Annotated in this window: 46 protein-coding genes and 1 riboswitch (2 of these 47 running past the window's edge); of the genes, 26 read left to right on the top strand and 20 right to left on the bottom strand. The window is 43.8% G+C overall.

Going from position 1 to position 57671, the window contains the following annotated elements; genetic code table 11:
* Positions 1-597: the 5' portion of a uracil permease gene (uraA, locus tag Xkoz_RS01190; protein ID WP_099140377.1), read on the bottom strand. 714 nt of this gene lie to the left of the window's left edge; the window shows 597 of its 1311 coding nt (coding positions 1-597); it begins with the start codon at positions 595-597; its stop codon lies beyond the left edge, outside the window.
* A gap of 69 nt (positions 598-666) precedes the next feature.
* A complete protein-coding gene (gene upp / locus Xkoz_RS01185) occupies positions 667-1293 on the bottom strand; it encodes a uracil phosphoribosyltransferase (RefSeq protein ID WP_099140376.1) in 627 nt (208 codons plus the stop codon).
* 226 nt (positions 1294-1519) lie between these two features.
* Between upp and purM the strand changes: the two genes are divergently transcribed.
* From purM to mgtE, 6 genes are all read left to right on the top strand, one after another.
* On the top strand, positions 1520-2563 hold the full coding sequence (gene purM, locus Xkoz_RS01180; RefSeq protein WP_099140375.1) for a phosphoribosylformylglycinamidine cyclo-ligase: 1044 nt from the start codon (positions 1520-1522) through the stop codon (positions 2561-2563).
* Between the two features lie 128 nt (positions 2564-2691).
* Positions 2692-3330: a phosphoribosylglycinamide formyltransferase gene (gene purN / locus Xkoz_RS01175; RefSeq protein WP_099140374.1), complete on the top strand. Its 639-nt coding sequence runs from the start codon at positions 2692-2694 to the stop codon at positions 3328-3330.
* A 253-nt stretch (positions 3331-3583) separates the two neighbouring features.
* The gene (gene speG / locus Xkoz_RS01170; RefSeq protein ID WP_099140373.1) at positions 3584-4138 is read left to right on the top strand and encodes a spermidine N1-acetyltransferase; all 555 of its coding nucleotides are present in this window, start codon (positions 3584-3586) and stop codon (positions 4136-4138) included.
* Between the two features lie 52 nt (positions 4139-4190).
* Positions 4191-6260, top strand: coding sequence for a polyphosphate kinase 1 (gene ppk1 / locus Xkoz_RS01165; RefSeq protein ID WP_099140372.1), 2070 nt, complete (start codon positions 4191-4193; stop codon positions 6258-6260).
* A gap of 3 nt (positions 6261-6263) precedes the next feature.
* Entirely contained in the window at positions 6264-7796 is a 1533-nt protein-coding gene (ppx, locus tag Xkoz_RS01160; protein WP_099140371.1) for an exopolyphosphatase, read from the top strand.
* A gap of 258 nt (positions 7797-8054) precedes the next feature.
* The gene (mgtE, locus tag Xkoz_RS01150; RefSeq protein ID WP_099140369.1) at positions 8055-9518 is read left to right on the top strand and encodes a magnesium transporter; all 1464 of its coding nucleotides are present in this window, start codon (positions 8055-8057) and stop codon (positions 9516-9518) included.
* Positions 9519-9725: 207 nt separating this feature from the next.
* Here the strand turns inward: mgtE and Xkoz_RS01145 are convergent, their stop codons facing one another.
* Positions 9726-10013 carry a hypothetical protein gene (locus Xkoz_RS01145; protein ID WP_099140368.1) on the bottom strand — a complete coding sequence of 96 codons (288 nt, stop codon included), beginning with the start codon at positions 10011-10013 and terminating at the stop codon, positions 9726-9728.
* A gap of 366 nt (positions 10014-10379) precedes the next feature.
* On the opposite strand from Xkoz_RS01145, the gene Xkoz_RS01140 reads away from it, so the two are divergent.
* Genes Xkoz_RS01140 through baeR form a run of 5 tightly spaced genes read left to right on the top strand, consistent with a single transcriptional unit; the run spans position 10380 to position 20014 of the window.
* Positions 10380-11618 carry an MdtA/MuxA family multidrug efflux RND transporter periplasmic adaptor subunit gene (locus Xkoz_RS01140; RefSeq protein WP_099140367.1) on the top strand — a complete coding sequence of 413 codons (1239 nt, stop codon included), beginning with the start codon at positions 10380-10382 and terminating at the stop codon, positions 11616-11618.
* A complete protein-coding gene (locus Xkoz_RS01135; RefSeq protein ID WP_099140366.1) occupies positions 11618-14773 on the top strand; it encodes an MdtB/MuxB family multidrug efflux RND transporter permease subunit in 3156 nt (1051 codons plus the stop codon). Before Xkoz_RS01140 ends, Xkoz_RS01135 begins: the two co-directional genes overlap by 1 nt.
* Positions 14770-17883, top strand: a complete 3114-nt coding sequence (gene mdtC, locus Xkoz_RS01130; RefSeq protein WP_099140365.1) for a multidrug efflux RND transporter permease subunit MdtC — start codon at positions 14770-14772, stop codon at positions 17881-17883. Before Xkoz_RS01135 ends, mdtC begins: the two co-directional genes overlap by 4 nt.
* Positions 17884-17909: 26 nt before the next feature.
* Positions 17910-19310, top strand: a complete 1401-nt coding sequence (gene baeS / locus Xkoz_RS01125) for an envelope stress sensor histidine kinase BaeS (RefSeq protein WP_099140364.1) — start codon at positions 17910-17912, stop codon at positions 19308-19310.
* On the top strand, positions 19307-20014 hold the full coding sequence (gene baeR, locus Xkoz_RS01120; protein ID WP_099140363.1) for an envelope stress response regulator BaeR: 708 nt from the start codon (positions 19307-19309) through the stop codon (positions 20012-20014). Before baeS ends, baeR begins: the two co-directional genes overlap by 4 nt.
* Before the next feature lie 70 nt (positions 20015-20084).
* Here the strand turns inward: baeR and Xkoz_RS01115 are convergent, their stop codons facing one another.
* Positions 20085-21242 (bottom strand): MFS transporter, encoded by a 1158-nt coding sequence (locus tag Xkoz_RS01115; protein WP_099140362.1) that lies wholly within the window; start codon positions 21240-21242, stop codon positions 20085-20087.
* Positions 21243-21498: 256 nt separating this feature from the next.
* Here Xkoz_RS01115 and Xkoz_RS01110 point away from each other — a divergent pair, with 256 nt between their 5' ends.
* The 3 genes from Xkoz_RS01110 (at position 21499) to fbaB (ending at position 25203) form a co-directional block, all read left to right on the top strand.
* Positions 21499-21843: a YegP family protein gene (locus tag Xkoz_RS01110; protein WP_099140361.1), complete on the top strand. Its 345-nt coding sequence runs from the start codon at positions 21499-21501 to the stop codon at positions 21841-21843.
* Between the two features lie 340 nt (positions 21844-22183).
* A complete protein-coding gene (trhP, locus tag Xkoz_RS01105; protein WP_099140360.1) occupies positions 22184-23554 on the top strand; it encodes a prephenate-dependent tRNA uridine(34) hydroxylase TrhP in 1371 nt (456 codons plus the stop codon).
* Between the two features lie 599 nt (positions 23555-24153).
* Entirely contained in the window at positions 24154-25203 is a 1050-nt protein-coding gene (gene fbaB, locus Xkoz_RS01100; RefSeq protein WP_099140359.1) for a class I fructose-bisphosphate aldolase, read from the top strand.
* Positions 25204-25262: 59 nt separating this feature from the next.
* On the opposite strand, the gene thiD is transcribed toward fbaB, so the two are convergent.
* The 4 genes from thiD to mgrB all read right to left on the bottom strand — a co-directional run bounded on the left by thiD (position 25263) and on the right by mgrB (position 29074).
* Entirely contained in the window at positions 25263-26063 is an 801-nt protein-coding gene (gene thiD / locus Xkoz_RS01095) for a bifunctional hydroxymethylpyrimidine kinase/phosphomethylpyrimidine kinase (RefSeq protein WP_208615192.1), read from the bottom strand.
* A 41-nt stretch (positions 26064-26104) separates the two neighbouring features.
* A riboswitch (TPP riboswitch) is annotated at positions 26105-26197 on the bottom strand.
* Positions 26198-26321: 124 nt separating this feature from the next.
* Entirely contained in the window at positions 26322-26531 is a 210-nt protein-coding gene (gene cspE, locus Xkoz_RS01090; RefSeq protein ID WP_099140357.1) for a transcription antiterminator/RNA stability regulator CspE, read from the bottom strand.
* Between the two features lie 704 nt (positions 26532-27235).
* Positions 27236-28600, bottom strand: a complete 1365-nt coding sequence (locus tag Xkoz_RS01085; protein ID WP_099140356.1) for an amino acid permease — start codon at positions 28598-28600, stop codon at positions 27236-27238.
* A gap of 309 nt (positions 28601-28909) precedes the next feature.
* The gene (gene mgrB / locus Xkoz_RS26505) at positions 28910-29074 is read right to left on the bottom strand and encodes a PhoP/PhoQ regulatory lipoprotein MgrB (protein ID WP_479688395.1); all 165 of its coding nucleotides are present in this window, start codon (positions 29072-29074) and stop codon (positions 28910-28912) included.
* A 196-nt stretch (positions 29075-29270) separates the two neighbouring features.
* On the opposite strand from mgrB, the gene Xkoz_RS01075 reads away from it, so the two are divergent.
* The gene (locus tag Xkoz_RS01075) at positions 29271-29657 is read left to right on the top strand and encodes a helix-turn-helix domain-containing protein (protein ID WP_099140421.1); all 387 of its coding nucleotides are present in this window, start codon (positions 29271-29273) and stop codon (positions 29655-29657) included.
* 100 nt (positions 29658-29757) lie between these two features.
* Here the strand turns inward: Xkoz_RS01075 and Xkoz_RS01070 are convergent, their stop codons facing one another.
* Together Xkoz_RS01070 and Xkoz_RS01065 are read right to left on the bottom strand one after the other, a co-directional pair.
* The gene (locus Xkoz_RS01070) at positions 29758-30588 is read right to left on the bottom strand and encodes an N-acetylmuramoyl-L-alanine amidase (protein WP_244183366.1); all 831 of its coding nucleotides are present in this window, start codon (positions 30586-30588) and stop codon (positions 29758-29760) included.
* Between the two features lie 212 nt (positions 30589-30800).
* Complete coding sequence (locus Xkoz_RS01065) at positions 30801-32255, bottom strand: alanine/glycine:cation symporter family protein (protein WP_099140353.1); 1455 nt, start codon at positions 32253-32255, stop codon at positions 30801-30803.
* A 1398-nt stretch (positions 32256-33653) separates the two neighbouring features.
* On the opposite strand from Xkoz_RS01065, the gene Xkoz_RS01055 reads away from it, so the two are divergent.
* Together Xkoz_RS01055 and Xkoz_RS01050 are read left to right on the top strand one after the other, a co-directional pair.
* Positions 33654-34088: a PliI family lysozyme inhibitor of I-type lysozyme gene (locus tag Xkoz_RS01055; protein WP_244183365.1), complete on the top strand. Its 435-nt coding sequence runs from the start codon at positions 33654-33656 to the stop codon at positions 34086-34088.
* Positions 34089-34221: 133 nt separating this feature from the next.
* Complete coding sequence (locus tag Xkoz_RS01050; RefSeq protein ID WP_099140351.1) at positions 34222-34593, top strand: hypothetical protein; 372 nt, start codon at positions 34222-34224, stop codon at positions 34591-34593.
* A gap of 116 nt (positions 34594-34709) precedes the next feature.
* On the opposite strand, the gene Xkoz_RS01045 is transcribed toward Xkoz_RS01050, so the two are convergent.
* Positions 34710-35063 (bottom strand): putative signal transducing protein, encoded by a 354-nt coding sequence (locus tag Xkoz_RS01045; RefSeq protein WP_244183360.1) that lies wholly within the window; start codon positions 35061-35063, stop codon positions 34710-34712.
* Positions 35064-35696: 633 nt separating this feature from the next.
* Positions 35697-36950: an NADP-dependent isocitrate dehydrogenase gene (icd, locus tag Xkoz_RS01040; protein WP_099140349.1), complete on the bottom strand. Its 1254-nt coding sequence runs from the start codon at positions 36948-36950 to the stop codon at positions 35697-35699.
* A gap of 140 nt (positions 36951-37090) precedes the next feature.
* Between icd and rluE the strand changes: the two genes are divergently transcribed.
* The 8 genes from rluE to Xkoz_RS01000 all read left to right on the top strand — a co-directional run bounded on the left by rluE (position 37091) and on the right by Xkoz_RS01000 (position 45216).
* Entirely contained in the window at positions 37091-37720 is a 630-nt protein-coding gene (rluE, locus tag Xkoz_RS01035; protein ID WP_099140348.1) for a 23S rRNA pseudouridine(2457) synthase RluE, read from the top strand.
* Positions 37713-38165 (top strand): NUDIX hydrolase, encoded by a 453-nt coding sequence (locus Xkoz_RS01030; RefSeq protein ID WP_099140347.1) that lies wholly within the window; start codon positions 37713-37715, stop codon positions 38163-38165. Before rluE ends, Xkoz_RS01030 begins: the two co-directional genes overlap by 8 nt.
* A gap of 122 nt (positions 38166-38287) precedes the next feature.
* Entirely contained in the window at positions 38288-39391 is a 1104-nt protein-coding gene (mnmA, locus tag Xkoz_RS01025; RefSeq protein WP_099140346.1) for a tRNA 2-thiouridine(34) synthase MnmA, read from the top strand.
* Between the two features lie 2 nt (positions 39392-39393).
* Positions 39394-40020 carry a high frequency lysogenization protein HflD gene (hflD, locus tag Xkoz_RS01020; RefSeq protein ID WP_099140345.1) on the top strand — a complete coding sequence of 209 codons (627 nt, stop codon included), beginning with the start codon at positions 39394-39396 and terminating at the stop codon, positions 40018-40020.
* An 80-nt stretch (positions 40021-40100) separates the two neighbouring features.
* The gene (gene purB, locus Xkoz_RS01015; RefSeq protein ID WP_099140344.1) at positions 40101-41471 is read left to right on the top strand and encodes an adenylosuccinate lyase; all 1371 of its coding nucleotides are present in this window, start codon (positions 40101-40103) and stop codon (positions 41469-41471) included.
* A gap of 348 nt (positions 41472-41819) precedes the next feature.
* The gene (gene phoP, locus Xkoz_RS01010; RefSeq protein ID WP_099140343.1) at positions 41820-42503 is read left to right on the top strand and encodes a two-component system response regulator PhoP; all 684 of its coding nucleotides are present in this window, start codon (positions 41820-41822) and stop codon (positions 42501-42503) included.
* A complete protein-coding gene (gene phoQ, locus Xkoz_RS01005; protein WP_099140420.1) occupies positions 42496-43959 on the top strand; it encodes a two-component system sensor histidine kinase PhoQ in 1464 nt (487 codons plus the stop codon). Before phoP ends, phoQ begins: the two co-directional genes overlap by 8 nt.
* A gap of 135 nt (positions 43960-44094) precedes the next feature.
* On the top strand, positions 44095-45216 hold the full coding sequence (locus Xkoz_RS01000) for a ribosomal protein uL16 3-hydroxylase (protein ID WP_099140342.1): 1122 nt from the start codon (positions 44095-44097) through the stop codon (positions 45214-45216).
* A 54-nt stretch (positions 45217-45270) separates the two neighbouring features.
* On the opposite strand, the gene pepT is transcribed toward Xkoz_RS01000, so the two are convergent.
* From pepT to lolC, 5 genes are all read right to left on the bottom strand, one after another.
* Entirely contained in the window at positions 45271-46515 is a 1245-nt protein-coding gene (pepT, locus tag Xkoz_RS00995) for a peptidase T (protein WP_099140341.1), read from the bottom strand.
* Positions 46516-46580: 65 nt separating this feature from the next.
* Positions 46581-47411, bottom strand: a complete 831-nt coding sequence (gene cobB / locus Xkoz_RS00990; RefSeq protein WP_099140340.1) for a Sir2 family NAD+-dependent deacetylase — start codon at positions 47409-47411, stop codon at positions 46581-46583.
* A 104-nt stretch (positions 47412-47515) separates the two neighbouring features.
* Positions 47516-48763, bottom strand: a complete 1248-nt coding sequence (gene lolE / locus Xkoz_RS00985) for a lipoprotein-releasing ABC transporter permease subunit LolE (protein ID WP_099140339.1) — start codon at positions 48761-48763, stop codon at positions 47516-47518.
* On the bottom strand, positions 48763-49467 hold the full coding sequence (gene lolD, locus Xkoz_RS00980; protein ID WP_099140338.1) for a lipoprotein-releasing ABC transporter ATP-binding protein LolD: 705 nt from the start codon (positions 49465-49467) through the stop codon (positions 48763-48765). Before lolD ends, lolE begins: the two co-directional genes overlap by 1 nt.
* Positions 49460-50662 carry a lipoprotein-releasing ABC transporter permease subunit LolC gene (gene lolC, locus Xkoz_RS00975; protein WP_099140337.1) on the bottom strand — a complete coding sequence of 401 codons (1203 nt, stop codon included), beginning with the start codon at positions 50660-50662 and terminating at the stop codon, positions 49460-49462. The genes lolD and lolC overlap by 8 nt, the downstream gene beginning before the upstream one ends.
* A gap of 197 nt (positions 50663-50859) precedes the next feature.
* Between lolC and mfd the strand changes: the two genes are divergently transcribed.
* Complete coding sequence (mfd, locus tag Xkoz_RS00970) at positions 50860-54306, top strand: transcription-repair coupling factor (protein WP_099140336.1); 3447 nt, start codon at positions 50860-50862, stop codon at positions 54304-54306.
* Positions 54307-54417: 111 nt separating this feature from the next.
* Here mfd and umoD read toward each other — a convergent pair whose 3' ends face one another.
* From umoD to nagZ, 3 genes are all read right to left on the bottom strand, one after another.
* On the bottom strand, positions 54418-54894 hold the full coding sequence (gene umoD, locus Xkoz_RS00965; RefSeq protein ID WP_099140335.1) for a UmoD family flagellar biogenesis regulator: 477 nt from the start codon (positions 54892-54894) through the stop codon (positions 54418-54420).
* Positions 54895-55611: 717 nt separating this feature from the next.
* Positions 55612-56916, bottom strand: coding sequence for an NAD(P)/FAD-dependent oxidoreductase (locus Xkoz_RS00960; protein WP_099140334.1), 1305 nt, complete (start codon positions 56914-56916; stop codon positions 55612-55614).
* Between the two features lie 270 nt (positions 56917-57186).
* On the bottom strand, positions 57187-57671 hold the end of the coding sequence (gene nagZ, locus Xkoz_RS00955) for a beta-N-acetylhexosaminidase (protein WP_099140333.1). The gene runs 535 nt beyond the window's last position; the window shows 485 of its 1020 coding nt (coding positions 536-1020); its start codon lies off the right edge, out of view; the stop codon is at positions 57187-57189.

The raw sequence follows: 57671 nt of genomic DNA, 5'->3' as shown, positions 1-57671 counted from the left end.
CATAAAAAATGACAGCCCATAACCGACCAAGACGCCAATCAAAATCGGAATAATCGCCATGAAGCCACGGAATATCACCGATCCTAAAATGGTCGTCCCCAGCGTTACCATGGATATGGTCAAATGGGTCACATTAATTTCAGTCCCTGCCGCCGGGCGCAATCCCGCCATATCAGCCGCAACACCCGCTAATTCCAGGCCGATCACGGCAACAATGGCTCCCATCGCTGCCGGTGGAAACATCACATTGATCCATCCCCTTCCCGCAACTTTGACAATCAGGGCAACCAAACAAAACAACAAACCGCAAACAATAAATCCCCCCAATGCCAATTCATATCCCAAAGGTAACAACAGCAATACAGGCGAAATAAAAGCAAAACTGGAGCCAAGATAAGCCGGAATTTTTCCTCGGCAAATCACCAAATACAGTAATGTTCCAATGCCATTGAATAACAAAATTGTCGCGGGATTAACTTTAAATAAAATGGGAACCAAAACGGTTGCACCAAACATGGCAAATAGATGTTGCAAACTTAAAGGAATAGTCTGTGCCAAAGGCGGTCTTTCTTCCACCCCAATAGTCCGACGGGTCATGATTGATATCCTCTTATCTCATCCTGCTAGGAACAAAAAAAAGCCGACTTGTTAAGTCGGCTATCAATGTTATTTAGTGCCAAATATTTTATCGCCTGCATCCCCTAAACCTGGGACGATATATCCATGCTCATTGAGACACTTATCAATCGAAGCGGTATATAGCTCAACATCAGGGTGAGCTTTCTCCAGTGCAGCGACCCCTTCTGGCGCGGCAACCAAAACCAGCACCTTAATGACGGGGCATCCCGCTTTCTTCAGTAAATCAATGGTTGCGATCATAGAGCCGCCGGTTGCCAGCATCGGATCGACAACCAATGCCATACGTTCATTGATATCAGAGACTAATTTCTGAAAATAAGGTACTGGCTCAAGCGTTTTTTCATCACGATATACACCAACAACACTGATCCGGGCACTAGGGATATTTTCCAGTACACCATCCATCATGCCCAAACCCGCACGCAGGATAGGTACGACAGTAATTTTTTTCCCTTTAATCTGCTCTATTTCTACCGGACCACACCATCCATCAATGGTCACTTTTTCCACCTCTAAATCAGCAGTTGCTTCATATGTCAGAAGGTTACCTACCTCTGAGGCCAGTTCACGGAAGCGTTTGGTGCTTATGTCATGATCTCGCATCAGGCCAAGTTTATGTTTAATTAACGGGTGGTTAACCTCAACGATCTTCATGGGTTTCTCCTAATATCACCGGCAGATAAAAAAATCGCGGGATTATAACTCCTTTTGAGCAGCAAGCCACTACCTATCGCGTCAATTTTATCAATGACACGTCGTTTTCGTTGATCCCGATCTAACAGGAAACCGATATAAAGCTATCGCAAACGTTTGCTTAGACTGTTAGAATTGTCGCCGTTCTGTTTTATTCATAAAAATGCAACCGCCTGGGAGCTACGCAGTGACCAACAAAACCTCTCTTAGCTATAAAGATGCTGGTGTCGATATTGATGCTGGTAACGCCTTAGTCAACCGAATTAAAGGTGTCGTAAAACAGACCCGTCGCCCCGAAGTGATGGGAGGATTAGGTGGTTTCGGTGCATTATGTGCCCTGCCACAGAAATATCGTGAACCGGTATTGGTTTCCGGTACAGATGGCGTTGGGACCAAACTGCGTCTGGCCATGGATTTGAAGCGCCATGATACGATCGGCATTGATTTGGTTGCCATGTGTGTCAATGATCTGGTTGTGCAGGGAGCCGAACCGCTTTTCTTTCTTGATTACTATGCCACCGGCAAACTGGATGTCGATACCGCCGCCAGTGTGATCACGGGCATAGCAGAAGGCTGCAAACAAGCGGGCTGTGCATTAGTCGGTGGTGAAACCGCAGAAATGCCGGGCATGTATCATGGTGAAGATTATGATGTCGCAGGTTTTTGCGTCGGTGTCGTGGAAAAATCGGCCATTATTGACGGCAGCCAGGTTCAGGCTGGTGATGCCCTGATTGCACTTGCATCCAGCGGGCCACACTCCAATGGCTATTCTTTGATCCGAAAAATTCTTGAGGTGAGCCAGGCAAATCCAGAAACGACCGAGCTTGAAGGAAAACCGCTTGCAGATCACTTACTTGCCCCAACCCAAATTTACGTCAAAGCCATTCTTGAACTGATTGAAAAAGTTGATGTTCATGCGATTTCACATCTGACTGGCGGCGGCTTCTGGGAAAATATTCCTCGTGTTCTGCCAGCAAACATGCAAGCCAAAATCAACGCTGACAGTTGGCAGTGGCCGGCAATCTTTACCTGGTTACAGCAAGCCGGTAACGTCAGCGAACACGAAATGTATCGCACATTTAACTGTGGTGTCGGTATGATAATCGCACTTCCCCAATCTCAGGTAGAGCTGGCGATTTCGCATTTGACTGCGTCAGGCGAACAAGCATGGCAAATTGGTACAATTGCTGAACTTCATACTGGCGAGCAACCTGTAGTGATTACAAAATAAATGTCAGAAGATAAGCGATTACAAAATAAATATTTCGTCTGATTGATTTCAAGTTACAGCCAATAAGGCTGTAACTTGAAAAAATGAGGGGCATATCAGCCAATGAATTTCTTCAGTGAAAACCGATTATGAAAAAAATTGTCGTCTTAGTCTCCGGCGCTGGCAGTAACCTGCAATCCATCATAGACGCCTGCCAACAAAACCGAATTAATGGACATGTTGTTGCCGTTTTCAGTAATAATGCTAATGCCTATGGGTTGCAACGTGCTAAACAGGCAGATATCCCTGCTCACTTTATCAACCCAAAAGCCTATGCGGATCGGACAAGTTATGATGTCGCCCTGTTCAAAGCCATTGATCAATATGCTCCCGATGTCGTGGTTTTAGCGGGTTACATGAGGATCTTATCGCCCGAATTTGTACAGCACTATCATGGATGCCTGCTCAATATTCACCCTTCTCTCTTGCCCAAATATCCGGGCCTGCATACCCATCGAAAAGCCATTGAAAACGGTGATCAAGAACATGGCACTTCCGTCCATTTCGTGACTGAAGAGTTAGATGGAGGACCGATTATTTTACAGGCTAAGGTGCCCATTTTTGAGGGCGATAAAGAAGAGGATGTTATCAAGCGGGTACAGAGCCAAGAACACAATATTTATCCTTTGGTCATCGGCTGGTTTTTAAACCAACGTTTGGTCATGGAAGGTGGTACTGCGATTATGGATGGCAACGTTCTTCCCCCACAAGGTTACGCATCGGAATAACTTTTATTAGCAGACTTCAACTTACAGCTTTGTGTTAGCGGATTTTGTTATAATATTTTTTAAGTGCTATATTTCAGTGAGACTTTGCTGTAAGTTGCTATCTTGGAATAATTTATTTTCTACCCACGAAAATTTTAGCCATTTACCTATATAAAAAATATTAATCCGGCAATCATTATTTGCTCGAATATTATTTAATATCAAATATATTTACACCCTACAGATTTCAATAAAAAAAACACTGAGGTAGCCAATGTCCAGTGGTTCAGAAAGTCCATCGGTAAACTTACGTCCTCTTGAACGGGAAGATCTCCCTTTTGTTCATCAACTCGATAATAACGCCAGTGTTATGCGTTACTGGTTTGAAGAGCCTTACGAAGCGTTTGTGGAATTATGCGATCTCTATGACAAGCATATTCATGACCAAAGTGAGCGCCGTTTTATCATCGAAAGCCGGAATTCTAAAGTGGGATTAGTCGAATTAGTCGAGATTGATTATATCCACCGTCGTGCAGAATTTCAGATCATCATCGCACCAGCCTACCAAGGGCAAGGGTATGCAGAGGTGGTTGTCAAACTTGCGATGGAATACGCTTTTGCTGTCTTAAATCTTTACAAGCTGTATCTGATTGTTGATAAAGAGAATACGAAAGCCATTCATATATACAATAAATTGGGATTCTATACTGAGGGTGAATTAATCGATGAATTTTTTGTCAACGGCTCTTATCATACCGCTATTAGGATGTGCACTTTCCAGCACCACTATTTCGCCAATAAAGCCCAAATCAATACATCGACTCATTAAACACCACCCATTAAACTCAGTGGCAAACCCAATGGAGTAGCAAGGAGTAGTCATGTCCCACGATCGTCTTTATACCGAGAAAGAACTTAGCTGGCTCTCTTTCAACGAACGTGTACTTCAGGAAGCGGCTGATAAAAGTAATCCGTTGATTGAAAGAATGAGGTTTTTAGGGATCTACTCCAATAATTTAGATGAGTTTTATAAAGTGCGTTTTGCCGATGTAAAACGACGCATTCTTATCAGTGAAGAACGGGGTTCAGCCACTACCGCTCGCCAATTGTTGAAAAAGATCCAGGCCAAGGTTGCCAAAATCGATCAGGAGTTCGATGCCCTCTATAATGATTTATTGCTGGAAATGGCGCGTAATCAGATTTTCTTGATCAATGAACGGCAGATATCCCCAAATCAACAAATCTGGCTGCGGCAATATTTTCGCCAGCATTTGCGGCCACATATCACCCCCATCGTCATCAACTCAGAAACAAATCTGGTTGAGTTTCTCAAGGATGATTATACCTATTTGGCCGTTGAAATTATTCAGGGGCAAGAAACGCAATATGCGTTGTTGGAAATTCCATCAGATAAAGTCCCGCGTTTCGTCAACCTCCCCCCGGAGATGCCGAAAAAACGCAAATCAATGATATTGCTTGACAATATTCTGCGCTACACGCTGGATGAAATTTTCAAGGGGTTCTTCGATTACGATACCTTGAACGTCTATTCGATGAAAATGACCCGCGATTCCGAATATGATTTAGCAACGGAGATGGAATCCAGTCTGCTGGAACTGATGTCTTCCACGCTGAAACAAAGGCTGACGGCGGAACCCGTCCGGTTTGCCTATCAGCGCGATATGCCTGATGAAATGGTTGAACTTCTGCGCAGCAAGCTGGGATTATCCAATGATGACTCGGTGATTGCCGGTGGCCGTTATCATAACTTTAAAGATTTCATCAAATTTCCCAATGAAGGAAATCGGCATTTACTGAATAAACCCGTACCGCGGTTGCGCCATACCTGGTTTGAGCATTTCCGCAATGGGTTCGACGCGATCCGTGAAAGGGATGTCCTGCTCTATTATCCTTATCACACATTCGAACATGTGCTGGAATTGCTGCGTCAGGCTTCTTTCGATCCCAGCGTGCTCTCGATCAAGATTAATATCTACCGCGTCGCAAAAGACTCACGCATTATTGACTCCATGATCCATGCCGCATACAACGGCAAGAAAGTAACCGTTGTGGTGGAGTTACAGGCACGTTTTGACGAAGAAGCCAATATTCATTGGGCGAAACGCCTCACCGAAGCCGGTGTCCATGTTATCTTCTCCGCCCCTGGTTTAAAAATTCACGCCAAACTCTTCATCATTTCGCGTCTGGAAGGGGAAGAAATTATTCGCTATGCCCACATTGGCACGGGAAACTTTAACGAAAAAACCGCGCGCCTCTATACTGACTATTCTCTGCTGACGGCCAAACCCGAAGTCACCAATGAAGTTCGCCGCGTGTTTAACTTCATTGAAAATCCTTATCGGCCTGTCACATTTGATAATTTAATGGTATCGCCGCAAAATTCACGGGCTATGCTCAATCGGCTGATCAGCCAAGAAATCAAAAATGCCCAGGCGGGTGAATTGGCAGGTATCACGTTGAAAATCAATAACCTTGCAGACAAGGAATTGATCGATCGCCTGTATGATGCTTCTGAAGCTGGCGTTAAGATCCGCATTCTTGTACGCGGCATGTGCTCTTTGGTGCCTAATCAACCCGGTTTTAGTGAAAACATTCAAGTCACCAGTATTGTGGATCGTTTTCTGGAACACGATCGCGTTTATGTTTTCACCAACAAAGGCAATGAAAAAGTTTTCCTTTCTTCCGCCGATTGGATGACCCGTAACATTGACTATCGCATTGAGGTGGCAGTTTGTCTGCTTGACCCGATGTTAAAACAACACGTTATGGATATCCTTGAACTGCAATTCAGTGATACCGTCAAATCACGCTATATTGATAAGGAATTGAGCAATCGCTATGTTCCACGAGGAAATAGGCGTAAAATCCGCGCGCAGCTTGCTGTTTATGATTATTTGAAAAACCTCGAACAACCGGAACCAAGAGCCTGATCTATGCCGTTGAAACACGACACTCCCATGCCCAAGCCCCAAGAAATTGCCACGATTGATTTGGGCTCCAATAGCTTTCATATGGTCATCGCCCGCATTGTCAACGGCGCGCTACAGGTTATTGGTCGTTTAAAGCAACGGGTATACCTTGCCGATGGCTTAAACAATAAAAATGAATTAAGCGAAGAAGCCATAAACCGCGGCCTGAATTGCCTTGCCCTGTTTGCAGAACGGTTGCAGGGTTTTTCCGCAGATAATGTCTGCTTGGTGGGAACACACAGTTTACGTGAAGCCACCAACGTACAAGAATTTCTGAAACGGGCAAAAGAAGTCATTCCCTATCCCATTGAAATTATTTCTGGTCATGAAGAAGCTCGCCTGATTTTTATGGGCGTTGAACACACCCAACCGGAAAAAGGCCGAAAATTGGTGATTGATATTGGCGGAGGCTCCACGGAATTGGTTATTGGTGAAGACTTCGAACCGCTGTTGATTGAAAGCCGCCGTATGGGTTGTGTCAGTTTTTCCCGCCAATTCTTTCCTGACGGAGTCATTAATGAGCATAATTTTCGCAAGGCACGGCTTCAGGCGGCACAAAAACTGGAGAATCTCGTCTGGCTATTTCGGACAAAAGGCTGGGATTTTGCCCTAGGTGCGTCGGGAACGATCAAGGCAATACACGAACTGTTGGTCGAGCTGGGTGAAAAAGATGGCCTGATTACCCCTGAGCGTTTAAACATGTTGATGAAACGTGTCCTGAAATACAAAAATTTCAATGCCCTGGTATTGCCTGGGTTATCCAATGATCGCAAGCAAACGTTCGTTCCCGGATTAGCAATCTTGTGCGGTATTTTCGATGCCTTACATATTCAGGAACTACGCTTATCCCACGGCGCATTGCGGGAAGGTGTACTTTACGAAATGGAAGATCGTTTCCGCCATCAGGATATTCGTCAACGAACCGCCAAAAGCCTTGCCGAACACTATAATATCGATCGGGAACAAGCAAACCGTGTCTGGAATACGGCCAACAGCCTGTATGGTCAATGGTCGGAGCAAAATCCCAAACGCGTACATCCACAACTGGAATCGATCCTACTGTGGGCAGCCATGTTGCATGAAGTGGGTTTAAGCATTAATCTAAATGGGTTGCAACGGCATTCCGCTTATATCCTGCAACATACCGATCTACCTGGGTTCACCCAGGAACAGCAATCGTTGCTGGCAACACTGGTACGTTACCACCGTAAGTCAATTAAAGTGCATGAGCATCCCCGTTTTTATCTGTTTAAGAAAAAACAGTATCTTCCCATGCTGAAGATATTACGATTGGCCACCTTGTTAAATAATCAACGCCAATCCACTACGACACCGGATACCCTGAGGCTGGAAACCGATCATGGTCATTGGACGCTCTACTTACCCAAAAACTATTTAAAGCACAATGCCCTGGTGTTGCTCGATCTCGAGCAGGAGCAAAACTACTGGAATGATGTGACTGGCTGGAACTTATACATTCAAGAGGAATCGACTTAACGATATTTCATTATGAAAAAAAACAAGAAAACGGTCCAAATGATAAAATTGGTGCTGTTTATCAGCTTCTTAATTTTATTTGGCCGTTTTATCTATTCATTTATGGCCGCATTGGAGTATCACCAGCAAACACAGCAACATCGGTGAAATCTCTCACTCGCCAGAAAACAGAATATAATACCCTATAGTTCTCAAATTTATGGCAATATTATTGCTAACGCCGGTTTTTTGCCCTATTTTCTGCCTTAAAGGTGCACCATGTCACAATCGGTCTTTACACCTGATAATTCAACGATTGCCAGCCAACATTCCCAAAAACTGGCACATATTCGTCAACGTCTGCTTTCCCTATTCATCCACGATAAACGATTTGTCGATACACTATTGGGTCAAGCTGATGAACATTCAGCTATCAGTGACGAACAGTTATTGGAAAAAATGGAGGAAGTCAGTGCGTTACTGGTCAACCTGCATGCTGCCGATATTGCCGACATACTGGAAGCCTTACCTTATGATGAACGTCTTGCCTTATGGCGTCTGATCGACAATAACCAGCGCGGTGAGGTGTTGGTAGAAGCCTCTATTCCCGTTTGGGATAACCTGATCAAGGACATGACGGACGTTGAGTTGTTACGCGCCATCGGTAAGCTGCACGTAGATGAACAAGCTTATATTGCAGAACATCTTCCCCGTGATACCACCCGCCGCTTACTGACCTATCTGGAGCCGAGCCAACGCAATCGGATCCGGGAAGTCTTGCAGTACCATAAAGACAGTATCGGCCAAATGATGGATTTCGAGTTAGTCACAGTAAGAGCCAACGTGACACTCAGCGCCGTTCAACGTTTTTTACGTTCCAGGGGCACGATCCCTGAAGCCACCGATAAAATTTTTGTTATTGACCGCAAGAACCGCCTACAGGGAGAGCTTCTCCTCACCACTTTGTTGATCAACGTACCGGATAAGTTAGTTTCCGAAGTCATGAATACGGATACCGTGACTTTCCTGCCAGAGCAAAAAGGTGAAGATGCCGCCAGTGCATTTGAACGTTATGACTTGATTTCTGCCGCCGTGGTGGACAATAACGGGCGCCTGATGGGACGCCTGACGGTTGAAGATATTGTTGATACCTTAAGTGAAGAAACGGATACCAATATTCGTCGAATGGGAGGCTTAAGCCGCGAAGAAGATGTTTTTGCCCCTGTCGGTCAGGCCGTCAAAACCCGCTGGACATGGCTTGCCATCAATTTGTGTACTGCGTTTGTGGCATCACGGGTCATCGGACTCTTTGAGCATACCATTTCCCAACTCGTTGCCCTTGCAACCTTGATGCCCATCGTAGCCGGCATTGGTGGCAATACCGGTAACCAGACCATTACTATGATCGTCCGTGCATTCGCGCTCCATCAAATCCAGACAGGCAGTTTTTCCTATCTGCTATTAAGAGAATTTGGGGTTGCTTTTATCAACGGCATTATCTGGGGCGGGCTCATGGGGGTTATCACTTATCTGCTCTATGGCGATCTTGCCATGGGGGGAGTCATGACAATGGCAATGACATTGAACCTACTGATGGCCGCGCTGATGGGCGTCTTAATCCCGTTTATTATGATGAAATTGGGAAGAGATCCGGCCATCGGCTCCAGTGTGATGATTACCGCCATTACAGATACTGGCGGGTTCTTTATTTTTCTGGGGCTGGCAACGTTATTTTTGGTTTAATTCAGTTTACAGTAACGCCGATAATTCAATCGGCGTTTTCTCAATGAATTAATACATCCTGTCATCCCAAACACTATAACCCGATGTTCCTGCCATATGGTGACGACAAATAATATACCAGTCGCCTTTCAAGATGCGTTTTATATCTTTAAATTCAAATTGTTATGTAAAAAAGCGTGATAAAAATAAACATAACATCACCCCCGATTAAATATCATAATTCTCTATTATTTCTATTTTTCGAGTATCTTTTTTATATTTTTCCTTAAGTTTATTCTGTAACAATTTTGCTTTCGTACAATATTGTTCAATATCATTTTCTATTTCTTTCTTGCGTTCATCAGACAAATGACTATCCCATTCACCGGCAAAATGTTGGCAGTCTTCTGCATTATCTATATACTCTTGCAAATCTTTTGGAATAATATTGTCTGACGCCAAAGTAAATCCGCATAAAAAGAAAAACATGATGCAGACCATTGTTAATTTTTTCATATTACCTACCATCGCTAGACCAGTGAAGCCTATCCTTTATACTACTGTAAAATTTTACCACTCTGTAACTTTTACTTGACATCAATTAGTTTTCTATCCTGACTTATCCTCTTAGTGCTTCATCATCAACCACAAAGAGGATATTCTGTTTCTGCATAACAGAATTCCCTATGACCCATTGGATACCCCATCACAAATCCCATGAAAATCACGACCAGAAACATTATCTTTTTGACATAACCTCCATATTTTCTTCATTATTGACGAATTCTTGTTGGTTACACTAATAATATATTCTTGCATCTCGTCTGGAAGAAGATGCTACATGATTGGCTAACGCCACAACATTAAGAGAATGTCGAACAAATGAATAACAAAAGCCGTGCCTATTTTCTCCGATTCGCTGCGGTGCTAGCCGTGATCGTCGGGGCAGTTTTCTTTGCGTGGAAATACTTCTACACGCCTTCACCCGTCGGTGGTTCTCAACATTCAGGATCAAAACAGCGTTTACCTCACACCGTTCAACCACCGGTGCAAGTCGCGACGGCTGAAATCAAATCTGTACCCCATTATTTAGGCGGATTAGGAACGGTTCTGGCGGCAAATACGGTCACGGTCACTAGCCAAGTGGAAGGGCAGCTAATAGCCCTGCATTTCAATGAAGGCCAATACGTCAAAAAAGATGATCTGCTGGCGGAAATCGATCCCCGTCCCCTAAAGGTCAAGCTGGCAAAAGTGCAAGGACAATATGCCAGGGATCAAGCCACATTGGCTAACGCTAAGCAAGATTTGCTCCGCTTTCAGCAATTGGCGAAAAGTAAACTTATCTCTCAGCAAGATTTGGATAAGCAAATCGCTTTAGTTCGCCAGAGTGAAGCCAGCTTACAAGCCGATCAGGCAGATATCGATGAAGCCAAACTGCAATTGGCATACAGCCGTATCACTGCGCCGATTTCCGGTCGCGTCGGGTTAAAACGCATTGATGTCGGCAACCACGTATCGGGTGGAGGAACAACGGCCATTGTGGTTATTACGCAAGTTGACCCCATAGATGTCCTGTTTTCCCTGCCTGAAAACGATATCTCTGCCGTGTTAAAGGCCCAAAAAGATCACAAAAATGTGGCCGTCAGTGCGTGGGATCGCAATAATCAGCAGCCATTGGCGCAAGGAACATTAACCAGTATCGATAACCTGATCGATGTTACTACTGGCACCATCAAGCTGAAAGCCCAGTTTAATAACCAAGATAATGTGTTATTCCCTAATCAATTCGTCAATATCCAGATGAAAGTCAATACATTGAGCGATGTTGTTGTGATCCCCTCGGCTGGATTACAAATCGGAAATAGCGGTAATTTCGTCTGGAAAGTGGATAAAGCCAATAAGGTCAGCAAACATAAGGTGATTGCCGGCTTGCAAGATAATCAATCGGTGGTCATCAATAGTGGTCTGTCAGCAGGCGAACGCGTTGTCACTGATGGCATTGACAACCTGACTGAAGGTGCCACGGTTGAAATTGTTAAACCCCTGGCAATTGAAACACTCGACGCGGATCAAAATAAGAAAAATTCCGGGCAATCAAACGGTAAAGCGGAGAATTCCTGATGCAATCTCATTCTCCAATGACAGGCGGAGGGCCATCCCGCCTGTTTATCTTGCGTCCTGTTGCCACGACACTGTTTATGATTGCGATCTTGCTGGCTGGGCTAATGGGTTACCGGATGCTACCAGTTTCTGCACTGCCGCAAGTGGATTACCCAACAATTCAAGTGGTGACCCTGTATCCTGGTGCCAATCCAGATGTCATGACCTCCGCGGTAACTGCACCGTTAGAACGCCGGTTTGGTCAGATGTCCGGCTTAAAGCAAATGTTATCCAGAAGTTCTGGTGGGGCTTCTGTTATCACGCTGGTATTCCAGCTCTCACTGCCCTTGGATGTGGCTGAGCAAGATGTCCAGGCAGCAATCAATTCAGCCAGTAATCTATTGCCTGATGATCTGCCTTACCCACCCATTTACAGCAAAGTCAATCCGGCTGATCCCCCGATATTGACGCTAGCCGTCACCTCTGACGCCCTGCCGATGAGTCAGGTGCAAGATATGGTGGAAACCCGCATATCCCAGCGTATTTCCCAAGTGAGTGGTGTCGGTTTGGTGACCTTGGCCGGCGGGCAACGCCCCGCTGTACGCGTGAAATTGAATGCACAGGCCGCGGCTGCACAAGGGTTAGACAGTGATGTGATCCGTTCTGCCATCATGAAAGCCAACGTGAATTCGGCAAAAGGCAGCTTTGATGGCCCAACCCGATCCATCACGATATCCTCCAACGATCAGATGAAGTCTATCGATGATTACCGCAATTTAATCGTGGCCTATAAAAATGATGCCCCGATCCGCTTGCGTGATGTCGCCACCATTGAACAAGGCGTGGAAAATAGCAAATTGGGCGCTTGGGCAAACGAGAAACCGGCCATTGTCATCAATGTTCAGCGCCAGCCTGGCGCCAATGTTATTGAGACTACGGATAATATCCGCGTCATGTTGCCAGAATTGATCAATAGCCTGCCTAAATCTGTCAATATGGAAATGCTGACAGATCGTACGGTTTCAATCCGCCATTCCGTCAAGGATGTTCAATTTGAACTGTTGCTGGCTATTGCACTGGTTGTCATGGTGATCTATCTGTTTTTGCGTAACGCCACGGCAACCTTGATCCCAAGTATTGCCGTCCCGCTTTCGCTGGTAGGCACATTTGCCGTGATGTATTTCTGCGGCTTTTCTGTCAATAACCTCACCTTAATGGCATTAACCATCGCAACCGGCTTTGTCGTGGATGATGCTATTGTGGTGATAGAAAATATTTCCCGTCACATTGAACGGGGAGAAAAACCCTTGGCGGCAGCGCTAAAAGGGGCGGGAGAGATCGGTTTTACCATTATCTCCCTAACTTTCTCACTAATCGCCGTTTTGATCCCTTTGCTGTTTATGGGGGATATCGTGGGTCGGCTGTTCCGGGAATTCGCCATTACCCTCGCGGTCGCTATTTTAATTTCTGCCGTTGTCTCATTGACGCTAACGCCAATGATGTGTGCAAGGATGCTGAAACCCGAAGCCGATATTAAGCATAATCGCTTCGAACAGGCATGTGAACGCTGCTTTGAACGCATGATAGCGGTATATGCCGTCTTCCTGAAACGGGTGTTAAATCACCCCTGGATAACACTGGGTGTTGCATTCGGGACGTTGGTGCTGACCGCCCTACTCTATATTATGATCCCAAAAGGGTTTTTCCCCTTGCAGGACAATGGACTAATTCAGGGCACGCTGGAAGCGCCACAGTCCATTTCATTCAATGCCATGGCAGATAAACAGCGGCAAGTCACGGCGCTGTTACTCAAAGATCCTGCCGTGGATAATGTCACAACATTTATCGGTGTCGATGGTAACAATCCAACATTGAATAATTCACGTCTGCAAATCACGTTGAAGCCTCTCAGTCAGCGTGACGATCGTATTGACGAAGTGATCCCACGCCTACAGGCGCGGATTGCCAAAGTCCCCGACGCCAAGTTGTATTTGCAGCCAACACAAGATTTGACCATCGATACCCAGGTATCACGCACACAATACCAGTTTACGTTGCAAGCCACTTCGCTTGATGAACTCGCTGTCTGGGCGCCCAAATTGCAACATGCCTTGAAACAGCAACCAGAATTGGTGGATGTCGGAAACAATTGGCAAGATCAGGGATTAGTGGCTTATATCAATGTGAACAGGGATATGGCCAGCCGTTTTGGGATCTCGATGGCCGCCGTGGATAACGCGTTGTATAACGCTTTTGGTCAACGCCTGATTTCGACTATTTACACCCAATCAAATCAGTATCGCGTTATTCTTGAGCAAGATACGCAGCACTCACCAGGGCTGGAAGCGATAAACCATCTTTATCTGGCCGGTAGTGATGGAAAGATGGTTTCTCTTAATACCATTGCAACTGTTGAACAGCGGCTGGGGAACTTGTCTATCGACCATCTGCAACAATTTCCCTCTGCCACTTTTTCCTTCAATGTGGCCAAAGGGGCGTCCCTTGAACAAGCCGTCAACGCCGTCAAGGATGCAGAACAAGCGATCCAAATGCCAAAAGATATCATCACCCAATTTCAGGGGGCAACACTGGCATTTCAGGATGCGCTGAGTAATACCCTTTGGCTGATTTTGGCTGCTGTCGTTGCTATGTATATCGTGTTGGGGATCTTGTACGAAAGTTTTATTCACCCTGTGACAATCTTGTCAACCTTGCCGACTGCGGGTGTTGGTGCACTGTTGGCGTTGATGGCCGGCGGCTATGAACTGGATATCATCGCCGTTATTGGGATCATTCTCTTGATTGGTATTGTGAAGAAAAATGCCATCATGATGATCGATTTTGCCCTGGCCGCAGAGCGGGAAAAAGGCATGTCCCCCTATGAGGCTATTTACCAAGCCTGTCTGTTACGTTTCAGGCCAATATTGATGACAACAATGGCAGCACTATTGGGCGCATTGCCCCTGATGTTAAGCACCGGTATAGGGGCAGAGCTGCGCCGTCCTTTAGGTGTCAGTATGGTGGGAGGCTTGATCATGAGCCAAATCTTAACCTTGTTCACAACTCCCGTGATTTATCTGCTCTTTGATCGGTTAGCACACTATTGTCGAAATAATAAGAAAGATAATCAAATCAGGCAGGATAAAGCCTCAGTTAATCATCAGGAGCCGCTGTGAAATTCTTCGCCCTATTTATCCGGCGGCCAGTTGCCACAATATTGCTGAGTTTAGCTATCACTCTGTGTGGTGCGCTCAGTTTTGTCTTGCTGCCGGTGTCACCGCTACCACAAGTTGATTTTCCCGTTATGATGGTTCAGGCTTCCATGCCTGGCGCGTCCCCAGAAACGATGGCGTCCTCCGTAACGACCCCGCTGGAACGCGCATTGGGCCGGATCGCCGGGGTAAAAGAGATGTTTTCTGCCAGCTCGTTGGGAACGTCTTCTATTTATCTGGAATTTGATCTCAATCGGGATATCAATGGCGCAGCACGGGATGTCCAGGCCGCTATCAATGCCGCCCAAAGTTTGTTGCCTTCCGGCATGCCAAGCAAACCAACATATTATAAATCCAATCAGTCAGACCCCCCGATCATGATTTTGACTCTCACCTCGGACGATTATAGTGGGGGGCAACTGTATGATCTGGCTTCCACCCGATTGGCGCAAAAGATCGCTCAGATAGAAGGTGTCAGCAGAGTCAGTGTCCACGGAAGCTCATTACCGGCAATACGTGTTGAACTCAATCCTAATGCACTGTTTAATCAAGGTGTTTCCCTTAACGATATCAGTCATGCCATCAGCAACGCCAATGTTCGGCTTCCGGCCGGCCACGTTGATTCGAATAATCAGATTTGGCAGTTACACACCAACGATGAATTGAAAACACCGGACAGTTACCGCTCACTTATTGTCCACTATAACAATGGTGCGCCTGTCAGGTTGCAGGATGTTGCCGATGTCAAAAAATCGGTTGAAGATATTCGCGCAGCAGGCATGTCTGGAAATAAATCGGCCATTGCCCTTATTATCCGCCGTGAAACGGGGGCAAATATTATCTCAACCGTTCAACGTATTCGTGATCAATTTCCTGCCCTGCAAGCCTCTTTACCGGCCAATATTCAGCTAAATGTCGCCCAGGATCGCTCGCCGACTATTCACGCTTCCCTGCAAGAAGTCAAACGGGCGCTAGCTATTGCCGTTGCCCTGGTCATTCTGGTCGTGTTCCTGTTTTTACGTTCCGGCCGAGCTACGTTGATTCCGGCGATCGCTGTTCCGGTCTCCCTCATTGGGACGTTTACCGCCATGTACCTGTGTGGTTTTAGTCTCAACAATCTTTCGTTGATGGCATTAACCATTGCCACCGGATTTGTGGTCGATGATGCGATTGTGGTACTGGAAAATATCTCCCGCCATCTGAACGCGGGGTTAAAACCCATGCAAGCTGCCCTCAAGGGAACCAGGGAAGTGGGATTCACCGTGCTGGCGATGAGCTTATCACTCGTTGCAGTATTTATTCCCCTCGTGTTGATCGATGCATTACTCGGTAGATTGTTCCGCGATTTTGCGGTCACACTGGCCACCGCCATCGGGATTTCACTGCTAATATCATTGACCTTAACCCCAATGATGTGTGCACATCTGCTCAAATCTGTCCCCCTCAATGAGCAAAAGCAGACGCGGGGATTCGGTAAAGTATTGCTGAAAATTCAGCAAGGCTATGCCCGTTCATTGAAATGGATACTTAATCATACTCGCTGGGTGTTGCTGGCCTTGGTTGGCATCATCGCCCTGAATATCTGGCTCTATATCAGCATTCCAAAAACGTTTTTCCCGCAACAAGATACCGGAAAAATGCTGGGATTTGTGGTTGCTGATCAAAAAATTTCATTTCAGGCCATGCGTGAAAAAATGAAGCGCTTTATGCAGGCCATCGATAATGATCCAACCGTGGATAATGTTGTGGGTTTTACCGGGGGCGATAGTATCAATACCGGCTTTATGTTTGTTTCCCTCAAGCCATTGAAAGAACGTAAAGAAAGTATCCAGCAAATTATCACCCGCTTAAGAGGTCAACTCACTAATGAAGCGGGAGCACGCCTATATTTAGTTCCTGTCCAGGATCTAAGAACCGGGGGAGGACAGGGAGGTAAATCGCTTTATCAATTTAATTTGCTATCCGATGATCTTCATGAACTGCGTAAATGGAGTCCGATTGTCAAAAAAGCACTGGAAAAATTGCCTCAGTTAGTGGAAGTCAACGCCGATGAAGATGATGAAGCTAAAGGTGCTGAAATAGCGATTACCTATGATCGTGATGTGATGGCCCGTTTAGGCATCAATGTTGCGCAAGCAAATAGTTTGCTCAATAATGCTTTTGGACAGAACCCGGTTTCCACAATTTACGCCCCCTTAAACCAATATAAAGTGGTCATGGAAGTTGCACCGCAATATAACCAAGATCCCAGTGCGCTGGAGAAAATGTTTGTGATTAATAGCAAAGGGGAACGTATTCCTCTCTCCTACTTCGCCCAATGGCACCCTGCTAATGCACCATTGGATGTTTATCATCAGGATCTTTCAGCTTCTTCGACCATTGCCTTTGATGTGGCACCAGGCTATACACTGTCCGATGCAATCAGTGCGATAGAAAGAACCATCACAGAGCTGGGCGTTCCTTCGGCGGTACGTAGCTCTTTCGCCGGCACCGCACAGGATTTTCAGGAGAGTGAACGTTCCCAGTTATGGGTGATCCTGGCGGCCATCGTCACGGTATACCTGGTGCTTGGCATACTCTATGAGAACTACATTCATCCCCTGACCATCCTTTCTACCTTGCCTTCTGCGGGCGTAGGCGCTTTGCTGGCTCTGGAACTGTTCAATACACCCTTTAGTCTCATCGCCATGATTGGGATTATGCTGTTGATTGGTATTGTCAAGAAAAACGCCATTATCATGGTGGATTTTGCCCTTGAGGCTCAACGCAACGGTAATCTCAGTGCCCAAGATGCGATTTTTCAGGCCAGTTTATTACGATTCCGTCCAATTATGATGACGACACTTTCTGCCCTGTTTGGTGCTTTACCTTTGGTACTGAGTCATGGGGACGGTGCAGAATTACGTTTCCCGCTGGGGATCACTATTGTTGGTGGCCTGGTGATAAGCCAACTTCTCACCCTATATACCACCCCCGTCGTGTATCTGTTTTTTGACCGACTGCGTGAGAAATGGCGTTCTCGCTATGCAAGGCTATCTCGGATAAAGACTATCCCTGATAAGCGCCATTTCTGATCGTTGATTTAGGTAACTGAACCAAAATGAAATTTAGGCTAAGAATGGGCATCAGTGGTAAATTGTTTCTGGCAATTTTTGCCACCTGTATGCTGGTATTAGTCACAATGCATTGGGCCATTTACCTCAGCTTCCAGCACGGTTTTATTGGCTATATCAAGCAAAATAGCCAGACCAGGGCAAATAGGCTGGCAGAAGCATTGACGGAACAATACCAGCAATATGGCAATTGGCGGTTTCTGACTCAAAATGATCGGGCGATATTTCAAATCATCCGTACGATTGAACAGGGTGACAATCCCGATCAAAAAACCAAGTCTCATGGTTGGCGTCCCCAATTTTGGATCGTGGATAATCATATGAATCGTTTGGTAGGACATTCTAATGATATTCCGGCGGAAAGTTATCGCGAGCCAGTCACCCATAAAAATAATATTGTCGGTTGGGTCATTGTCAGCACATCCGACAAAATTACTCGTCAGGCTGATATTAGTTTCGCCCACCAGCAGCAATTCACCCGTTGGGCAATTATCGGTTTTTCCACCTTATTGGCATTGATCGTCACTTTTCTGCTCTCCCGTGGTCTTCTAAGACCCGTTAAACGGCTGGTGGAAGGTACGCATAAACTTGCGGCAGGGGATTTCAGTGTGCGTGTCACGCCATCCAGTCAAGATGAAATAGGTAAATTGGCATCAGATTTTAACCAACTCGCCAGTACGCTGGAAAAAAATGAACAGATGCGCCGTGATTATATGGCCGATATCTCCCATGAATTACGCACGCCACTCTCTGTTTTGCGTGGTGAGTTGGAAGCCTTACAAGATGGCGTGCGCAAACCAACACAGGAAACGCTCCATTCCTTGCTCACGGAAGTGACTACCCTGGCAAAACTGGTTGATGATCTGCATTTATTATCCCTGTCTAATCGTGGCTCACTGGCCTATAGAAAAGAGCGGGTTAATGTCAGTGAATTACTGCAAATCTCTGTGGCGAATTATCACGGCCGCTTTGTGCATAAAAAAATAGATATCTTAGTTAATTTAAAAGAAAATGTGGTCATCTTTGCCGATCCAAATCGGCTGACCCAATTATTTCACAATTTGCTGGAAAACAGCCTACGTTACACTAACGAGTATGGAAAAGTGATCATTCGTGGAGATTCAGATCAGCAAAAATGGATATTGGATATGCAGGATAGTGAACCGGGACTGACGACTGAACAATGTCAGTATGTTTTTGAACGTTTTTATCGTTGCGAATCGTCCCGTAACCGCGCAAGCGGAGGTTCAGGGCTTGGGTTAGCGATTTGCTATAATATCGTTGAAGCCCATGATGGGCTTATTCGCGCGGGGAGCTCACCTTTAGGTGGCATTAAAATTTACCTGGAATTACCGTTGGCTAAATCGTCTGAACTTGAAAAACAATGAGTACACCTCTTATACAATATACTGTTCTCATCGTTGAAGATGAACCCAAGTTGGGGCAACTGCTGGTTGATTATCTACAATCGGCGGATTACCAAACCCAATGGCTCAAACGTGGTGATGAAGTCATCGCTCATGTTCAAAAATACCATCCCCATATTATCTTGCTTGATCTTATGCTGCCTGGTCTTGATGGGTTGTCGGTCTGCCGGGAAATCCGCAAGTTTTCAGATATCCCGATTGTGATGATGACAGCGAAAACGGAAGAAATTGATCGGCTCCTCGGCTTAGAAATTGGGGCTGACGATTATATCTGCAAACCTTATAGCCCACGGGAAATGATTGCCAGAGTCAAAACCATCTTACGCCGTTGCTACCGCCCGAAAGATATCATCACTGAACAAGGTTCCCTGACTATTGATGAAAACCAATTTCAGGCACATTATTTTGAACAGGTGCTGGAACTGACCCCTGTTGAGTTCCGTCTGCTCAAAATTATATCCAGCCAACCAGGGCGTGTTTTTTCCCGTGATCAACTATTGAATAACCTTTATAACGATCATCGCATTGTGAATGATCGTACTATTGATAGCCACATTAAAAACTTGCGTAGGAAGCTGGAGCAATTGGACGGGGATAAATCTTTTATCCGTTCCATTTATGGGTTGGGCTATCGCTGGGAAGCAGAAATCTGCCGTTTACTGTGACACAGCCACCGGCATTAACCATGCCAGTGACGGTTACTCCTCGCGCCAGGATGTCCTACATTTTGGCATGTTATTGCGTTCTTTTATGATCGATAAGACCTGAAATGACAGCTAATAACAATGCCATTAAGGCCAATAGACCACCTGCCAAATTGAGGGAGGTGTAGCCATAATGAGATGCGATAATCACGCCGCCTAACCACGCACCGACGGCATTGCCTAAATTAAAGAATCCAATATTAACCGAGGAAACAAGATTAGCTGCACCAGCCTCCTGAGCTTTATCCATCACCAGACGCTGGATTGGCGATACCGTGGCAAAACCTAATGCCGCCATTAAAAATAGACTTAAACAAGCAATGAATTGATTGTTTCCATAAAGCCAGAAAATAAATAAGACTAAGGATTGTAATCCTAACGTCCAATACAGTAACGGCATCATTGCCTTATCTGCCAGCTTTCCTCCCACAATATTGCCAAAGAAAAATCCTAACCCCAAAACCAAAAGGAGCCATGTTATTGCGCTCTCAGAAAATCCTGCGATATTGATCATCAATGGCGCGATATAAGTCATCGTTGTAAAAAATGCAGCAGGGCCTAATACCGTGATCCCCATCGCCAAAAGCACATGGATATTGGTGAAAGCCAGCAATTCCTTTTTAATACTGGCAGGCGCTTTCTGATCGAATTTAGGTAGTAATATTAAAATACCCACTAATGCGATAATCCCAATCGCTGTAATTATGGCAAAAGTGATGCGCCAGGAAATGGCTTTTCCTATCCATGTTCCAATGGGTATTCCCACCAAATTCGCCAATGTCATTCCACTAAACATAAATGCAATGGCGGTGGTTTTTTTATTTTCAGACACCAGTTCAGCAGCAATAATCGCACCGATCCCCATAAAAGCACCGTGGGTTAGGGAGGCTATAATCCGACCAATAATTGCCAGATAAAATGTTGGGGAAAACGTAGTCAGCGCATTGCCGATGATAAATAATACCATCAACATGGAAAGCATCTTTTTCCTTTCTATACGTCCTCCCAGTATGATTAACATGGGCGCCCCAACAAATACACCCAGTGCATAGCTAGTTACCATATTCCCCGCAGTGGGTATTGAAATATTAAATTCAGTTGCGATTTCAGGGAGTAAACCCGCGACAATAAATTCGGTTGTCGCGATCCCAAATGTCGCTATGGCCAAAACCCAAATAGCTATAGGCATGGAAAACTCCTAATGACAGGCTGAATTAAGCAAGTGATGATTGCAACGGTGTGTATTTATCTCTGAAAGAGATACTGTAATATATTCGTACAACATCCAATTTGGAAGCCGTTACAAATTAATCGACCAATACAAAATAGTCATCATGCGCTATAAAATAGCAGGACAGGCAATAAATTTTTCTCGTCAATCTGTTTGACTGTACAAAATTCAGGCTAAACTTAAGCTGATAATTACCCAATCAGGAGAATTTCTTATGGCTACTGGGCATTATGATCTTAAGAAAACAAAGAACGGGCAATTTTATTTCAATCTGGTGGCAACAAACGGTGACATTATTCTGAGCAGCGAAATGTATACCACCAAGGCTTCCGCCAATAAGGGTATTCACTCTGTGCAAGTCAACTCTCCCGATAAGACTCGCCATGAAGTGAGAAAAAACAAATCGGGCAAACCTTATTTTGTCCTGAAAGCCCGAAACCATCAGATTATTGCGACCAGTGAAACTCATGCCAATGAAGCAAGCGTAAAAAAATGTATGCAATCTGTCATGAAAGTCGGACCAACGGAGAAAATTCGTGATCTGACCAAACAACATTAACAAGTACAATGGATGATTCGCGCCGTATCGACGGCGCGCTTTCTCCCAACGCCAAGTCAGTCCATAGATATTTTCAACCGGTTTTATACGCAACGTAGCATCGTTATATACCAATCCAACTTCAAGTTGCAGTTTGCAAACCAATGGAAGTGCTTATATCTCCCCGCTGCGCGGGGAGATATAAAACGCATCTTGAAAGGCGACGGGGATATTCCCATAATATATTTGTGCTAATGGTAGGAGAAGCGTTAAAATCCCCCTCCTTTAAACCTTACCCTTAGTAATGGTAATGAAAGCTAGGTAAGGGCTGACTTGAACTCAGATCGAGAACGTTAAGAATATGTTTACTCCAGAATTACTTTCTCCTGCCGGCTCCTTGAAAAACATGCGTTACGCATTCGCTTATGGCGCAGATGCTATTTATGCCGGACAACCCCGTTATAGCCTGCGTGTTCGCAATAATGAATTTAACCATGAGACATTGGCCCAGGGCATTAAAGAAGCGCACGAATTAGGTAAGCGTTTTTATGTCGTCGTCAATATTGCCCCACATAATGCAAAGCTGAAAACTTTTATCCGCGACTTAAGACCCGTTGTGGAAATGGGGCCTGATGCATTGATTATGTCTGATCCGGGCTTGATTATGATGGTGCGTGAAACATTCCCTGAAATAGATATTCATCTTTCAGTTCAAGCTAACGCAGTTAACTGGGCGACAGTCAAATTCTGGCAACAAATGGGACTGACACGAGTCATCCTTTCCCGTGAACTCTCGCTGGAAGAAATCGCTGAAATCCGACAGCAAGTACCCGATATGGAACTTGAGATTTTTGTGCATGGCGCACTCTGTATGGCTTATTCTGGCCGCTGTCTGTTATCAGGCTATATTAACAAGCGCGATCCCAATCAGGGCACATGCACTAACGCCTGTCGCTGGGAATACAATGTGCAAGAAGGCAAGGAAGATAGTACCGGCAATATTGTCCACCAGCACGATCCTATTCCGGTCAAAAGTATTGAGCCAACACTGGGTCAAGGCGCACCAACAGATAAGGTATTCATGATAGAAGAAGCCAAGCGTCCTGGCGAATATATGTCAGCGTTTGAAGATGAACATGGTACTTATATCATGAACTCCAAAGACTTACGTGCCATTGAACATGTGGAAAGATTAACAAAGATGGGCGTCCATTCACTGAAAATCGAAGGCCGCACCAAATCTTTCTATTATTGTGCCCGCACTGCCCAGGTATATCGTCGTGCTATAGATGATGCCGTTGCCGGAAAACCGTTCGATTCAACACTGATGACTACATTGGAAGGTTTGGCACATCGTGGCTATACGGAAGGTTTCCTGCGCCGCCATACCCATGATGCTTACCAAACTTACGAATACGGTCATTCAGTGTCAGACAGCCAACAATTTGTTGGTGAATTGACGGGCAATCGAGTCAATGGCTTGGCAGAAGTTGTCGTGAAGAATAAATTTCTGATCGGAGATCGTCTGGAACTGATGACGCCATCTGGCAATATTAATTTTACGTTAGAAACCATGACAAATAAAAAAGGCCAAGCCGTGGAAGTTGCACCAGGTGATGGACATATCGTTTATCTCCCTATTCCTGAAGAAATTAAGTTGGATTATGCTTTACTTATTCGAAACCTAAAAAGTGGCAATACCCGGACACCTTATCCACAAAATGGCAAGTAAAATAAATCGAAATAGGTTTTTAAAGAAATTAATCTACTTTTTTAGAAACAGATCACATCAATGCTAATTTATTTCTCGTATTATCAGCCCTGAAAAATAAATAACTAAAAAAGTTTTATTGTAAGACTAGGAACCACCTCCTTGGCTAGCTCAATCTCCCTTGGGCTGGCCTTTTCTTTTATGACAATAAATTAAAACACAATAAAATCAAAGCGTTATAAAAATACCCATGATCATTAATCATTAAATTAATTTATGTTTATCGTTCCAGATTGGTCATTTATTAAACCTCAATGAGCCACCTTTTTTACAGTAATCCCCAAAACCCCCCTCTTGATAAATATCAAGAGGATTTATTCAGTTTAATGAAGGAAATTTTGAGAAAAAATAATCCAAATTATCCAATTATTGAACGACGCCAATATTTATCACTGCATCAGATCCATATTATTTCACTTTATTGCTATACAAAATGGTGAAATTTTAGCGAGATTTGTCTTAACTGAAGCGATCCACTGCGGCTTCCCTCTCCACTTGCCTTGTGATCAAAGTAAATATAAATAACAATCAGTAGCGCCTTTTGCAAACTGGAGTTAATCATGACTGATATCGTTAAGTTGTTAGGAAAAGACGCAGAGAGTTTATTGCAACATCAGTGCAATACCATTCCACGTGAAAATCTCTATCTCCCAGGTACAGATTTCGTCGATAGAGTAATGCTCGAAAATAATCGTCCTAATACTGTGCTTCGTTCCATGCAAACCTTGCTGGATCATGGACGTCTGGCAGGTACGGGTTATCTCTCTATTTTGCCAGTCGATCAGGGGGTTGAACATTCAGCCAGCGCTTCTTTTGCCGCTAATCCTCTCTATTTTGATCCCAAAAATATCGTTGAACTGGCGATTGAGGCAGGCTGTAACTGTGTTGCTTCAACTTACGGTGTTTTGGCCTCGGTTTCTCGCCGTTATGCTCATAAGATCCCGTTTCTGGTTAAGCTCAATCACAATGAGACTTTGACCTATCCCGCCCAATATGATCAAACGTTGTATGCCAGTGTCGAGCAGGCATTTAACATGGGCGCAGTTGCGGTAGGCGCAACAATCTATTACGGCTCTCCCGAATCACGTCGCCAAATAGAAGAAATTTCAGCCGCCTTTGAACGCGCCCACGAACTCGGTATGGTTACTGTGTTATGGGCTTATTTGCGTAATCCTGCTTTCAAGAAAGAGGGAGTCGATTACCATACCAGTGCCGATTTAACCGGACAGGCGAATCATCTGGCAGCCACGATTGGTGCCGATATTGTTAAACAAAAAATGGCTGAAAATAATGGTGGCTATACTGCCATTAAATTCGGGCATACGGATAACCGTGTCTATAGCAAATTAACCACTGAACATCCGATTGATCTCGTTCGCTATCAAATTGCCAACTGTTATATGGGACGCGCGGGATTAATTAATTCTGGTGGCGCTTCTGGAAACAATGATTTAAGTGATTCTGTCCGCACCGCTGTTATCAACAAACGGGCGGGAGGAATGGGCTTGATCCTTGGCCGCAAGGCGTTCAAAAAATCGATGAAAGAGGGTGTTGAGTTAATTCACTCCGTACAGGATGTTTATCTCGATAAGAAAGTGACTATCGCTTAGTTCACTACTTCCAAGATGGGGATCGCGGTATCCCCATTCTTCAAAAGCAATTTTATTTCTCACCACCATTGATGAAAATGGTGGACAGGCCCAATACCATGACCGACTTGCAAACTGTCTGCGTGTGTCAGTGCATTTTGTAAGTAGGTTTTGGCAACCGGTAACGTGCTTTGCCAATCAGAATAACGCGGGCGCAATGCAGCAAGGGCTGCGGATAAAGTACACCCCGTCCCATGTGTATGCCGGGTATTTACTCTGGGAGCGGTAAAACGCCACTCCCCTTCCGAGGTAAAAAGCCAATCTGGGCTTTCCTCATTATCCAAATGCCCCCCCTTCAATAAAACTGCCTGGCACCCCATTGAACGTAATGCTCTCCCTTGACGTATCATTTCATCTTCGGTATCAGCAAGATCACATTCCAACATGGCTGCCGCTTCCGGTAAATTGGGGGTGATCAAAGAGACGTTCGGCAGTAACTGCTCTACCATTGCGGTCATGGCCTCTGGCGATAACAAAGGATCACCACTTTTCGCTACCATGACGGTATCCAACACAACGTAAGGAATGGGATAACGCTGCAACGACTGCGCTATTACAGCGATATTAGACGCATTCGACAACATACCAATTTTGGCACTGTCTATCCTGACATCTGAAAGCACTGATTCTAGCTGAGCAGCGACAAAGAGGGGATCAATCTCATAGACCGATTGTACGCCCAACGTATTTTGCGCAACCAAGGCAGTGATCACTGTCGTACCATAGGCGCCAAGTGCGGAAAAAGTTTTTAAATCGGCTTGAATGCCGGCACCACCGCTAGGATCCGTTCCTGCGATAGTCAAGGAGTTAATTCTCATGATGGTTATTCCTACCACCAGCTAAAGAAAAGCGGGTATCGGAATAAGTGATACCATGACTTCCCTACGCTGGCATTATCCAGATCAGGTCATACGGGTACTTCTCAGTTCAATAAAGAACGCCCCGAGTCAAAATAAAAATCACTCTATTAGTACCCCAATAGAGTGATTTTTGCAATAGGTTATCGTTAGATAATAAAACTTAGCTAACGATAAATATATTTAGCCAGTAATCAAATACCAGCCAAATTAAATTTATTACTATAAAGTTGTGACGTTTGCAGCAGCAGGACCTTTAGGGCCATCCTGAATTTCAAACTCAACTCGTTGGCCTTCGGACAATGTTTTAAACCCATCTTTCATAATTGCAGAAAAATGTACAAATACATCTTTGCTACCATTATTCGGAGTAATAAAACCAAAACCTTTAGACTCGTTGAACCACTTCACAGTACCAGTGATTTTTGCCATTTCAAAAATTTCCTTTGAATCACTTTATTCGCCTATTGGCATGAAAATAAACAAACCAGTATTAGTTACTGTTATTTATTAACAGAACCGTACTTCGTTTACCCATGTGTTTTATCACATACTCTTTATATAATCGCAAGCCATTTTTTTCAGGTGCCGGAGCCAACGCACATATTTAAAATCCTTAATTCCCATTCCAATTTGAAATTACCTAATAACTTTTAAACAACATAACCTCATGAATTAATGTAAAAATAAAAATTAACCCAAAGAAATATCTTTAATAAGCCTAATATATAATACTGTTTTTCATATCTGTTATTGCGTAGACCAGAGAGTTATCGTTATAAAAAACTCATTTTAAGTAACTAAAAAAATTATGGCTAATTTCATCTTATTCTTTTTGAACATACAATATAGTTATTTTACATGTAACCAGACTACTTTTTGTTTATCTTTTATTAAATATTATTCAATTATAATATTTATGAGCCATTTTTTTCTATTCCTCCATTTAATTGCCCTCATACGATCAACTGGCTTCATAAAGTACCTGGCAGCACATACGACTATAGGCGTTTGCGCGTTTTATCTGGCTAACCTGGTTTAGGGTTGTCTGTGTTATTCGTACTGACAAAAGTCATCAGTCGGGTATTATACCCGACTGAAAAAATAGGGATGGAATGAATTAACGATGAGTCGGGTTATCTATTGGATTTCTTTGAGTTAGCAATCAAATAACCAACCCATAAGACAGCAACCCAAAATGGCATCAAGATAACTGAAATACGAATTGGTGGCATCGTCAAAATGATGACGAGAATGAACGCCAGAAATGCCAAACACAGGTAGTTCCCATATGGATACCAAAATGCCTGAAATTTCGTCTTGATACCTTCTCTATTTTTGGCGGCACGGAATTTCAAATGAGCACAACAAATCATGATCCAGTTAATGACCAGAGTGGTTACCACTAATGCCATCAACAGCTCAAATGCCTTACCGGGTATAACGTAGTTAATCAATACGCCAATGGATGTTGCCAGTGCTGATAAACCAATAGACAAGACAGGTACATTGCGTTTGTTAACTTTTGTGAGTGCTCGAGGTGCATTACCTTGTTTCGCCAAACCATATAGCATCCGACTATTACAATACACTCCACTGTTATAAACAGATAATGCTGCTGTTAATACGACCACATTTAGGATATTCGCTACCCAGAAATTATCCAGATCATGGAAAATCAGCACAAATGGGCTACCGCCTTCTACCACTTTCGTCCACGGATACAGAGACAGTAAGATAGCTAATGAACCGATATAAAATATCAAGATGCGATAAACAACCTGGTTGGTTGCTTTTGGGATATTTTTCTCAGGATTTTCCGCTTCGGCTGCGGTAATCCCCACCATTTCCAGGCCACCAAATGAAAACATGATCACGGCCAACGCCATGATCAAGCCAGAAATCCCATTTGGCATAAAGCCGCCATGTTGCCATAAGTTGGTGATACTTGCCTCTGGGCCACCATGACCGCTAATCAGTAAATAGCATCCAAAGAGAATCATCCCGACGATGGCACTGACTTTAATGATAGAGAACCAAAATTCGGTTTCACCATATAGCCGTACATTAATTAGATTGATCAAATTGATAAGTACAAAGAATATTGCAGCAGAAATCCAGGTGGGGACTTCCGGCCACCAATATTGGATATACATACCAACCGCCGTTAACTCTGCCATTCCAACTAAAATAAACATTGCCCAGTAATTCCAGCCTGATAGAAAACCGGCAAAATTTCCCCAGTACTTATAAGCAAAATGACTAAATGAACCTGCTACTGGCTCTTCAACAACCATTTCGCCCAGTTGACGCATAATTAAAAATGCAATAAATCCACCGAGTGCATATCCGAGGAGCACTGAAGGACCTGCCATTTGAATGGTTTGGGCAATACCCAAAAATAACCCTGTGCCTACTGCACCGCCGAGGGCAATAAGCTGAATATGCCTGTTCTTTAAACCTCGCTTAAGCGTAGGTTGTTGTTCTTGTTGTTCTGCCATCTAGTCCTCTTTTTACGATGCTTAGAACCCATCTCATTAAAAGCTGTTTTATTTGTTGTTTTGAACCTATTTACCTGAATAGAACCAGAAATTCTCCTGCTCTTCTCGATTGGTGTAAATTTTGTCGAGTCAAAATTTCTTCAACACGATTTCCTCAACATAATTACTCCAACATATTGTTGTAATTGAGTTATGTGTTAACTTAACGCATATTGAGTTGGTCAATTCTTATCAGGTGGATGTTACAAAGAATGAATACAGCAAGTGTATGTTAACACACATGCAGGCAGAATAATGGTTGATTAAATATCAAAAAGGCAAGTATCGGGTGATAGAACAAACACCTAATTCGAATACATCATTACCTTGGTCACAATGTACATCCAGCGCTAACAAATACAAAAACAAAAACAAAAACAAAAACAAACATATCAATATCGAGCACAGAGTTAAAAGGATTTTTTTAGTGTTCAATGAGATAGCCTCAGAATTATTTCATTATTGTTAACTTTATAATAAAATATTATAGAGAGTTATCACAATGATAGCGTGATGATAGGGTATTAAAGTTTTTTGTCTAATCACTTCGCTCTCTATTTAATGGTGAGTTTTGTCATCTTGAAAAGAAGTTGTGTATACTTCACCAACCTTCAACCAATTTAAAATTGTAATGGCACAAGATAACCACTTAGCACTTGTATGCGCACTGAGTAAATGGATAGAAAACCATCTTGGCCGTGTCATTCATCTTGAAGAGCTTGCTGCTTACTCCGGCTATTCACTTTGGCACATGCAGAAAATATTCAAGGAAGTTACCGGCATATCTCTTGGGAAGTACATCCGCCAACGACGTTTGGCTGGCGCTGTTTCTCTGTTGAGGAATAGTTCTTTGCCTATTTTTGACATTGCTCTGGATTTCGGCTTCGGTTCTCAATCCCATTTCACCTATATGTTTCGTAAGGAGTATGGCATTACACCGTATGATTTTCGCCAGAGTACAGATATTGAACTTGAAGTTAAACTTCCACTCCATCTAACTTACGACTGCGAATCATGAAACCTGGCATCGTTAGCGGCTACACATCACAGCCGCTATACCTCAACCCATATTCACTTTTGGGATAACACGACTCCTTTCCATACATTTCCAATAGTTATTATTGATATTTTTCGACCAATGCCAGCGCTATCGCTTCCGTTTCTGCATCGGGAATACCACTAATATCTGACGGACGAAAATGCATCTGAAATGCCTGAATCGTTTTATGGGTGGCACTGTCCAAAACGCCCGTTTGAGGGATACTATAGCCATAAAGTGCCAGTGCTTTCTGAACAGATATTACTGATGCAGGCATACCCGGTGCCCTACCGGCCAAATATCTATTGACTGTTGCCTGATCAGGCCAGGCGCCAATTCCTTGTTCATAAAGCTCACGCCACGGAAAAATAGGCCCAGGATCTGCTTTTCTCAGCGGGGCAATATCGCTATGACCAACAACATTCACAGCCTGAATTTTATGCCTGTGAATAATATCTTTTGCCAATCGGATCACTGCATCGATTTGTGATGGATGATATGGGCACCATACTTTTTTAATGAACTCTTGCTTAAATCCGCAATTAACAATTTCAATACCAATAGAATAGCGGTTTAAACTCTGGTATCCATTCCACCCACTCTTTCCCGCATGCCATGCCCTTTCCTTTTCTGAAACCAGTTGGAAGATAATCGGCTCTTCATCCTTATGCCTCGGTCGCGAAGGAATCAGGTAATGGGTACTCACCCGGCCTCCCGTTAATTCCCGCAAAGATTTTTTATCATCCAACGCGGTATAGTGAAGAACCAGAAACTTGATTGAGTCAATGTATTGCTTAGTCGAGTAAGGGTAGGAACGGTCAACAATATAACCGCCCCTATCTTCTTGTTCAGGGGAATAAGAACAACCAATCAACAGCGTGATAAATATACATATTATTAATCGTTTTATCATGATCGGTCAGCTATTTTATGGAAAGAGAAAATATTGTGATGATTATAGGTTAGATGAAACGAAAAGAGATGTGGCGTTTTTTACTTATCACTCTGTTTTTCAGAACAAATAAAAGCCAGCTATTCGCGGAACGGGCGAATAGCTGGCCACATGAGTCATCTTCTGTTACTAACGATGTTATATAGATAGACTACATAGACAATTCAGTCTCAGCAATTGCTCTTCTCACAGTTATGTGGTGCATCGTTATCCCAAATACCTTTTTCAACTTGATGTTTGATCTCTGGGTAGCTATTAATATTGAATGCAGGCAATTTCCCTGATTTTCTCTGCTGGTTATAATCTTTTGCCAGCCTCATTGCGATACCGGACAACAGAAGTATAGCGATCAAGTTAACAATAGCCATGCATGCCATTGACAGGTTAGCCATGTTCCAAACCAGAGGGACTTCTGCCAACGTCCCAAACATCACCATACCCAACGAAGCCAACCGCAAAATGAATAGACCAGCAGTGTGGTTACGCTCCAGGAATATCATGTTGCTTTCAGCATAAGCGTAATTGGCGATAATCGATGTAAAGGCAAAGAAGAAAATAGCAATCGCAACGAACATTGTTCCCCAATGCCCAACAGCAGATGACAATGCTCGCTGGGTCAATTCAATTCCGCTGATAGCCGTGACATTTTCGTTGAGAACACCGGAAGAAAGGATAATAACAGCCGTTGCACTACAGATAACGATGGTATCCATAAATACCCCCAACATCTGTACATACCCCTGAGAGGCTGGATGTGGTGGATATGGAGAAGCTGATGCTGCTGCATTTGGCGCAGAACCCATTCCCGCTTCATTCGAAAACAACCCACGTTGAACGCCCTGAGTCATTGCCTGAGAAATACCATAGCCTAATGTTCCTGCTATCGCTTCCTGAAGTCCAAAAGCACTCTTAATAACTAATGCAAATACCGCTGGGATACGTTCAATATTGTGACCAACAACCCAAAGTGCCAGTATGAAATAAGCAATCGCCATAAACGGCACAACAAGTTCCGCGACTTTGGCGATAGAGCGCAACCCGCCAAAAATAATGACGCCACAGATAATGACTAATACGATACCGACATAAAGTGGTTTGATATTAAAGGCAAAGGCAGCCGCTTCCGCAATTGAGTTTGCCTGCACAGCATTAAATACAAGACCAAACGCGATAATAAGGAAAAATGAAAACAAAATTCCCATCCATCGCTTCTTCAACCCTTTCTCCATATAGTAGGCCGGGCCACCGCGATAATTTCCCTGATCGTCTTTCGTCTTGTACAACTGGGCAAGCGTACTTTCTACAAAGGCAGTCGCCATACCAATAAATGCCACTACCCACATCCAGAAAATAGCCCCTGGACCACCGGCTGTAATTGCAATGGCAACCCCGGCTAAGTTACCGGTTCCTACACGAGCTGCCAGACTGGTACATAAAGCCTGAAAAGATGAAATACCAGAATCATCTGATTTATTACTATTTTTCAGAATTGAGAACATGTGGCCAAAATGGCGAAGTTGTATAAAACCAGAACACAGTGTGAAGTAAAGACCAGCCCCAAGAAGCAGGTATATCAGTACATAGTCCCAAAGAATGTTGTTAATGAAGTTAATCAGATCCGTCAAGATATTTTCCCCTTACTAATTAGCAAACATTAGCTGACCATAATGCCGGATTCGGCGAAATTTTATTGTGATTAATTCCTTTTATAATTAACAAGTAACTAAGTCTGTATACGAAAAATACAGAGATACAAGCCATCAAAGCGGAAAGAATGTAACACAATATTTATTTCAATGGGTAACTTTTAATGAAATTTTTACATTTACTTTAGCGTTATTGAACGTTTATCTTGATGCTCATAAACGCTTTATTCCTTATTCCAAGCCATTCAGGTGTATTTTCAGAACAAAAAATGCACGCCAATATTCTTCCTATATATAAGCAAGAAACATAAACAAATTAACAATTGAACTCAAAATACGAAACCTGCTGGCAACCAAAATACAACCTATCAAAAACAGCGTCAATCCAATATTGACGCTAATGGCTACATAGAGAGCATCTGTTAATTAGACGTTATTGATATTATGCCAAGCAAACAGTATGTAAAACAAATTTGAATAATCACACACTGTCATATCACTAATGTAGCAATAATCCAATTCATTAAAAAAAATGGGGTAATTACAAAATTTAATATTGAAATTTCCAATATTTACAAAAACATATATCAATATTTCACTTAAAATGAGATTATTAAATTTTAATACTGTGATAGTTGGAAAATGCCATCATTGCATATTAAAATTTTCAGTTGTTATTTTTACAGTAGGAAACAACAATAACAGGTTAGTAAGATATTAATAATCCACTATCTGGTCATCAGATAATCTGAAAGTGAGGTTATAATTGATGTTAGAGCGAAAAAGAAAGAATCCCGCAGACAACATACTGCCCAAGAGAGTTTATAGAGGAAAATCAAAGTATGAATATCATCCTGCTACAGGCGGTTCAATCTCTATCTGCTGTTTGAGCTCACCAGTCTCTGTTGTCTGGAAAGAGTATAATAAGATTGTGGAAAAAATAGCAAAAAACAGTACGTAGAGCCTAATATATGTCGAAGTTAATAAAAACGGGAGTCATCACTCCCGTTGATAATAATATGATAACCACTCTCTGAATAAGATCCCATAATCACAACAAAAAACCCCCTGTATTATAAAATGTTATTTTATTATATCGCATAAAAATCGCTATTCCGCCCAATAACACCAATAAGAAATACTAATACTTTTTTGCAAGCTCCCGCTGTGCGGGAGATATAAACACTTTCATTGGCTTGCAAACTGCAACTTGAAGTTGGATTGGTATAAATGGGCATTGAGCTGAAAATATACTCTTCCTCAATTCGTGCTACGATATAAATCACCCTATACATTTGTTAAATCAAGACAGTAAACAACGGAGCATTACTTATGCGTATAAGTAACATTTTGAAAATTGCTGCAATTTCTACTCTAATGACGCTATTGTTATCAACACCTGTTAGCGCAAGAGAAGGAAAATTAATTAAATTGCCTGATAAACGATTTGCTGTCCTGTCCATTGGTGATCTGGAAAGCGAATCAATTGGCAGTTATTCCATTGCCGTTTTTAAAGATAAAGATCTCTCGGACTTTGAAACCGGCGGCGTCTTTGAACGTGATGGTTCCGTGTTTGAAGATAATGGTACGCCAAGGATAACATTTGCCGATATTGATGGTGATGGCTCCAAAGAACTCATAGTTTCCAAACTCACAGCAGGTTCGGGGAATTATCTTGAAGTTGATGCACTCAAAATTACTCAGAAAAATGTCAAACTTCTCACCCGCATCTACATAAACGGCAATAATGACCCAGTAAGATCACTGCGTGCTGTATGTAAAAGAGGAAAATGCACAGCGCAGAATCCTTAATCACTCTCTCTTTACTTAAACCATTACCCGCTGAGTTTCGGCGCAAGCGTTGGAATTATATACTATTGTTAATGATGTCATTCCTGTTAAAGTTATTACCACTATCATGGTATAGTCGATTCAAGAGGAAATTATGAAACACCTTTTATTGCCGATTTTCCTTACCTCATTCTTCTCATATGCCGCACACGCTAATGTCGATAAAACCGCGGAAACTTATTGTGATTTGTTCGGGAAAGCCTCCGTAGAAGCCTTTAAAACCCACGACTCACCCGACGTGATAGCCCAAAAGGCATTCAATGAATTAAGCAGCAAGGGATTTGATCTTAAAGAGATCCATAGCAATCAGGATGAATTTATTGCGTCTATCAAACAAACCGTCACCGAAGTCAGAAAAAATAAACAAGCCTTCCCCAGCACTCGCCATTTTGACGAATCCCTGGTTAAATCAGTTGAAGCATGCAAAGTACAAACAAAGCAGGCTTTATCTAACAGCCCAAAATAAGCACCTGTAGAGCGACCAACTTACGTTGTCGCTCTATTTTATTCGCCTTTTGACCATTTAATTCATTTTTAGTCGCTAACAGTTTCATAACGATGAGATTAAAGCGAAACATAAATTCAGCTTTTTAGCGGCAACGCTATGCCAAAGATTAAAAACAACAAAAGTACTAAAACTGTATCTATTAGTGCAGAAGAATGATATTGAAACGATGAGTTTTTCTTATTGGCCTGATTAGGTTCATCTTTATCTAAAGAAAACTGATTATCTTCAATTTCAGTCAGTATCGCTTTTGCGTGCGCGATATCCGATTGGTGGACAAGAAGTTTAACTCCACCAAATGCCTGGGAATACATATAGTTATTCCATACAATGTCTTCATCCATCACTACCGCATAAATACCTTCTGATAACATTCTGCCCAGGACAATATGGGCATCTATTGGCGATAGAAAATTTGCCAATAATTGCATATTTCCTCTCTGAAGATTGCTATTCCACATAGGCACCTCATGATCAGATGATTTGTCAATCAGTATAACTTAATAATCATATTATCCCTCCAGAAAGGGCCCTACGATTTTTAATCGTTATTCAAGTATTTTTGCTTATAAAACAGACCAGTTAAAAACACCACACTATGATACTGATAACCGGAGATATCCTTGTATAATCTAAAATCCTCACTCAGCATATTTTCAGTAAAATTGCACCCATTTTCTACATAATGTTCCCAAGTATGATTGTTCATACACGATGAACGAACAACTCCCATATACGCCTTCACAAGAATTCCGGGTAGAAAAAGGGATAATTGTTAACTTCTGTCCATGCCTCAATATGCTGGGCAAGTTGTGCAGGGTTGCAATACTGATCATCTATCTTAACATGTGATATGCCATTCTCGTGGCCAAACCCATGACAAGCAATTGTTAAGCGATTTTTACCTAATGTTTTCCTATTCGGTTCTCCGAATACATAACCGTCTGGATAGACACAACATAGTCTCATTAAAGGCTCGACGTTCAGACTTACGCTGCGGTGCGCGGTGAAAATAAAACAACGGGAACCATTAAGATCCCGTTATATATCCCAATCAGCAATTATTACATATGAGAAATAATCGCATCGCCGAACTCACTACATTTCAGCAATTTAGCGCCTTCCATCAGACGCTCAAAATCGTAAGTCACGGTCTTCGCAGCAATTGCGCCTTCCACTCCCTTAACGATCAGATCTGCGGCTTCAAACCAGCCCATATGGCGCAACATCATTTCAGCGGAAAGGATCACAGAGCCAGGGTTGACTTTATCCTGACCTGCATACTTAGGCGCAGTTCCATGTGTTGCTTCGAACAATGCGCACTCGTCACCAATGTTTGCACCTGGGGCAATACCGATACCACCAACCTGTGCAGCCAGAGCATCAGAGATATAGTCACCGTTCAGGTTCATACAAGCAATAACATCATACTCTGCTGGACGCAGCAGGATCTGTTGCAAGAAAGCATCTGCAATCACATCTTTGATGATGATATCTTTGCCATTTTTTGGATTCTTGATCTTAACCCATGGGCCGCCATCCAGCAGTTCTCCGCCAAAGTCAGTGCGAGCCAGTTCATAACCCCAGTCTTTGAAAGCGCCTTCAGTGAATTTCATGATATTGCCTTTATGAACCAGCGTGACTGATTCACGGTCATTATCAATGGCATATTCAATCGCAGCGCGTACTAAACGTTTAGTGCCTTCTTCTGAGCAAGGTTTTATACCAATACCACACTGTTGAGGGAAACGGATTTTATTAACACCCATTTCATCCTGTAGGAATTTAATCACTTTGTCCGCTTCTGCTGAACCGGCTTTCCACTCAATGCCCGCATAAATATCTTCAGCGTTTTCACGGAAAATAACCATATCGGTCAGTTCAGGATGCTTAACAGGGCTTGGCGTGCCTTGATAGTAACGAACCGGACGCAGGCAGACATACAGGTCCAATTGCTGACGCAGTGCTACGTTCAGCGAACGGATACCCCCGCCTACTGGCGTCGTCAGAGGGCCTTTGATTGCAACACGGTATTCACGGATCAAATCCAACGTTTCGTCTGGCAACCAAACATCTTTGCCATAGACATGCGTGGATTTTTCACCTGTGTAGATTTCCATCCAGGAAATTTCGCGCTCACCGCTGTACGCTTTCTGAACCGCAGCATCAACAACTTTTAGCATGACCGGCGTAACATCAACACCAATGCCATCCCCTTCGATATAAGGGATAATCGGGTTATTCGGAACATTTAATTTACCTTTGACATCAATAGTAATTTTTTTACCTTCCGCCGGAACAACTACTTTGCTTTCCATTAACCTCTCCTTTCAAATAAGCGCAATGCCTTGTTAATTTTTTGTAAGGGACGTGTCAATACTACTTGAATATTCTGCAAACGCCAATGGCCGCAGATTTAAGGTATAATACGTCCCCTAATTTTTAGCGATGGCTTATCATGACAAATATCTCTTTTAAAAAACGCCAACTTAACCGATTCAGCCAAAGAAAAAATAACAAGGCCATCAAAAAACCAATCGGTCCCCGCCGGGTATTGATTTTTAACAAACCTTATGACGTTTTGCCTCAATTTACTGATGAGATGGGCAGGACAACGTTAAAAAATTTTATCCCGTTTACTGATGTTTATGCCGCTGGTCGTTTGGATCGTGATAGCGAAGGCTTACTGGTATTGACCAATGATGGCAAATTGCAGGCTAAATTGACTCAACCCCACAAAAAGACCGCTAAAGTTTATTATGTTCAAGTGGAAGGCATTCCTGATGAAGCAGCCCTAAATAAACTTCGCAGTGGCATCATATTAAAAGATGGCCCGACTTTACCCGCCGGCGCTGAATTGGTTGAAGAACCTGCATGGCTCTGGGAAAGAACCCCGCCAATTCGGGAACGAAAAAGCATTCCGGTAAGTTGGCTTAAAATTACGTTATATGAAGGGCGAAACCGACAGGTACGTAGAATGACCGCCCATGTAGGTTATCCTACACTACGCCTAATCCGTTTTAGTATGGGTTCGATACAATTAGACTCGTTATCCCCAGGAGAATGGAGAGAAATTAACCTTGTTTAGTCCACACGTCACGGTTGCCTGCATTGTTCATGCAGAAAATAAATTTTTGGTTGTTGAAGAGTTGATCAACGGTAAATTTCTCTGGAACCAGCCCGCAGGCCATCTGGAAGCTGATGAAACCTTACCGGAAGCCGCCGAACGGGAATTATGGGAAGAAACTGGCATTCGTGCACAACCACAAGCATTTTTAAAGCTGCACCAATGGATTGCACCGGATGGAACGCCGTTTATCCGTTTTCTATTTTTGGTTGAAATGGAAAAAATCATGGCGACCTATCCACAAGATAGCGATATCCATCATTGCCACTGGTTAAGTGCAGAAGAAATCCTAAATAGCTCACAGCTACGCTCCCCTCTGGTTGCTGAAAGTATTCTCTGCTATTTGGAGCGCAAGGCTTATCCGCTATCGATACTGGATTATTATGGTTCACCTTTTGCCAAATAATCGTAATAAATAATCATGATAAACAATAATTAGATGAAAAGAGCACAAAGACGCTTGATGCACCTTGGTTGCCAACGTGCTAAAGTATCGCGTTTGTTTTTTTTCCGCAGTGAGATATATCCATGTCAGATAACAGCCAGAAAAAAGTCATTGTCGGCATGTCCGGCGGTGTTGATTCATCCGTTTCCGCCTACCTTCTGCAACAGCAGGGCTACCAGGTAGCTGGCCTGTTCATGAAAAACTGGGAAGAAGACGATAGTGAAGAGTATTGCTCGGCTGCTACCGATCTTGCCGATGCCCAGGCCGTTTGTGACAAATTGGGCATCGAGCTGCATACCATCAATTTTGCAGCCGAATATTGGGATAATGTATTCGAACATTTTCTTGCTGAATATCAGGCTGGCAGAACCCCAAACCCGGATATTCTTTGCAATAAGGAAATTAAATTTAAAGCATTTCTGGAATTTGCCGCAGAAGATTTAGGGGCTGACTATATCGCAACCGGTCATTATGTCCGTCGTCGGGATGTGAATGGCATTAGCCAATTACTCCGTGGCCTGGATGACAATAAAGACCAAAGTTATTTCTTATATACATTAAGCCACCAGCAAGTTGCCAAGAGCCTGTTTCCTTTAGGGGAATTGGAAAAACCGGAAGTACGCCGTATCGCCGAAGAAATTGGCCTTGTCACAGCGAAGAAAAAAGATTCGACGGGTATCTGCTTTATTGGTGAGCGTAAGTTCCGAGACTTCCTTGGGCGTTATTTGCCTGCCCAACCTGGCCCAATTATAACCGTGGATGGACAGACCATCGGTCAACACACTGGCTTGATGTACCATACACTCGGTCAGCGCAAAGGATTGGGGATCGGGGGAACAAAAAATGGCGGTGAAGAACCTTGGTATGTTGTTGATAAGGATGTTGCAAACAACCTATTGATTGTTGCCCAAGGCCATGAGCATCCTCGCCTGATGTCTGTCGGTTTGATTGCACAACAACTGCATTGGGTTGATCGCCAGCCATTAAAGACAGCAATACGTTGTGCCGTCAAAACACGTTACCGTCAGCATGATATCCCCTGCACTGTCGTCCCTCTGGGCGAAGATAAAATTGAGGTTCGTTTTAATAGCCCTGTTGCCGCTGTCACCCCAGGTCAGTCAGCCGTGTTTTATCAAGGTGAAGTCTGTCTCGGTGGCGGTGTGATCGAACAACGTATACAGGAGTAGTTGTGGCTAAAAATTATTACGATATTACACTGGCTCTGGCAGGCATCTGCCAGTCAGGCCGTATAGCGCAAAAACTTGCCCATGAAGGCCAATGCGATACTGATGCTTTTGAGACCATGATCAACAGTATCCTGAACATGAACCCGGCATCCACGTTGGATGTCTTTGGCAATAATGCCAGCAACCTGCGTCTCGGCCTTGATGCCATGTTGGGTATGTTCAATGGTTCACATAGTGGAGTTTCTGCCGAGCTTACCCGTTATATGTTGAGTTTGATGGCACTGGAACGTCGTTTGAATAAAAATCAATCTGCCACCACCCAATTGGCAAATCGCATTGAACAATTAGAACGTCAGCAAGCCTATTTTGAACCGATGTCAGAGGGCATGCTCAACGCCCTGGCTGGAATTTATATCGATGTTATCAGTCCGCTGGGGCCACGCATCCAAGTGACGGGTTCACCTGATGTCTTACGTAATACGCTGATCCAGGCAAAAGTCAGATCTATATTACTGGCCGGTATCCGCAGCGCTGTCTTATGGCAACAAGTTGGCGGTGGCCGCCTGCAAATCATGTTTTCTCGCCAGCGCCTGATCCGACAGGCAAAAGAGATCCTTGCTGACTGTTAGAAAAAAACTGTTGGCAAAAAAACTGTTAAACCAACGCTGTTAAACATAAATTGTTAAATAAAATCCGGGAGTTGCTACCAATGGAATTATCCTCACTGACCGCTGTTTCTCCAATTGATGGCCGCTACGGCGATAAAGTCAGCGCACTACGCACTATTTTTAGTGAGTTCGGCTTACTAAAATTCCGTGTGCAGGTCGAAGTACGTTGGCTGCAAAAACTGGCCGCAACAACAGAAATCAAAGAGGTTCCTGCCTTTGATGATAACGCAAACGCTTACCTTGATGAAGTTATTGCAAATTTCAATGAACAGGACGCACTGCGCATCAAAGAGATTGAACGCACAACCAACCATGACGTTAAGGCGGTTGAATATTTTCTGAAAGAAAAAGTGGCGCATATCCCTGCCCTGCATCAAGTGGCAGAATTTATTCACTTTGCCTGCACATCAGAAGATATCAATAACCTGTCACATGCCTTGATGCTAAAAACAGCCCGTGAGGACGTTCTGCTGCCTCAATGGCGCCAATTAATCGATGCCATCACACGCATGGCACATGATTATCGCGATTTGCCACTGCTATCGCGCACACACGGCCAACCCGCTACGCCTTCCACTGTCGGCAAAGAATTTGCTAACGTGGTTTACCGCATGGAGCGCCAATTCCGTCAGCTTGAGCAGGTAGACATTCTGGGTAAAATCAACGGGGCTGTTGGTAACTACAATGCGCATTTGTCAGCCTATCCACATGTTGACTGGCACCAATTCAGCCAGTCATTTGTGACCTCTTTAGGCATTCAGTGGAACCCGTATACCACTCAGATTGAACCGCATGATTACATTGCAGAACTGTTTGATTGTGTGGCACGTTTCAATACCATCCTGATCGATTTTGATCGTGATATCTGGGGCTATATCGCCTTAAATCATTTCAAACAAAAAACCATCGCCGGCGAAATTGGCTCTTCGACTATGCCACATAAAGTCAACCCGATTGATTTCGAAAACTCAGAAGGAAATTTAGGCTTGGCAAATGCGGTCCTGGGGCACCTTGCCAGCAAACTTCCTGTTTCTCGCTGGCAGCGTGACCTGACGGATTCAACGGTACTGCGCAATCTGGGCGTAGGTTTGGGCTATGCATTGATTGCTTATCAATCCACGATGAAGGGAGTGAATAAGTTAGAAGTCAATGCACAAAACTTACTGGATGAACTGGAGAGTAATTGGGAAGTATTGGCAGAGCCTATCCAGACGGTTATGCGTCGTTATGGCATTGAAAAACCGTATGAAAAACTAAAAGAACTGACTCGCGGTAAACGCGTTGATGCTGAAGGAATGAAAACATTTATTGATAGTCTGGAACTGCCTGAAGCAGAAAAAGAACGCCTCAAAACCATGACACCGGCAAATTATATTGGGTATGCTACTTCGTTAGTTGATCAGTTAAAATAATTCCTGTTTATACAAGTAAATGGGCGGGTTTTAATCCCGCCCATACGTGATTTTCAAATCCCAGAGCCAACCAAATTCCCTTATCGCTACACGTCATTTAAAGGCTATTTAGGTCAATAATCTTATATAAAAGATAAATAGATTGTAAATTTATTTGTTATTTCAATCTAACCATTTGTTTTTAAATGCCCTGATCATTAATATACCAAAAAAAGCCAAATAGTTACTATACTTAGTTCATTCATAATTATATAAGTATAATTTTATTTAATCTTTATTGACGAAATTGATTACTTAGCTATTTTAAATTTATTTGATAAACATGACTGATTAGCATAAGGAATCATTATGCGGATATTGATCGTTGAAGATAACGCGTTACTTCGCCATCACTTAACCGTACAACTGCGGGATATTGGGCATCAAGTGGATGCTGCGGAGAATGCTAAAGAAGCAGATTACTATCTTAAAGAAAGTCACCCTGATCTTGCTATCGTTGATTTAGGGTTACCGGGAGAAGATGGCCTTAGCATGTTACGGCGCTGGCGCGGTGAACAAATTAATTTACCTATCCTTGTTCTCACCGCCCGTGAAAGTTGGCAAGAAAAAGTCGCCGTGCTAAATGCCGGTGCAGATGATTATGTGACCAAACCCTTTCATCTGGAAGAAATCAATGCCCGCATACAGGCATTAATGCGACGCAATAGTGGACTGGCATCACAATTAGTTGAAATTTCACCTTTTTTGATCGACCTCTCCAGAAAGGAGTTTTCTATCAATGATGCCAATATTAAATTAACGGCCTTTGAATACATTATTATCGAAACCTTAATGCGCAATAATGGCAAGGTTGTCAGTAAAGAAACACTCATGCGCCAATTGTATCCAGACGCTGAATTACGCGAAAGTCACACAATTGATGTATTAATGGGGCGTTTGAGGAAAAAAATATTAAATGAATGGCCGGAAGAGGTCATCATCACTGTTCGTGGTCAAGGATATCGCTTTGATGTGAAATCTTATGATGCCTAGGTTTTCTGAAAAACCTTTTTCTTTAAGAACTCGGTTTCTCATGGCTACGGCGGCGATTATCCTCGCCCTGACGCTATCATATGGAATTGTTGCCATTGCCGGATATTTAGTGAGTTTTGATAAAACAAGCTATTCCATACTCCGTAGCCAAAGCAATCTATTTTTCACATTGGCCAGATGGAAAAACAATAAGCTAGAAATTCTTGTTCCCAAAGATTTTTCCATGAATTACCGTTCATTAGCATTAATCTATGATAATGAAGGTAATGTGCTTTGGCGCCAGAATAATGTGCCCGAATTAGAAAGCATGATTGACCCCGATTGGCTGAAAAAAAATGGGTTATATACGCTGGAAGCCTATTTTAAAGAAAAAGGCGATTTTTTCTATAATCCCACAGCAACACCAAATCAAGATAATACTAAAAAGGCAGAAAATGGTAAGGATGTGTTATTGACCTACTCGGTTGCCGTAAATATTTATCCTGCCACTGACAAACTCCCTGCCATGACCATCGTTATCATTGATACTATTCCACAAGATGTACAGGAATCAGCAAAAGTCTGGGAATGGTTTGGGTATGTCCTCATCGCTAACTTGCTTCTAATCATTCCATTAATTTGGCTTGCCGCTGACTGGAGCCTTCGACCAATAAAATCTTTGATTAGACAAATCAACTCGCTAGAAAATGGCGAGAGGGAAAAACTGGAAGAAAACCCACCTACCGAGTTAAAAGGGCTAGTCAGAAACTTAAACAACTTGCTATCCAATGAACGTAAACGTTATGCCAAATATCACACAACGCTGTCAGATTTGACGCATAGTCTGAAAACCCCTTTAGCGGTATTGCAATCAACCCTGCGCTCTCTGCGCCCTCCTCAAAAACTGACCATTGAACAAGCTGAACCTATTATGCTTGAACAAATTGACCGGATATCTCAACAAATCGGCTATTATCTGCACAAAGCCAACATGCGTAGCGACCATAGTTTGCTTTTGAGGCAGCTTTCTTCCGTCCCCATCTTGCTTGATGGGCTCATCAGTGCGCTCACCAAGGTATATCAAGAAAAAGGGGTCAAAATTACGCTCGATGTCTCTCCTGAGGTGACCTGGCTAGGGGAAAAAAACGACTTTCTGGAAGTGATGGGAAACATTCTGGACAATGCCTGTAAATATTGTCTGAAATGGGTCAAAGTCACTGCCACAATGGGAGAAAATTCACTCACCATTATTGTCGATGATGATGGATTGGGTGTTCCCCCTGATAAACGTGAAATGATTTTTCAACGCGGCTTACGCGCCGATACATTGCGTTCAGGCCAAGGTCTCGGATTGTCGATAGCTTCTGAAATTGTCGAACAATATGAAGGGGATATCAGTATTGATGGTAGCCCACTTGGCGGCACCAGAGTGAACGTAGTATTTCGCGACCAACACCATTCAGCCACTCCCCAATAACGACAATCCTGATCCGTCAATGGCTAGCACAATCCCGGAATATTTCAATTAAATCGAATATCGCCATTGACTATTCGTTATAATAGCGAGAAATTCACTTCTTACTAACTTCATTTCTCACTTCAGGATGTCACCATGGATTATCAGCTCAATCTGGACTGGCAGGCGTTTTTACAAAACCATTGGCAAAAACGACCATTGCTGATTAAACAGGGTTTCCATCAGTTTATTGATCCCCTTTCCTCCGATGAACTCGCGGGATTGGCGATGGAAAATGAAATCGACAGCCGTTTAGTCAGCCAGAAAAATGGACGCTGGGAAGTTTCCCACGGGCCATTTGAAACCTACGACCATTTAGGCGAAAAAGACTGGTCTTTGCTTGTACAAGCCGTTGACCATTGGCATCTCCCCTCTTCTGCACTGATGAAGCCATTCCGTGTACTGTCTGATTGGCGCATGGATGACTTAATGATCTCTTTCTCTGTACCGGGTGGGGGTGTCGGCCCTCATCTTGACCAATATGATGTTTTTATCATTCAAGGAAAAGGGCGCAGACGCTGGCGGGTGGGCGAAAAAATCGCCATGAAGCAACATTGCCCCCATCCTGATTTATTACAGGTTGATCCCTTTGAGGCCATTATTGACGAAGAGATGCTACCCGGCGATATACTCTATATTCCGCCAGGTTTCCCACATGAAGGCTACGCTATTGAGGATTCACTGAACTATTCAGTGGGGTTTCGTGCCCCTAATGCCCGTGAATTATTCAGTGGGTTTGCCGATTATGTTCTGGCAAATGAACTAGGAAGCCAGCGCTACAGCGATCCTGACCTGACATTCCGTGATAATCCGGCGCTGATCCAGACAAACGAACTGGACACACTGCGTTCAATGATGCGTGAGGTGTTGGAACAACCAGAAACTTTCCAAAATTGGTTTGGTGAGTTTATTTCTCAATCACGCCATGAACTGGATCTGGCGCCGCCTGAACCGGCTTATGAGAGCGATGAGATTTATGATTTGCTAAAACAAGGCGAAGAATTAAATCGATTGAGTGGCCTGCGTGTCTTACGGATTGGTGATCAATGTTTTGTCAACGGCGAGTTGATGGATACCCCCCATATCCATGCCACCGACGCGCTTTGCCAATATGACAAGGTCAATGCACAATTGCTGGGCGATGCGATCGATGATGTTCGGTTTGTCAGCCTGCTTACGGCCTTGGTCAATAGCGGTTATTGGTATTTTAATGATTAATCTAAACCAAGGGGCAATCCATTTTGCCCCTTTCCTTTTCTGAATAACGATGTGTTATTCAGAGGGGACATGATTTCCATAACTTACCGTCAATTCAGCAATTCGCATAATCACGTTCACTGCCTGTTCCATATCTTCCAGTGCAATAAATTCGTGCTTGCTGTGGTCATTATATCCACCGGTGAAGATATTCGGGCAAGGGAGGCCACGATAAGATAACCGGGCGCCATCTGTGCCGCCACGGATCGGCTGGATTATCGGCTCAATATGGCAATCCAGTATCGCTTGTTTCGCAATGGCAATAACATGTGGGTATTTGAGCACCTCGCTATGCATGTTGTAATAATCATCATCAATCGCCAACTCAATATAGCAGTCTGGATGCAATCCTTTTCCGACGCTTTCCGCAATGGCAAGAAGATTTTTTTTGCGCTTTTCAAAATTAACGCGGTCAAAATCCCGGATGATGTAGTGCATTTCAGCTCGTTCAACAGAGCCTTTCATACTCTGCAAATGATAAAAACCTTCATAGCCTTCCGTCTGCTCTGGGGTTTCTTCACAGGGCAAGGCTTGGTGAATTCGCGTTGCCAGAGTCAAAGCATTAACCATAACGCCCTTAGCACTTCCCGGATGCACCCTATTCCCCACAATCTTGATGACCACTGATGCAGCATTGAAATTTTCAAATTCCAATTCGCCGACACCACCGCCATCAACGGAATAGGCCCATTCTGCACCGAAAGCCTCTATATCAAAATAGGGCGCTCCCCGGCCAATCTCTTCATCTGGCGTGAACGCAATCCGAATCTCACCATGTGGAATATTTTGTTGTTTCAAACGAACCATTGCCGTCATGATTTCAGAGATCCCGGCTTTATCATCAGCACCTAACAGTGTCTTGCCATTAGTCGTGATTAATGTTTTTCCCAACAAGCGATGTAATACCGGGAACATGACGGGTGACAACACTTCATCCCCCATCCCTAATGCGATATCACCGCCACGATAGTTTTCCACAACTTGCGGACTCACATGCTTGCCAGGAAAATCAGGTGAAGTATCGAGGTGGGCAATAAAACCAATGACGGGAACAGGTGTTGTAACATTTGATGGCAATGTTGCCGTCACACACCCTTGTTCATTGAGCGTCACATCAACCAAACCAAGCTGCATCAATTCTTCGTATAGCGACTCGGCAAGAGCTAATTGACCGTCACTACTGGGGATCGTTTTAGCGGATGGTTTTGATTGAGTGTTAAATGCAATATATTTAAAAAAACGGGCTAATAATCTATCCATCTTCTCCTCCCTAATTCATGTGAATTCATTATGGAAAAGATGGATAGTGTCGGTATTGCGTCAAATCAGCTTTTATCTGCCTTCATCTGTTGAATCAGGGATTGAACATATTGCGTCACTATTTTACTGGCATGACCATAGTGTTTTTCATCGAACAGATTTTCAACCTGGCTGGGTTCAAGATTCAATTCAACCGTATGAGCGCCAGACAATTTAGCCTCATGCACAAAACCGGCGGCGGGGTAAACATGCCCCGATGTTCCGATAGCCATAAAGATGTCAGCATCGGCCAAAGCAGAGTAAATCTGTTCCATACCCAATGGCATCTCTCCAAACCACACGACATGGGGGCGCAATGGGGACGGGAACTGGCAACAATGGCAACGCTCTTCCATAGTGAGATCCGTTGTCCACCCAACCACCTGCCCAGATTGACAACACCGAACCTTGAGCAATTCACCATGCATATGCAGGACACGATGGCTACCCGCACGTTCATGCAGATCATCAATATTCTGTGTCACCAATAAAAAATGGTCACCAAGCGCATGTTCAAGTTCCGCCAGCGCATAATGTGCTGCATTAGGCTGGATTTCCGGTTGCTGGAGCTGTTTTCGGCGGGCATTATAAAATGCCTGGACCCGATCAGGATCACGTTGAAAACCTTCCGGGGTTGCTACATCTTCGACGCGATGTTCTTCCCACAGGCCATCGGAAGCACGAAATGTTTGAATGCCTGACTCAGCAGAAATACCTGCTCCCGTCAGCACCACCACATGGGGTTTTTTGATTTTATTTGCCAAGCGGATATCCCTGTAAAAATTTTGCTTATGTAATCGCTGACGCCGTAATCGCCTCATTCGGTAAAATTTACTGTGCCGATGAAGAACCCGCATAGATTGTTCCTTAATGTGTTCATGTATGTTCTTTCAGCCGATTCACTTTACCCATTCAACGGTATACGATAGCGAGCCAAGATATGCGTTGATACCCGGATATGCTATTGACCACTCAAAATCCGCGCGGGATCAAGTTTACTGGCTCGACGGGCAGGATACCAACTCGCCAACAAACTTAATACCAATGCCGTTAACAGAACATAAAGCACATCCATGACATGTAATTCTGACGGCAAGAAATCGATAAAATAGATATCTCCTGAAAGAAGTTGGTGTCCAAGCAGTTTTTCCAATCCTTTAATGATAGTCGTCAAATTTAATGATGTGAAAACCCCAACAACGACCCCGATGCTACTGCCTATCATGCCAGTCAGTAGTCCATACCATAAAAAAATTGCCCTGATATGGCTATCCTTGGCACCCAACGTAAGCAGGATGGCGATATCACTGCTTTTATCCTTCACGGCCATAATCAACGTTGAAATAATATTAAAGCACGCAACACCGATAACCAGCACCATAGCCAGATACATAATGCTACGTATCATCTGGATATCGTTATACATATACCCGTAATCTTTTACCCATGTGCTGATATACACATATTTTTTCGTGGCATTACCTGCATCCCAAACACGCTGCTCCGCGGCAAAGACATTATCAGCCTTAATGGCAATACCGGTGATGGCATTACCGTAATCCAAATAACTCTGGGCATCGGACAAAGGGATAAGGGCCAGGCTGTGATCTAACATGCCACTCAATTGGAAAATGCCCGCAACTTGTAAACGGATGCGTTTAGGCTGCAAGAGTTTCAGGCTTGCGTCATTATTGGGGATCATGACCGTCACCCAACCGCCCTGTTTCACGTGCAGGGAATTAGCCACTCCCTGCCCTAAAATCACCTGATTTTTCCCTGCCCTGAACGTCTTCCATGCCCCATTACGGACAAACTGAGGTAAGGTACTCACCTGCATCTCGGTATCCAGATCGACACCGCGTACCTGTATAGCATGGAGTTTTTCACCACGCTCCATCAGGCCAGTAAACTCAATATAGGGGGAGGCACCGACAATACCTGATGTCTGTCTTACCCGTTCAAGGGCGGTTTTCCAATCCTGAAACGGCTGATCCACAGCATAAATTTGCCCATGTGGCACAACGGAAAGTATCCGATTTTTCAGTTCCCGCTCAAAACCGTTCATGGCACTCAGGCCAATAATCAGCACAGCGACACCCAGCATAATACCCAGCGTCGAAATGACAGAAATCAGGGAAACCATTCCTGAGCGACGGCGGCCTCGGCTAAATCGCAATGCGGTAAATAATGCAAGAGGCAGCTTTACCATTACCTCTCCCCCGTCATCAGGGTTAATTCATCCTGTAAATAGCCATCACGCATTTCAACCTGACGAGCCAGTTGGCTGGCTAATTTCATATCATGGGTGACAACCAGAAATGCCGTACCTTGCCGCTGGTTCAATTCTTGCAAAAGCTGAAACACACTGTCTGCATTGCGTTGGTCAAGGTTACCCGTTGGTTCATCCGCCAATACCAATGAAGGCTCGTTGACCAGCGCCCGCGCAATGGCGACACGTTGGCGCTCTCCCCCCGACAATTCAGAGGGCCGATGATGTGCCCGATGCGCCAACCCAACTGCGGCCAGCATATCCAATGCCTTTTGTTGAGAATGGCGTTTCTGACCACCAATCAAAAGTGGCATCGCCACATTTTCCAATGCAGAAAAATCAGGCAATAAATGGTGAAACTGGTAAATAAAACCAATTTCACTGTTGCGTAATTCTGCCCGCGCAGACGAAGACATTTGGTTAAGTGATTGTCCTTTGAAAAGGACTTCACCCGATGTCGGTGAATCCAGGCCACCCAGCAAGTGCAGAAGTGTACTCTTTCCAGAGCCAGAACTGCCGACAATGGCCATTATTTCTCTTGGTTGCATGGAAAAAGTGACATTTTTCAACACTTCTGTCGCTATTTTCCCTTCCTGATATTTTTTACACAGGTGATGACAAAGTAATAATGGGTGATTACTCATAGCGTAAAGCCTCGGCAGGTTGGGTGGCAGCGGCGCGCCAGGAAGGGTATAAAGTGGATAGTAAGGAGATCAACATGGCACTGATAGCAATCATCGTCACTTGTGTCGTGTCAATCGCGACAGGTAACTGGATACCTTCAGATAGCAGGCCGATAATCGGCATGAGGTTATTCAACTGACTGGAAAGCAATATTCCCAATCCCGTTCCCAGTATCGCCCCAATCATGCCCGCTCCCGCACCTTGGATCATAAAAATCGTCATAACCTGACGGCGAGTCAACCCTTGCGTCTGCAAGATAGCGATTTCACCCTGTTTTTCCATCACCAACAAAGAGAGAGAAGTAATAATATTAAAAGCAGCAACAGCAATGATTAGGCTTAACAATAATCCCATCATGTTTTTCTCCATGCGAACTGCCTGAAAGAATTCCCCTTTACGTTCGCGCCAATCTTGCCATACCAACCCTTTTGGCAGGGGCTGCTGGCTCAATTCATCGACGGATAGTGGCTCATTGAGAAACAAACGCCAGCCCGTAATATGACCAATAGGATAACGCAACAATCTGGCTGCATCCTGTTGATTAACCAGCATTTCTGTACCATCGACTTCACTGTTGGCAAAAAATGTCCCCGCTACAGTGAACAACCGTTGGCTGGGAATTCTGCCCATTGGTGTTAATTGGCTGGCACTCGGCACAAGAATACGGATTTGATCACCTCGTTTGACGCCCAATTTGGCAGCCAATTTTTCTCCCAGAATGATAAAGTAACGCCCCGGTTGTAGTTGGCTTCGATCAACATTGACAAGATATTTCGCCAGTGGCGCATATTCGTCAGGCGTAATCCCCAACATGACACCAACGCCAACATTGTGGGAGCTTTGTAGTACGACATCCCCTTGCACGATGGAGGTTATGCGATTAATCCCCTTTAGCCCTGCAAGCTGGCTACTCGGATGTTCAACCGGATCGATAGCGCCTTTCTCCGAGGTAATGATAGCTTGCGGCATAAAACCCAAGATGCTACTTTCTAATGAACGTTCAAAGCCGTTCATCACGGACAATACCGTGATCAAGGCCGCCACTCCTAGCGTAATGCCAATAGCAGACAACCATGAAACAAAACGGCCAAATTTATCGACCGCTCGCCCGCGCATATAGCGCAATCCTATAAATAATGAGACAGATTGAATCATGAAATCTGTTACGCCCCTGTTGCCAAAGCAAAGTGTTCAGGGATAATAAAGGGTAGCAATACTTTATGGAACCACCCGTATCCCGGTTCTGGAGTTTTTTTTACTTTCTCTCAACCTGCCAGCGTATTTATTGTAAGGCTACTGGGGTAAAAATGTGTTGGGAATGGACTGAATCTTAGAGAACACATCAAACACTTATGTCAGCAAAATACCGTTATCAACTTCCTGAACGCCGCGGTGATATCCGCCACCTGGGCCATTTGACCGGTGCCGCTTGTGCCGTTGAGTGTGCCGAAATCATTGAACGTCACCCAGGACCAATACTGCTGGTGACAAAAGATATGCAAAATGCCCTGCGATTGTGTGATGAAATTCAACAGTTCACCGGCGCGCCAATAAATACCCTGTCAGATTGGGAAACGTTGCCTTACGATAGTTTCTCGCCTCACCAAGAAATTGTCTCCAACCGCCTGTCCACGCTTTATCACTTACCCTTTATGACGAAAGGGGCACTAATCCTTCCTGTCAACACCTTGATGCAACGTGTCTGCCCACATGACTACCTTAAGGGACACGCTTTGGTTATGCACAAAGGACAACGCCTTTCACGTGATAAGTTGCGGGCAGAATTGGAAAAAGCGGGTTATCGCAGTGTGGAACAGGTCCTTGAGCATGGCGAGTTTGCGACGCGCGGGGCCTTGTTTGATCTATTCCCTATGGGCAGTGAGTATCCTTATCGCATTGATTTTTTTGATGATGAAATTGACAGCCTCCGCACTTTCGATGTAGATACCCAGCGAACCTTGGCCGAAGTAGAAAAGATCAGTTTATTGCCCGCCCATGAGTTCCCCATCGACCAGGATGCCATTGAGCTGTTTCGCAGCCAATGGCGTGAACAGTTCGAAGTCCGTCGTGACGCTGAACATATTTATCAGCAAGTCAGTAAGAAAATGCTGCCTGCGGGCATTGAATATTGGCAACCGCTATTCTTTGAACACCCCTTGCCGGCCATCTTTGAATATCTGCCTGAAAATACCTTGTTGATTACCCAGAATTTGGTCAGTGCGGCGGAGCGTTTCTGGCAGGATACGAAACAACGTTTTGAAAACCGCAAAGTTGATCCTATGCGCCCGTTACTCGAGCCTGAACAGCTCTGGTTGCCCGTCAATCAGCTATTTTCAGAATTAAAAAACTGGCCTCGTATTGAAGTTGATAATGCACTTCTTCCGCAAAAAGCAAAAAACACCAACTTAGCCTATCAGCCTCTGCCTGATTTATCCGTTGCTACACAACAAAAAGAACCATTGGATAAATTGCGCCGTTTCATAGAGCAATTTAGCGGCAAAATCGTATTTTCAGTGGAAAGTGAGGGGCGCCGAGAATCTATACACGATTTATTATCCCGAATCAAAATCAAGCCGATAAAAATAAACCAGTTAACTGATGCCAATAGCCACGGCCATTATTTGATGGTTGGCGCCGCAGAGCACGGTTTTATTGATGACGATAACAATCTCGCACTTATTTGCGAAAGTGACATGCTTGGCGAACGTGTCAGCCGCCGCCGTCAAGATAACCGGCGCACGATCAATGCCGATACCCTGATCCGCAATCTCGCTGAATTACGCCATGGACAGCCGGTTGTTCACCTTGAACATGGTGTTGGGCGCTATCAAGGGCTAACAACGTTAGAAGCCGGGGGTATTAAGGCAGAATATCTTATCCTGACTTACGCAGGGGAAGATAAATTGTACGTCCCTGTCTCTTCTCTGCATCTTATTAGCCGCTATGCGGGTGGTGCCGAGGAGAGTGCCCCATTACATAAATTGGGCGGGGAAGCCTGGAACAAGGCACGCCAGAAAGCGGCTGAAAAAGTGCGTGATGTAGCAGCCGAGCTTTTGGATGTTTACGCCCGACGTGCCGTTAAACCGGGTTTTGCTTTCAACAATGATCGCGAACAATACCAATTGTTCTGCCAAAGTTTTCCATTTGATACGACACCGGATCAAGAACAAACCATCAACGCAGTGCTTGATGATATGTGCAAGCCTGTCGCTATGGACAGGCTGGTATGTGGCGATGTTGGGTTTGGGAAAACAGAAGTGGCAATGCGTGCCGCATTCCTGTCCATCATAAACAACAAGCAAGTCGCTATTCTAGTGCCAACAACCTTATTGGCACAGCAGCACTATGATAACTTCCGCGATCGCTTTGCAAATTGGCCGGTACATATTGAAGTGATGTCACGCTTTCGTAGCGCAAAAGAACAACAGCAGGTCATTGATATGGCGGCGGAAGGCAAAGTGGATATCGTTATTGGGACTCATAAACTTCTGCAAAGTGATCTGCGCTGGAAAGATCTTGGCTTGTTGATTGTTGATGAGGAACATCGCTTCGGTGTCCGCCATAAAGAGCGCATTAAAGCTATCCGGGCAGATGTCGACGTTCTGACACTTACCGCGACACCGATCCCTCGTACACTCAATATGGCGATGAGTGGTATACGCGATCTCTCCATTATCGCCACCCCGCCGGCGCGTCGTCTGGCAGTGAAAACGTTTGTGCGGGAATATGACAGCCTCGTGGTACGTGAATCTATCCTGCGTGAAATTTTGCGCGGTGGGCAAGTTTATTACCTGTATAACGATGTTGAAAACATCGAAAAGGCCAAAGCCCGGCTGGAAGAGTTGGTTCCCGAAGCCAGAATTGTTGTGGGACATGGGCAAATGCGGGAGCGGGATTTGGAACGCGTTATGACGGATTTCCATCGCCAACGTTTTAATGTTCTGGTGTGCACCACTATTATCGAAACCGGTATCGATATCCCCAGTGCCAATACCATCATTATTGAACGTGCCGACCACTTCGGCTTAGCCCAATTACACCAATTACGTGGGCGTGTCGGACGCTCCCATCATCAGGCTTATGCTTACTTGCTGACACCACATCCAAAAGCCATGACCCGCGATGCACAAAAACGGCTGGAAGCCATTGCATCTCTTGAAGATCTGGGCGCCGGTTTTGCATTGGCTACACACGATTTGGAAATTAGGGGGGCGGGTGAATTATTGGGTGAAGACCAAAGCGGGCAAATGACCAGCATCGGTTTCACACTCTATATGGAATTATTGGAGAGTGCCGTTGATGCCCTCAAACATGGGCGGGAGCCATCGCTCGACGATCTCACCCATAACCAGACTGAGATAGAATTGCGCATGCCGGTGCTGTTACCTGATGACTATATTCCCGATGTCAACATGCGCCTGTCGTTCTATAAGCGCATCGCCAGCGCGCAGGATAATACCGAATTGGATGAACTGAAAGTCGAACTTATTGACCGATTTGGTGTTTTACCTGATCCGGGACGTCAACTATTGCAATCGGCTTCCATTCGCCTGATCGCCCAACAACTCGGCATCAAACGCATTGAAGCACATGAAAAAGGCGGTTTCATTGAATTTGGCAGTCACAATAAAGTCGATCCGAGTTATCTGATTAATTTATTGCAAACACAACCCCATATTTATCGATTGGATGGGCCACATAAATTGAAATTTATGACTGAATTAACCGAGCGGGCAGCCCGTTTATCATTTATCCAGCAATTATTAGCGCATTGCGACCAACACAAAAGTGATGCCTAATCGAGCCATTTGAGCAATGCCCCGATTGCACTGTTTTGCCCAGTTCGCCATGCGAACTACAAGCGAAACCGTGCAATCCTTTTGGCTTTCTACTTAAGGAACGAGAAAAACTCATTGTTGCGGATTGGGTTTTATGATCAACTGCCCTTTCTCATTTAAAGGGATAGTGTCATCTGGCTTGTAGCCAATCCTGACTTTTCCCGGTTGCCCATCAATGACATAATTGACATCATAAGCGACAATACGGGGTTTCTTAAAATGAAACTCAGTGCAATTTTTTAACACTGACTGGGTTAAGGCAGGATATGCCCTCTTCACGTTCAAGTGAAAAAGAAGTGTCAAAATACGATATTCATATTCAATCAAATGATTGCCTGAAATATCTTTTACTGTAGCAGCAGGAATAGGAAATGCTGAAATTTGACAATAGGACTGACGAAAAATAACTGTTGACCTAATAGGTTTCGAAGACAATACGTGCGCAACACTGGGGCGTGGGGATTCAAAATAGAACGTTACGGCAGCACCAATGATGGCAATAGTCATTATCAAACCCATTACGGACTGTCTTACCGTTAGTTTAACCACATAACACCTTACTATATTAACAATTTTACCCACAATTTGATTGAAAGAATATTCCCCAACGATATGCAGCAAGCTAAAAATGCGCTAAATTTATTTTTTGAGAAAAATCCTATTCCATTAATTCAGCAAAGTTATCAGTAATCATCTACATGGCTATTTATTATGGCGAATAGCGTCGTGTTTACTTTACGAAAAAACAGTTTCCATATAGTCGCCATTAAGACTTAATTCATGAAGATGAATTTGGCATTCTCTCGCTTCATATCATATAAAAATTGCCATATAAAATTACATATAACACAAAAAGCAAAAGATACACATCCTCCTAATATCTCTATATCCTACAGACTGGTCGAAATTATGATACCAGAATAACTCAACTAAAACGGTCTTTATTACCCCGATTAGTTAAATACACTGATAAGTTATTTGCTTATTTATTAGATAGGTATGCATAACTACGTCAATTAAATGCATCCTGTATACCCTATCTATTGATATAATTACAGGCCATTATTTTAAACGTTTATTACCCATAACAATAACGAATTAATTTAAATCCGATCTGAAATTAATTTAAATACAGCCTTACTCATTATAATAAATAATCAAGATAACTTTAGAGAAGAATAATTCTAATATGTATAATAATAAATATAATAGCCAGGTGAATGGCTCATCTCAATTAATTACCTTAAGATAAGCCATTTTTAGTTGTTAATGCAATTTCAGCCGTGGACGAATAACGCGGTTAATTCCGCCAACCAGCATCATCAAGCCGGTTTTGGTATACCCATGCAGCGCAACCTGATGCATACGATACAAAGAGATATAAACCATACGAGCAATACGGCCTTCAACCATCATTGAACCCCGCATCAAGTTCCCCATCAGGCTACCAACAGTGCTGAACTTGGATAATGAAACCAATGAACCATGATCTTTGTAAACATACTCTTTCAATGATTTTTCATTCAACAATGCCAGAATGTTGTCATAGCAACGGCTCGCCATCTGATGAGCAGACTGGGCACGAGGAGGAACAAAACCTCCCTCTTTTTTCGGGCATGATGCACAATCACCAATGGCAAAAATATGATCATCTTGTGTCGTTTGCAAAGTGGGTTTCACAACCAGTTGATTGATACGGTTGGTTTCCAATCCACCAATATCTTTCATAAAATCAGGTGCTTTAATTCCCGCAGCCCAAACCATCAAAGAGGCTTTGATCTGCCCGCCATCTTTGGTATTCAACCCCTGTTCATCGGCACTGGTCACCATGGTTTTGGTCAATACCTTCACACCCAGTTTGGTCAACTCTTGATGAGCGGCACTGGAAATACGTGTCGGCAAGGCAGGCAGGATACGCTCTCCCGCTTCAACCAACGTCACATTCAAGGCATCTGAATTCAGGCTTTCAAAGCCATAACTGTTAAGTTGCTTAACCGCATTATAGAGTTCAGCGGAAAGCTCTACGCCAGTTGCACCACCACCAACAATCGCGATATTGACCTTTTCTTCTGCGCATTGGTTGGCAGAATATTTCAGGAACAGGTTCAACATTTCATTATGGAAACGATGTGCCTGCTGTGGGTTATCAAGGAAAATGCAATTTTCCTTCACACCCACCGTACCAAAATCATTAGATTGGCTGCCCAATGCCATGACAAGAATGTCGTAAGCCAGTTCACGCCCTGGTACTAACAAGTCACCGTCTTCATTACGGATCTCAGCCAGCGTAATTTTCTTCCCTTCACGATTGATATTCGTGAGTGTACCCAGCTGAAAATTGAAATAATGGTTACTGGCATGAGCCAAATAGCTCAATGCATCAACGCCATCATCAAGAGAACCCGTTGCAACTTCATGCAATAGCGGTTTCCATAAGTGGCTATTGTTGCGATCCACCAACGTAATTTCGGCTTTTTTCTTACGCCCTAATTTATGTCCCAAACGCGTTGCCAGTTCTAAACCACCCGCGCCCCCACCAATGATGACAATTCTTGTCTTTGGCGTTGTCATGACTACCCCACTGAAAATACAACATAATGTTATGTAAGGCGTTAATCTCGTTTTTTGGAGTAAAAAACGTGAATAACGGCCTTAAATAACGTCAGGCTAAACAAATTTCATATTGAAAATATCACCAGAATATCATGGCAGGTCAGTTGGTCATACCAAAAATAACCCCCACTAAATTCTTTTGATTAATTAGACGCCAATCACAAAAATTGCATACCGATTTTCAATAAATCAGAGGTGAATCGAATTTATGCGTAAATAATTCAACGATTATTCGCATCGTAACCATTTTTCGCATAAATCATGCAACGCTTGGTTAGCCTTTTGCCAACGTGCAGATTTTTGTAACTCTTCCAAACTAAATTGTTTGCCTTGGTGATATAACCGTTTGACTTTAGGTGAGTTAATGATTGGAAGGTTATCCAATATACTGATTGCGCCTTCCCGATTGTTACAGACCAAAATCATGTCACAACCTGCATCCAATGACGCTTTAGCGCGTTCAGCATAACTGCCCATCACGGCTGCGCCTTCCATCGATAAATCATCAGAAAAGATAACGCCCTCAAAGCCTAATTGTCCTCGAAGTATGGATTTCAACCAATACGGTGAGCCACTCGCAGGACGGTGATCGATCTGAGGATAAATAACGTGGGCGGGCATAATGGCATCCAGTAGGTTGCGTTGAATAAAATCATGGAAAATCACCATATCATGACAGCTAATGGCATCCATGGAACGGTTATCCCTTGGCG

The organism is Xenorhabdus kozodoii (genome assembly GCF_002632875.1).
GTDB lineage: Bacteria > Pseudomonadota > Gammaproteobacteria > Enterobacterales > Enterobacteriaceae > Xenorhabdus > Xenorhabdus kozodoii.
This window is presented reverse-complemented; position numbering and strand designations above follow the sequence as displayed.

Excerpts from the sequence above, each read along its gene's own strand:
- fbaB (WP_099140359.1), top strand. The coding sequence starts at position 24,154 with ATGACTGATATCGTTAAGTTGTTAGGAAAAGACGCAGAGAGTTTATTG.
- Xkoz_RS01055 (WP_244183365.1), top strand. The coding sequence starts at position 33,654 with ATGACGCTATTGTTATCAACACCTGTTAGCGCAAGAGAAGGAAAATTA.
- ppk1 (WP_099140372.1), top strand. The coding sequence starts at position 4,191 with ATGTCCCACGATCGTCTTTATACCGAGAAAGAACTTAGCTGGCTCTCT.
- cspE (WP_099140357.1), bottom strand. The coding sequence starts at position 26,531 with ATGGCAAAAATCACTGGTACTGTGAAGTGGTTCAACGAGTCTAAAGGT.
- baeR (WP_099140363.1), top strand. The coding sequence starts at position 19,307 with ATGAGTACACCTCTTATACAATATACTGTTCTCATCGTTGAAGATGAA.
- Xkoz_RS01140 (WP_099140367.1), top strand. The coding sequence starts at position 10,380 with ATGAATAACAAAAGCCGTGCCTATTTTCTCCGATTCGCTGCGGTGCTA.
- purB (WP_099140344.1), top strand. The coding sequence starts at position 40,101 with ATGGAATTATCCTCACTGACCGCTGTTTCTCCAATTGATGGCCGCTAC.
- lolD (WP_099140338.1), bottom strand. The coding sequence starts at position 49,467 with ATGAGTAATCACCCATTATTACTTTGTCATCACCTGTGTAAAAAATAT.
- ppx (WP_099140371.1), top strand. The coding sequence starts at position 6,264 with ATGCCGTTGAAACACGACACTCCCATGCCCAAGCCCCAAGAAATTGCC.
- mgtE (WP_099140369.1), top strand. The coding sequence starts at position 8,055 with ATGTCACAATCGGTCTTTACACCTGATAATTCAACGATTGCCAGCCAA.
- Xkoz_RS01085 (WP_099140356.1), bottom strand. The coding sequence starts at position 28,600 with ATGGCAGAACAACAAGAACAACAACCTACGCTTAAGCGAGGTTTAAAG.
- speG (WP_099140373.1), top strand. The coding sequence starts at position 3,584 with ATGTCCAGTGGTTCAGAAAGTCCATCGGTAAACTTACGTCCTCTTGAA.
- Xkoz_RS01075 (WP_099140421.1), top strand. The coding sequence starts at position 29,271 with ATGGCACAAGATAACCACTTAGCACTTGTATGCGCACTGAGTAAATGG.
- Xkoz_RS01045 (WP_244183360.1), bottom strand. The coding sequence starts at position 35,063 with ATGCAATTATTGGCAAATTTTCTATCGCCAATAGATGCCCATATTGTC.
- lolE (WP_099140339.1), bottom strand. The coding sequence starts at position 48,763 with ATGGTAAAGCTGCCTCTTGCATTATTTACCGCATTGCGATTTAGCCGA.
- Xkoz_RS01050 (WP_099140351.1), top strand. The coding sequence starts at position 34,222 with ATGAAACACCTTTTATTGCCGATTTTCCTTACCTCATTCTTCTCATAT.
- pepT (WP_099140341.1), bottom strand. The coding sequence starts at position 46,515 with ATGGATAGATTATTAGCCCGTTTTTTTAAATATATTGCATTTAACACT.
- Xkoz_RS00960 (WP_099140334.1), bottom strand. The coding sequence starts at position 56,916 with ATGACAACGCCAAAGACAAGAATTGTCATCATTGGTGGGGGCGCGGGT.
- phoQ (WP_099140420.1), top strand. The coding sequence starts at position 42,496 with ATGCCTAGGTTTTCTGAAAAACCTTTTTCTTTAAGAACTCGGTTTCTC.
- Xkoz_RS01145 (WP_099140368.1), bottom strand. The coding sequence starts at position 10,013 with ATGAAAAAATTAACAATGGTCTGCATCATGTTTTTCTTTTTATGCGGA.
- trhP (WP_099140360.1), top strand. The coding sequence starts at position 22,184 with ATGTTTACTCCAGAATTACTTTCTCCTGCCGGCTCCTTGAAAAACATG.
- Xkoz_RS01135 (WP_099140366.1), top strand. The coding sequence starts at position 11,618 with ATGCAATCTCATTCTCCAATGACAGGCGGAGGGCCATCCCGCCTGTTT.
- baeS (WP_099140364.1), top strand. The coding sequence starts at position 17,910 with ATGAAATTTAGGCTAAGAATGGGCATCAGTGGTAAATTGTTTCTGGCA.
- phoP (WP_099140343.1), top strand. The coding sequence starts at position 41,820 with ATGCGGATATTGATCGTTGAAGATAACGCGTTACTTCGCCATCACTTA.
- icd (WP_099140349.1), bottom strand. The coding sequence starts at position 36,950 with ATGGAAAGCAAAGTAGTTGTTCCGGCGGAAGGTAAAAAAATTACTATT.
- rluE (WP_099140348.1), top strand. The coding sequence starts at position 37,091 with ATGACAAATATCTCTTTTAAAAAACGCCAACTTAACCGATTCAGCCAA.
- lolC (WP_099140337.1), bottom strand. The coding sequence starts at position 50,662 with ATGATTCAATCTGTCTCATTATTTATAGGATTGCGCTATATGCGCGGG.
- upp (WP_099140376.1), bottom strand. The coding sequence starts at position 1,293 with ATGAAGATCGTTGAGGTTAACCACCCGTTAATTAAACATAAACTTGGC.
- Xkoz_RS01110 (WP_099140361.1), top strand. The coding sequence starts at position 21,499 with ATGGCTACTGGGCATTATGATCTTAAGAAAACAAAGAACGGGCAATTT.
- purN (WP_099140374.1), top strand. The coding sequence starts at position 2,692 with ATGAAAAAAATTGTCGTCTTAGTCTCCGGCGCTGGCAGTAACCTGCAA.
- Xkoz_RS01000 (WP_099140342.1), top strand. The coding sequence starts at position 44,095 with ATGGATTATCAGCTCAATCTGGACTGGCAGGCGTTTTTACAAAACCAT.
- mfd (WP_099140336.1), top strand. The coding sequence starts at position 50,860 with ATGTCAGCAAAATACCGTTATCAACTTCCTGAACGCCGCGGTGATATC.
- Xkoz_RS01115 (WP_099140362.1), bottom strand. The coding sequence starts at position 21,242 with ATGCCTATAGCTATTTGGGTTTTGGCCATAGCGACATTTGGGATCGCG.
- cobB (WP_099140340.1), bottom strand. The coding sequence starts at position 47,411 with ATGCGGGTTCTTCATCGGCACAGTAAATTTTACCGAATGAGGCGATTA.
- mnmA (WP_099140346.1), top strand. The coding sequence starts at position 38,288 with ATGTCAGATAACAGCCAGAAAAAAGTCATTGTCGGCATGTCCGGCGGT.